A 57,671-nucleotide genomic window follows, 5' to 3' on the forward strand; every position below is an offset into this window, starting at 1 on the left:
ATTTCAAAGTTAATAATTTTTGAAAACACTCTCTTAGTTTTGAATTAAATCAGTCCACTTTATGCTGACGATTTACAATCACGAAGTAAATAAATTGACAGGAATAATAAGTTCAAACGCTTCATATGAAAATGGAAATGCAATCGTAGAATTTGACAACTCAAAAACTAACATTTCTGAAATCGAAAAAGCAATAAACTCAACAGGATATTCTGTAACCGACAAAAAAGAAAATTAAAATGGAAATCATATTACAATCAACAATTACTTGCCCCAACTGCGGACACAAGAAAGAAGAAACAATGCCGACAGACGCTTGCCAATATTTTTACGAATGTGAAAAATGCAAACAAGTTCTAAAACCAAAACAAGGCGACTGCTGTGTTTATTGTAGCTACGGAAGTGTTGCTTGTCCACCAATTCAGCAGGACAAAAAATGTTGCTGACAGACGGAAAACAAAGAAGCCCAGCCACTAATAGCTAGAGTTTCGTTGGGCTTGCAAAGCCAACAATGAAACTCCTGTTGAACGGAACCGATTACTGTCCGTCCACTATAGTTTTTTTTTATGATTTTATAAAGATTTACAAGAGGATTAGAAGTCCTCTTTTTTTTGTGGAGTATATTGCTTAGTTTTTATCGTGTTTTTCTGTCACTATTGGTCATAAATTCCCCCGTTCGTGCGCGTATCCTTTCGCGTTCTTAAATGTTTTCCCTCCCTCAGTTCGCTAATCAATCCCTCGGCAGACAATGGAAAATGAAACAAGAAAAACTTTCAAAATCCTACACCACAAGAATTGATGAGATTATAACAATTAAAATTTAAAAAAATTATTATATTTGAAAATAAAATAAATCAATACAAAACTTTCGCCAATCTTGCCAATTTGGAATAAAAGTAGTCTGAAAGTTTCGCATATAAACGAGTTATAGCCAATGGTAGGACGACCGTTCACAAGACGACTGACCGACCAAAATTTAAACATAAACACAAAGACATACCATTTTTACAAGTGACCAACATATAGACCATATTTTAAACGAGCAACGAGTAAGCCGACACTCTTTGCCGACCCTTCTGTATTTTTTATTTTTTCCTACCACACTTTTTTTTAATTCAATTATAGCCAGACACACATTGCACACATTTGTCTTTGCCTGCCATCACACAATGCCAGCCCGAAGGCAAAGCCAAAAGAGTGCAATCTTCCACGCTCTGTTCAAGAAACGAGTTACTTAACTTGACAACAATCATTAATTACTTTGATAACCATCAGTTTATTAAGGTAACTTTATAAACATATTAGTAAATAATTCAAAAATGGAACATTCACATCATAATCATACCGAAAGCCAACAATCACACGACCATCATGCCACAAATGATGCAGAAGGTCACGACAAACACGCAGGACACAATGTTGCGGATTTTTGGAAGCGATTTATAATCTGTTCGATTGTATCCATTCCTGTGCTTGCATTGTCACACATGATACAGAAATGGTTGGGGTTTGAATTAGCTTTTGCGGGTGACAAATATGTGTTGGCTGTTCTTTCCGCATTCATCTTCATTTATGGTGGTTATCCTTTTCTGAAAGGGTTGTATGAAGAAGTAAAAGACAAAGCCATTGGCATGATGACACTGATTGGCGTGGCAATTACGGTTGCATGGGCATACAGTGTTGCTATTACTTTCGGTTTGCAGGGTATGGACTTCTATTGGGAAATGGCAACGCTGATAGACATCATGCTTATTGGTCATTATTTTGAAATGAAATCAGTAATGGGTGCTTCCCGTTCGTTGGAATTGCTGGTTAAGATGATGCCTTCTACTGCTCATCATCTAAAAGACGGACACATTCACGATATGCCGGTCAGTGAATTGAAAATTGGAGATATGGTGATGGTGAAGCCGGGTGAAAAAGTTCCTGTTGATGGAATTGTAATAGAGGGCGAAAGTTATGTTGACGAAAGTATGCTCACAGGCGAGAGCAAACCTGTGAAAAAAGAAAAGGAAAGTAAAGTAATTGGCGGAGCAATTAACAGCAATGGTTCACTCACCATAAAAGTAATTAGTACAGGCAAGGACAGTTATCTGAATAAAGTGGTGAAACTGGTAGAGGACGCACAGAAAATAAAATCCAAAACTCAAAATTTTGCAGACCGAGCCGCAAAGGTTTTAACATTTGTTGCTTTAGGTGGTGGTGTAATAACGCTAGTTGTTTGGCTACTATTAGGGTTTCCATTTGTGTTTGCATTGGAAAGAATGGTAACCGTTATGGTTATTTCCTGCCCTCATGCTTTGGGTTTAGCAGTGCCATTGGTGGTAGCTATTTCAACTTCAATCGCTGCACAAAAAGGTTTGCTCATTCGCAACAGAACAGCTTTTGAAAATGCTCGATTGATTTCAACTATCATTTTTGACAAAACCGGAACACTAACCAAAGGTTCTCATGAATTACAGGAAGTAAAAGTGTTGAACTCAAAATTTAATGACAAAGAATTACTCCGTCTGGCATCAGGCATAGAGCAACATTCTGAACATTATATCGCTGCGGGTTTATTGCGAAAAGTAAAGGAATTGAAAATTGAAATTCCAAAATCAGAAAAGTTCAATTACCTACCCGGTATAGGATTGGAAGGAAACGTGGAAGGAAAAGAGATAAAGGTAGTAGGTCCGAATTATTTGAAAGAACAAATCATCAAAATAACAGACACAATCGATAATTTCACAGGCACTGTTGTTTACATTTTGATAAACAAAGACGTTGCTGGATATTTTACCTTCTCTGACCAAATAAGAGAAAGCTCTTTTGAAGCCATTCAAATTCTTAAAGAAGCAGGAATTAAAAACTTACTGCTCACAGGCGACAATGAAAAAGTGGCAAAGAAGGTGAGCGATGATTTGAAAATGGACGGCTATTTAGCCAATGTATTACCGCATGACAAATTAGAAAAAGTAAAAGAATTACAAACCAAAGGTGAATATGTTGCCATGACAGGCGATGGCGTGAATGATGCGCCTGCATTGGCACAAGCAGATGTGGGAATTGCAGTTGGTTCAGGCACTGATGTAGCAGCCGAAACAGCAGATATAATTTTGGTAAACTCAGACCCGAAAGATATCGCCAACCTGATATTATTTGGAAAAGCTACCTACAACAAAATGATACAAAACTTATGGTGGGCTGCGGGCTATAACATTCTTGCTATTCCATTGGCAGCAGGTGTATTATACAAATGGGATATTATGCTCAGTCCGGCTATTGGTGCAGTGCTGATGAGTTTAAGCACAATTGTGGTTGCGATAAATGCACAACTTTTAAAAAGAAAAATTTCATAAACTAAAAACAATTCATCATGAAAAAACAAATCATCACAGCAGCATTACTACTTACTGTATTGGATAGAAAAGTAAGTGAGGATATGAAAATTTTGAAAGATAAATTTAGTTCTAGTTTTAAGTTGAATAGTAAAGAAGCATAAAAAAAAGTAAAAATTAAAAATTAATTTTACTACTTTTACAGCTGTGAAATTTTTAAACTACATATTATATCTGTATTTAGTAGTACTTTCATGTTTGCCATGTGCAGATGTGGAAGCAACTAGTTTTACGCACACTTCTAGTAAAATAGACACAAACCACGAAAATCATTCACACGATAAGGAAAATGACGCTTGTTCTCCTTTTTGTGTTTGTAATTGTTGCGGACAAAGTGTTTTATTATCTTATGTTCCTGCAATAGTTTTTAATTTTCATACTCCAACAGTAGAAATTCAAACGCTAAACTCCATTTACAAATCTAATTTGTATTCCAATTTCTTTGGGAGTATTTGGCAACCACCTCAAATAGTATAATGAAGCCCGAGTAATTTCGGGTTAGAAACTTGTGTTTTACCACAAATTATGGCAAATTTTTAATTTGCTAATTTCTAATTCATTATAATATTTTCAATGTTAGACAAAATCATACAATTCAGTATAAAGAACAAATTCGTTATACTACTTTTTACACTTGTGTTAGTAGCTTGGGGAAGCTATTCAATAAAACAATTACCACTTGACGCATTACCAGATGTTACTAATAATCAAGTGCAAATTATTACAAATGCACCTACTTTAGCCAGTCAAGAAATTGAGCAACTCATTACATATCCATTAGAGCAATCTTTAAAAACAATTCCAAAAGTTATAGAACTGCGAAGTATTTCTCGTTTTGGACTTTCTGTTGTTACTGTTGTTTTTAAAGATGATGTAGATATTTATTGGGCAAGAAATCAAATTTTTCAACGAATAAGTCAAGCCAAAGAAAATATCCCAGCATATGCAGGTTCTCCAGAAATGGCTCCCATTTCAACTGGTTTAGGAGAAATATTTCAATACGATGTATATGCTAAAAAAGGATATGAAGATAAATACGATGCAATCAAATTAAGAACTATCCAAGATTGGATTATCATTCCACAATTACAAGGGATTGAAGGTGTTGCAGAAGTTGCTACTTGGGGTGGTAAATTAAAACAGTTTGAAATAGCTGTTAAACCAAATACTTTAAAGAGTTTAGATGTAACCATAACTGAAATTTTTGAAGCTTTAGAAAAAAACAACCAAAATACTGGGGGTGCATATATAGAAAAAGATCAAATGACCTACTTTATTCGTGGTGTAGGTATGGCAACCGGAAGTAAGGATTTAGAAAATGTTGTTGTAAAAAACAGAAACGGTGCACCTGTTTTAATTCGTGATGTAGCTTCAGTTAATGAAGGATATGCTATGCGATATGGAGCAGCTACAAAAGATGGTAAAGGTGAAATTGTTTGTGGAATGGCATTAATGCTAAAAGGAGAAAATTCTAAAGCAGTTGTAGAACGAGTGAAAGAAAAAATGGCTCAAATCAACAAAACACTTCCTGAAGGAGTCGTTGCAGAAGCTTTTATCGACCGTGGGAAATTAGTAGATAGTGCCATTGGAACAGTTACTAAAAATTTATTAGAAGGTGCATTAATCGTAATTTTTGTATTGATTTTATTTTTAGGAAATCTTCGTGCAGGACTAATCGTAGCTTCGGTAATTCCGTTGTCAATGCTATTTGCAGTTATTTTGATGAATCATTTTGGTGTTAGTGGAAACTTAATGAGTTTAGGTGCTATCGATTTTGGAATTATTGTCGATGGTGCAGTAATTATTGTGGAAGCCACAATGCATCATTTACAAAAACTCAAGAGACAAAAGAACTTAACCCAATTAGAAATGGATAGCGAAGTATATAAATCTGCTTCCAAAATTCGTAATAGTGCAGCATTTGGAGAAATAATAATTTTAATTGTGTATTTACCAATATTAGCATTAGTTGGAACCGAAGGTAAAATGTTCAAGCCAATGGCAATGACGGTAGGATTTGCAGTAATTGGAGCTTTCGTACTTTCTTTAACTTATGTACCTATGATGAGTGCAATGTTCTTATCTAAAAACACCGAGCATAAAGAAAACTTTAGCGATAAAATGATGGCATGGTTTGAAAAAATATACACTCCATTTTTAGACAAAGCATTACAAATCAAAAAAGTAGTTTTAGGAATTGCTGTCGGATTATTTGTAATGGCATTAGTAGTTTTCCAAAATATGGGAGGTGAATTTATACCTACAATCGAAGAAGGAGATTTAGCTATTAATGCAACGATAATGACAGGAAGTTCATTAACGCAGATGATTGAAACAACTACTAAATACGAAAAAATTCTAAAAGCAAAATTTCCAGAAATTAAAACCATTGTTACAAAAATTGGTAGTGGTGAAATACCAACAGACCCAATGCCTATTGAAAGTGGTGATTTAATTATTGTTTTAAAAGATAAATCAGAATGGACTTCTGCTGATAATTGGGAAGATTTAGCCAATCTAATGAAAGAAGAAATGGAAGTTATTCCTGGTGCTAATATTGAAGTTTCCCAACCCATACAAATGCGTTTTAACGAATTAATGACGGGTAGTAGAAGTGATATTGCTATAAAGATTTTTGGGGATGATTTGGAAATATTAGATGTAAAAGCTAAAGAATTAATTTCAAAAGTCAATAAAATTGAAGGTGTGGGTGATTTAAAAGCCGATAAAGTAACAGGTTTACCACAAATTACAATAAAATATGATTATGATAAAATAGCTTTATATGGACTAAATATAACAGACGTAAATAAGATAGTCAGAGCTTCTTTTGCAGGTGAAAGTGCAGGTAAAATTTATGAAGAAAGCAAACGTTTTGATGTTGTAGTTAGAATGAATGCTGAAAATCGTAGTGATATTTCAGATGTTTCAAACCTATTTATTCCATTACCAAGCGGCCAACAAGTTCCACTGTATCAAGTAGCTTCTGTGGAATACGAACAAGGCCCTGTTCAAGTATCTCGTGAAAATGGAAAACGTAGAATAACTGTGGGTTTAAATGTTCGTGGTCGTGATGTAAAAAGTGTAGTCGAAGAAATTCAACAAAAATTAGAAAACAATTATAAACTTCCAGCAGGATATTACATCACTTATGGTGGTCAATTTGAAAATTTAGTAGAAGCTAACAAACGACTTTCTGTAGCCTTACCAATTGCATTGGCATTAATCATGGTATTGTTATTCTTCACATTCCATAGCATGAAACAAGCTTTATTAATTTTTACAGCTATTCCATTATCAGCTATAGGTGGTGTTTTTGCTTTATGGTTGAGAGGAATGCCTTTTAGTATTTCAGCAGGTATTGGTTTCATTGCTTTATTCGGTATTGCAGTACTAAATGGAATTGTACTAATCTCCTATTTCAACCAATTAAAATCAGAAGGAATTACAGACCCATTACAACGCGTTTTAATTGGAACTAAAACCAGACTTAGACCTGTATTAATGACAGCTGCTGTTGCTTCTTTAGGGTTTTTACCAATGGCTTTATCAACAAGTGGTGGTGCGGAAGTGCAAAAACCATTAGCAACCGTTGTTATCGGTGGCTTATTTTCTGCAACCTTACTAACCTTAATCGTTCTACCTATTCTTTATTTATTAGTTGAGAAAGGTTTTAAAAAAAGAAAAAAAATGTCAAATTCAATCATGACCCTAATCGTATTATTTATTAGTACGTTTTCATTTGCTCAAAACAGCAAACCCATAACTTTAGAACAAGCTATTACAATGGCTAAAACCAATAATATGGATTTAAAAATTGCCGATAAGGAAATTGAAAAACAAACAGTTCTTAAGAAAACAGCTTTTCAAGCAGATCCTTTGCAAATTGAATACATGGGTGGACAATACAATAGTGTAGATTATGATAATAATGTAAGTATTCAGCAATATTTTCCAATTGGTGGAAATACAAAAGCAAACAGACAGCTTCAGGAAGAATTAGCAAAATTGGCTGAAAAACGAAAGGCTTTATCTGAATATGAAATTGAAAAAGCGGTAACTATTGCTTACTATCAATATTTATATGGTATTTCAATCCAAAAGCTAAATGACGAATTGTATGATGTGTATTCAAAATTTCTAAAAAATGCAGAACTTCGTTTTAAAACAGGTGAAAGCGGAAACATAGAAGTAATTAGTGCAAAAGCTAAAGTAAAGGAAATAGAAACCTTAAAAGAACAAATGCTTCTTGATTTAGTAATCTACCAAAAACAGTTACAGTATTTTATACAGACAAATGAAGATATACTTCCAGAGAGTACAACTCCTTTAAAATATATACATGCAGCTGCTTTAAATGAAAATAAGGTAGAAACATTAGTAAGTGATTATTATACCCAACAAGCAACGGTTTTTGAAAAAGAATCAAATGCTTTTAAGAAATCTAGAGCACCAAAATTAGGCTTGGGTTACTTTGGTCAAACATTAAACAAAGAATCTTATTTTCAAGGATTTACTGTTGGTTTGCAAATTCCTTTGTTTAGCGGTGCAAATACAGCTCGTGCTAAAGCTTCTGAAATAAGTATGTCGCAATCGCAATTAGAATTTGATAAAACAAAATTAACTTTAAAACTGCAAAAAGAACAATTAGTAAACCAATTTTCTAAACAAGAAAAAGCAATTCAATATTTTGAAAAAGAAGGGTTAAAATATGCAGAACAGATAATCACTACTGCTCAAAAAAGTTATGCCAATGGCGATATGAGTTACTGGTCTTACATCAGTTTCTTAAATCAAGCCATTGATATTAAAAAGCAAAATATCGAAGCAGTAAACGCTTACAATCAAAGTGCTATTCAAATGCAATTTCCATCTTTCAATAACAATTAATACTCACGACAATGATCAATATATCTTTAAAACCAAATTATAAAATAGGTTCAATTTTTAAAATATTTCTTCTTTCTTCTTTCCTTTTGATTCTAAACTCATGTGGAGAAAAGAAAACAGAAGAAGAACATGAAGAAGAAAAATCGGAAACAGAAGTTGCATTAACAACAGCTCAATTCGAAACCGTGGGCATTGAAATGGGTAGTATTGAAATGAAAAACCTCAATACAATCATCAAAGCCAATGGTTACACAACTGTTCCACCTCAAAACCGAGCAGATGTTTCAACCTTAATTGGTGGAGTGGTAAAAGACATCTTTGTATTAGAAGGTACTTATGTAGCAAAAGGAAAAACTTTGGCTACACTTCAAAACCTTCAAGTGGCAGAAATGCAAGAAGATTACAATGCTGCTGTAGCAAACATTGAATATTTACAATTAGAATACAATCGTCAAAAAACTTTGAGTGAAGAAGATGTAAATCCTCGCAAAGTATTCCAAGAAGTAAAAGCTAAATTGGCAACTGAAAGAGCAAGAGCACAAGCAGCCAAAAACAAATTACAAGCATTAAATGTAAGTCTATCAGGGAACTCTTCTATCATTCCTATCATTGCTCCTATAAGTGGTTATGTGGGTAAAATAGGCATTACAAAAGGAGCTTTTGCAGACACAGGAATTACTCTTTTTGAAGTAATTGACAACACACAAATGCACCTCGATTTGAACGTTTTTGAAAAAGACATGAGTAAAATTTCTATTGGTCAAGAAGTTGATTTCGTACTAACCAATCAATCGAATAAAGTCATTAAAGGAAAGATATTTGGTATTAACAAATCCTTTTCAAACGAAAGTAAATCGGTTGCAGTACATGCCAAGATTAATGAAAATGACACAAAAGATTTAATTTCTGGAATGTATGTGGCAGCTAATATTAACATTACAAATCAAACGGTTCAAGCATTACCTAAAGACGCAATTGTAAGAAACGGAGATAAATATTATATTTATATGCAAGAAGAACATACAGAAGAAACTCCAAAAGCAAAAAAAGAAGCACACGTTCATAAAGAAGGAGAAGCACATAATCATGACGAAGAAGCTACCGAAAAAGAACACGACGAAGTACACTTTAAAGCAATTGAAGTAGTTCCTGGAACAACCGATTTAGGATATACTGAAGTTAAATTAGTAGATGAAATTCAAACAAATGCAAAAATAGTTGTAAAAGGAGCATTCTATTTATTAGCAACTTCAAAAGGTGGTGGAGAACACGTTCATTAATAATTTATAACAAAAAATAGAGATGAAAGTAAATACCAATATGCCTACAAAATTGAAACCTTTTTATAATGCTGAACTAGAATTAGCAAAAAATAATTTTAAGGAAAATAATTTACAAAAGTCTTGGTTTCATTTAGAAAGAGCACACATAATCGGACAAAAATATCCGTATGAACATACATTTGTCCATTGGAAAATGTTACAGTTTGGATTTAAAATTAAAAATGCCAAAGAAATTTTTGGTCAAATACCAAGATTACTAGTAGGTGGTGTAAAATCATTTGTGGGTCACATTCCTGTCGGAAATACAGGTGGTGCAAATGTTCCACCATTAAGAGCAATGGAAATTCCTGAAGACATTCAAAAAATATTAAACGTAAACACTTAGATTACTATGACAGATAAAAAATCACACCAAATAGAAGACGATGCAGAATGCTGTAGAATAGAAGAAAAAATTAATAAAGCAGAAGAGCAACATGCAGAAGATGATGGACATGATCATGACCATACTTCTAAAGAAAAATCTACCTTCCAATTATTTTTACCAGCAATAATAAGTTTCGGCTTATTATTGTTGGCCATTGGTTTTGATAATTATTTTACCCAATCTTGGTTTGTGGGTTGGGTTAGAATAGTTTGGTATGTTGCAGCCTATATACCAGTCGGACTCCCAGTTATAAAAGAAGCCATACAAAGTATTCGTAAAAGTGATGTATTCTCTGAATTTTTACTAATGTCTATTGCTACTATAGGGGCTTTTGCTATTGGTGAATATCCTGAAGGTGTAGCGGTAATGCTATTTTATGCTATTGGAGAAATCTTTCAATCATTAGCAGTACAAAGAGCCAAAAGAAACATAAAATCCTTACTCGACCAACGACCAGATGAAGTTACTATTATAGAAAATAATGTAACTAAAATAATCAAAGCTTCAACGGCTAAAATTGGAGATATTATCCAACTTAAAGCTGGAGACAAATTAGGTTTAGATGGAGAATTACTATCAGATAAAGCTTCCTTCAATACAGCAGCACTTACTGGAGAAAGTAAACCCGATTCAAAAATAAAAGGAGAAACAGTTTTAGCAGGAATGATAAACTTGAATTCTGTTTCGCAAGTTAAAGTTACAACTGCTTATACAGATAGCAAATTATCTAAAATTCTTGAAATGGTACAAGAAGCAACTTCTAAAAAAGCACCAACAGAATTGTTTATCAGAAAATTTGCTAAAATCTACACACCTATTGTTGTGTTTTTAGCAATCGGAATATGTTTAGTGCCAATGCTTTTTGTGGAAAATTATGTTTTTAACGACTGGTTGTATAGAGCGTTGATATTCTTGGTAATTTCATGTCCTTGTGCATTAGTGATAAGTATTCCATTAGGATATTTTGGAGGAATAGGTGCAGCTTCTAAAAACGGAATACTTTTTAAAGGAAGTAATTTTTTAGACGTAATGGCTTCTATTCAAAACGTGGTGATGGACAAAACAGGAACAATGACCGAAGGTGTTTTTAAAGTACAAGAAGTCGTTTTTAAAGCTGATTTTGACCAAAATGAAATACTTCAATTAGTAAATGCTTTAGAAAGTCAAAGTACGCATCCAGTAGCAACTGCAATACATGATTTTGTTGGAGAAATAGATAGTAAAATCAGTCTTAAGGAAGTAGAAGAAATTGCAGGACACGGTTTAAAAGCAAATGCAAACGGAAAAGAAGTATTAGTTGGTAATTTCAAACTAATGGATAAATTTTCAATTAAATATGATATTGATCCATCAAGTATTGTCTATACGCTAATTGCTGTTGCTTACGATAAAAAATTCGTTGGTTATCTTACCATTGCAGATAGTATAAAAGAAGATGCACAAATAACAATTGATAAATTAAAAGCATTAGGAATCAAAACTACTATGTTAAGTGGAGATAAAAATAATGTGGTACAATTTGTGGCTCAAAAATTAGGAATTACAAATGCGTTTGGTGATTTATTACCAGAAGATAAAGTAAATAAAGTCAAAGAAATTATAGCCAAAAACGAAACGGTTGCTTTTGTGGGTGATGGTGTTAATGATGCTCCAGTAGTTGCTTTAAGTAATGTGGGTATTGCAATGGGAGGTTTAGGAAGTGATGCAACAATAGAAACTGCTGATGTAGTAATTCAAGACGATAAACCTTCAAAAATTCCAATGGCAATAAATATTGGAAAACAAACCAAGAAAATTGTTTGGCAAAATATCACTTTAGCTTTTACAGTTAAGGCAGTTGTTTTAGTTTTAGGAGCTGGTGGTTTAGCAACGATGTGGGAAGCCGTTTTTGCTGATGTTGGAGTCGCTTTATTAGCAATATTAAACGCAGTAAGAATCCAAAGGATGAAGTTTTGAGCTTGATTTTTAACATTTTTTTTAAAATATTTAATTTGTTTTGATTAACTTTGATACGTTTTTAACAAAAAATGAAAAAGTCATACATCATAATAATATTGCTTTTAGGTATATTTTTTATTCCTAACAGCTCTTTTGCATGTGGTAGTGACAATCAACAATCTTGTGAAAAAGAAGTTTCTACTTCTAATACAAAAGAAAAAAGCTGTTGTGACAACAGCATGGATGATGAAGGATGTAATGGAAGTTGCGGACACTCAAATTGCACAACAACTTCTTCTGTTAGTTTCAGCTTATTTTTCTATAATGAAATAGAATTCACAAATAATAATTTTGATTTTTCTACAAGTAAATCAAAATTTTACCATTCAGAAAACTTACCCTCAGATGGTTTTGCTTCTATATGGCTTATTCCTAAAATAAGCTAAATTTAAAATTTGACAGCCATACTTATGTCAAATTTATAGCATTTGCTATTTTTTTATAACAGTTTTTGAATATTAAATTGTCATGTTAACATACTTATTTAATTCATTAGAGCTGCTATTCAATTTAAATTTATTTAAAAATTTATTCAAAAAAAACCTTTTTGAATACTAAAATCATATACAATGAAAAAATCATTATTAAAAATAATGATAGCAATCACAGTATTGTTATCAACCACTATGAGTGCACAAACAAAAAACACAAAAACAGAGGAAGTGAAAGTTTCAGGTAATTGTGGAATGTGTAAAAAAACGATAGAAAAAGCAGGAAACATCAAAGATATTGCTACAGTAGTATGGAACAAAGAAACTAAAATAGCAACAGTAACATACGATGAATCTAAAACAAATAAAGAAGAAATAGCAAAGCGTATTGCTTTAGCTGGATATGATTCAGAACTTGCCAAAGCAAAAGATGAGGATTACGACAACCTTCCAGGATGTTGTCAGTATGATCGTGAGTAATTGTGCTTTAATCAGTTGTAATTAACCTATTCCTCTAGAGCAAAAAAACTTTAGAGGAATATTGAAAACTTGATTGCCAAAATATTTGGTAAATAGTATTTCTATGGTTATAAATTTTATATTCAGATGTTAAATAAAATAATTAAATATTTCCTAGAAAATAGATTAGTAACTGTTCTTATTCTGATGGTTCTAATTTTATGGGGTATTTCCACGGCACCTTTTAACTGGAAAATACCTTTCCTCCCTTCTGATCCAGTTGCAGTTGATGCTATTCCAGACATTGGTGAAAACCAACAAATCGTTTTTACACAATGGCCAGGTAGATCACCCCAAGATATTGAAGACCAAATTTCTTATCCATTAACTACTTATTTATTAGGTATTCCAGGTGTAAAATCTATTAGAAGTAATTCTATTTTTGGCTTTTCAAGTATATATATAATCTTCGATGATGATATTGAATTTTACTGGTCCAGATCCAGAATATTGGAAAAATTAAACTCATTACCTAATAGCTTATTACCTGAAAATGTAAAACCTTCACTTGGTCCAGATGCAACAGCATTAGGGCAAGTGTATTGGTACACAGTTGAAGGAAGAGATAAAGATGGAAATCCAACAGGTGGATGGGATTTACAAGAAATTAGAACAGCACAAGATTTCTATATTAAATATGGATTAAATGCTGTGCAAGGAGTTTCAGAAGTAGCATCTATCGGAGGTTTTGTAAAAGAGTACCAAATAGACGTTAATCCTGATGCATTAAAAGCGTATAATATCAGTTTGATGCAGGTAATGACTGCGGTTCAAAAATCAAATAAAGATGTTGGTGCCAAAACAATTGAAATCAACCAAGCCGAATATTTGGTTAGAGGTCTTGGATATGTAAAAAAAGTAGAAGATATTGAATTGGCCGTTGTAGCAGTTAAAGACAATGTTCCAATTCGTATAAAAGATATAGGTGTAGTTGCATTAGGACCTGAAACAAGAAGAGGAATTTTAGATAAAGGAGGTGCTGAAGCCGTAGGTGGTGTTGTTATTGCACGATATGGCTCTAATCCATTAGAAGTAATTAATGGTGTAAAATCTAAAATCAATGAAATTGCACCAGGTTTACCTAAAAAAACATTAGCTAATGGTGTTGTAAGCCAATTAACAATTGTTCCTTTTTATGATCGAACAGAATTAATTCAGGAAACAATTGGAACCTTAGAAATGGCTCTTTCGCATGAAGTATTAATAAGTATTATTGTAGTTTTACTTTTAGTTTTAAATTTAAGAGCCTCTTTAATTATTTCCAGTTTACTTCCTGTTGGAGTATTAATGACTTTTATTGTCATGCGATATGCTGGAGTAGATGCAAACGTTGTGGCTTTATCAGGTATTGCAATCGCTATTGGAGTGATGGTAGATGTAGGAGTCGTTTTTGTTGAAAATATTATTCGACATCTCGAAATGCCAGAAAACCATGGAGCAAAAGGTGCAAAATTAATGCAAGTAATTTACGAGGCAAGCACAGAAGTAGTTTCTGCAATTACAACTGCTTTAGCAACTACAGTTGTTAGTTTCATTCCAGTTTTTGCTATGGAATCAGCTGAGGGAAAACTATTCAGACCTTTAGCATTTACTAAAACATTCGCTTTATTAGGTGCTTTTGTTTTAGGATTAATTATTCTTCCATCTTTAGCTCATTATATTTTTGGGATTGACTACGACAAAAAAAGAGTAAAACGTTTTTGGGGATATGTATTTATTTCTGGAGGTATATTATTGAGTATTTATTTTAAAATTTGGCTTCCTTTAGCTTTAACATTAATGGGATTATATGATCTCTTAAATCACAAAATACCTCAAAAATATCAACCCTATACAAAACATTTCAATTTAATTGTAGTTTTATTTATTGTTTCTTTCTTTTTAACTCAAGAATGGATGCCTTTAGGGCCACAAATAAGCGTAATCGGTAATTATCTATTTGTAATTGTTCTGTTAGGAATAATAATAGGAGCTCTTTTATATATTGTCAGTTCTTATGAAAGAGTATTACGTTGGTGTTTAGAAAATAAAGGTAAATTCATGTTGTTACCAATAGTGACTTTGTTTTTTGGCGTGTTAGTTTGGATTGGTTTTGAAAGTACTTTTGGTTTTGTGGCAAAAGGATTTGACAAAATTGGTTGGAATATCAAAACTTCAAAAGTATGGTCAGTTCCTGCTCACACTTTTCCGGGTATTGGTTCCGAGTTTATGCCAACGCTTAATGAAGGAAGCTATTTGCTAATGCCAACATCTATGCCTCATGCTGGTGTAGAACAAAACAGAAAAGTAGTTGGACAACTCGATATGATTCTAAACCACATTCCCGAAGTTGATATGGCAGTTGGGAAATTAGGACGTGTAGAAAGTGCTTTAGACCCTGCTCCAATTTCAATGTATGAAAACGTTATCAATTATAAGCCAGAATATATTTTGGATGCTAACGGACATCGAATGCGGTTTAAAACCGATAATAAAGGTCGTTACATTACAAAATCTGGTGATACACTTTCACATGATGAAGCACTAAAACAGGCAATTACTGTAAAAAATTTAATACATGACGAAGATGGTTCTTTCTATAGAAATTGGCGCGATATAATTCAATCACCCGATGATATCTGGAATGAAATTGTAAAAGCTTCTAAAATACCAGGTGTTACATCTGCTCCCAAATTACAACCTATCGAAACACGTTTGGTTATGCTTCAAACAGGAATGAGAGCACCTATGGGAATAAAAGTTTTTGGACCCGATTTAAAAACTATTGAAGAATTTGGATTAGAATTAGAAGCCATTATTAAAGAAGTTCCTTCTGTAAAAAGCGAAGCTGTTTTTGCCGATAGAATCGTAGGAAAACCTTATTTACATTTAAATATTGATAGAGAAAAAATTGCTCGATTTGGCTTAAATATAGAAGATGTTCAACAAGCTATTGAAACAGCAATTGGAGGAATGAAAATTTCTTCAACTGTTGAAGGAAGAGAACGCTATCCTATAAGAGTTCGCTATCCTAGAGAATTAAGAGATAGCCCTGAAGCATTAGGAAAAATATTAATAGCTACTCCTACTGGCGCACAGATTCCGTTAGGTCAATTAGTTCAGTTTGAATACAAAAAAGGACCTCAAGCCATTAAAAGTGAAGATACTTTTCTGGTTGGTTTTGTATTATTCGATAAAAATGATGGCTATGCCGAAGTTGATGTAGTAAATGATGCTCAAAAAGCAATTCAAGCTAAAATTGATTCAGGCGAATTGGTAGTGCCTCAAGGTGTAAATTATAAATTTTCAGGAAGTTATGAAAATCAAATAAGAGCAATGAAAAGACTTTCAATTGTAATTCCTATTTGTTTAATCGTTATCTTTTTGTTACTTTATTTTCAATTCAAGACTGTTATTGCATCGTCAATCCATTTCTCTGGAGTATTTGTTGCATTTGCAGGAGGATTTATTATGCTCTGGTTATATGGACAAGATTGGTTTATGAATTTTGACGTTGCTGGTGTAAACATGCGGAATTTATTCCAGATGCATCCCATAAATCTAAGTGTAGCTGTTTGGGTAGGTTTCATAGCCTTATTTGGAATAGCAACAGATGATGGAGTAATCATGGGTTCTTATATCCACCAAGTTTTTGAAGAAAAAGATCCGCAAACAGTGTCTGAAGTTCGGGACGCTGTAGTAGAAGCCGGTAAAATGAGAGTTAGACCTGCTGTGATGACAACGGCTACAACAATCATTGCCTTGCTACCAGTTTTAACCTCAACAGGAAAAGGCTCAGATATTATGATTCCAATGGCAATTCCAACCTTTGGAGGTATGACCATTCAAATTATGACCATGTTTGTAGTACCAGTATTACAAGCATTTTGGAGAGAAACAGTAATTAAAAATAAAGAAAAGAGAAATGCGTAAACTAATAATTATATTCATTTTATTTTTTGCTTATAATGCTAAAGGACAATCTTTAAACGATTATTATACTATTGCTGCGGAAAATAATCCAGAATTAAAAGCAAAGTATAAAGAGTTTGAAGCAGCCATGCAAAAAATACCACAAGTTAGCTCTTTGCCCGATCCTAATCTTTCAATGGGGTATTTTATCTCACCCGTAGAAACAAGACTTGGACCGCAAAATGTTCGATTATCTCTTTCGCAAATGTTTCCTTGGTTTGGTACTTTAAAAGCACAAAAAAATGCAGCAACTTTACTTGCAGAAAGTAAATATCAAGCATTCTTAAATGCTAAAAACCAATTGTTTTCACAAGTAGCCGCTGTATATTATCCATTATATGAATTGCACGGTTTAAAAGAAATTGAACAAGAAAACATCAAAATTCTAGAATCATACAAAAACATAGCCAATACAAAATTTCAAAATGCTAAAGGAAGTTTAGTAGATGTTCTACGTGTGGATATTATGATAAAAGATGCTCAAACTAATTTAGAAATTTTAAATAAAAAAGAACCCGCATTAACATCTTGGTTCAACAGTATTCTAAATAGAAAGTATGATGAAAAAATTGTTGTTTCTAAAAAAATAGAAACAATAGAATTACCCATAGAATATCGTAAAGATTCAATAGCTACTAACCCTATACTACAAGAACTTGAATTAAAAAAGCAAGCTTCGGAAGCTACAATTGAAGCAGCCAGAAAGCAAGGTTTGCCAAAATTAGGTATTGGTTTAGATTATGTTTTTGTAGGTAACGGAATGAATAATTTTCCAGATTCGGGTAAAGATGTTATCATGCCTATGGTTACAGTTAGTTTGCCCATTTTTAGAAAAAAATACGACGCAGCAGTTACCGAAGCAAAATTAATGCAGGAAAATTATTCTTTTCAAAAAGAAGCTTATGAAAACAAATTGAACGGAACCTATTACAAACTTGTTTTTGAATTGCAAAAAGAAAGAGATTTGTTAAAATTATATGAAGGACAAGTAATAACACTATCCAAAAGTTTAAGTCTATTATTTGCCTACTACAGTAACGCCAATAAAGATTTTGAAGAAGTATTACGTATGCAACAAGAGCTTTTAAAATATCAAAAATTGCAATTGTCAAGTATAAGTACTTTTCATGTAAAATTAGCAGAATTAGATTATTTAACCGCAAAACAATTTTAATCATGAACATAGATAAAAAAACAAAAATCTTATTAGCAATAACCTTATTAGTTGGGCTACTATTAGGAGCTTTGTTATTTGGTGGAAGCTCTGAAGAAAAAGATGAAAATAAAACAGATGCTTCATCAAAAGCAGAAACATGGACCTGTTCTATGCATCCACAAATTAGACAGCCAGAACCAGGTGATTGTCCTATATGTGGAATGGATTTAATCCCTTTGGAAGCAGGAGATGAAGATATAGATCCTGATGCAATTAGCATGTCGGAATCGGCCATGATTATTGCTGGAATCTCTACTTACAAAGTAGGAAATACCGATGGTGTTAAAGAAATTTCACTTAATGGAAAAGTTGAAGTTAATGAAAGAACCGTTTATAGCCAATCATCACATATACCAGGTCGAATCGAAAAAATTCAAGTTTCGTTTGTGGGCGAATATGTAAAAAAAGGTCAAGTGGTTGCTTATGTGTATTCTCCTGAATTAGCCAGCACACAACAAGAATTAATTGAAGCATATACTGTAAAAGACATTCAACCTGAATTATTTGAATCGGTAAAAATGAAATTAAAAAACTGGAAAGTTTCAGATGCTACTATTAACAGTATTATTTCTTCAGGTAAAACACAAGATAAGTTTCCTGTTTATGCGGATGTTTCAGGCTATATCATTAAAAAAAATGTAGAACTAGGAGATTATCTGCAAAAAGGACAAACCCTCTATGATGTTGCAGATTTATCAACCGTTTGGGTACTTTTTGAAATTTACGAATCGGATATGAGTTGGGTTAAAAAAGGAGATAAAATAAATTATACAGTGGCATCTTTTCCAGGAGAAACATTTTCAGGAACTATTGCATTTATTGACCCATTTATAAACCCAATGACTCGAATTGCAAAAGCAAGAGTTGAAGTAGCTAATTCTGGATTAAAATTCAAACCTGAAATGTTTACTACAGGTACTTTAAAAACTAAAATTACAAGCAATAAATCAACATTAAGTGTTCCTAAATCGGCAGTGATGTGGACTGGAAAACGCTCTATCGTGTACATTAAAAATGAAACAGATAAAGGAATAACTTTCAAATTACGCGAAGTTACATTAGGACCACTTTTGGGGAATGATTATATAATTGAAAAAGGTTTAGAAGTTGGTGAAGAAATTGTTGCAAATGGTACTTTTAATGTGGATGCAGCTGCACAATTAGCAGGAAAACCAAGCATGATGAATTTGGAAGGTGGCAAAGCAAATACAGGTCACAATCATGGAGATTCTTCTATGCCTATGAATGAAGATAAAAAAGTAGTATTAAAAGCAGAAAAAACAACGATAAGTTCTGAAGCTAAAAAGAGTTTACAACCCTTATACAAAGAATATTTTGAATTTAAAGATGCCTTAACAAAAGATGATTTTAATTCGGCTAAAAAAGCCTTGTTAGCATTTGAAAAATCTTTCAATAAAATAAACATGAGCGTATTTAAAGGAGAATCTCATAAAGTATGGATGAATTATCAAACAGAGCTGAAAAAGCAGACACTTCATGCTTCACATATTAAAAACATTAAAGAATTAAGAATGTCTTTTGAACCAATATCAAATGTAATGATAGCCATGACAAAAGCTTTTAATCCTTTAAATGAGAGTGCATACGTTCAGTTTTGTCCTATGGCAAATAGTGATAAAGGTGCCAATTGGTTAAGTAAAGAGAATAAAGTAGTTAACCCATATTTTGGAGCTTCAATGATAAAATGTGGAGAAGTTAAAGAAACAATTAAATAAATTAATAAATTTTTAAATCATGAAAAAAGTAATCGGAATTTTAGCAGTAGCGTTATTAAGCGTAACAATCTCTTGTAAAGACAACAAAGAACAAGAAGAAGGAACAATGCCTAACGAAGGAATGCAAACGGAATCGCATGAAGGACATGAACATGCCGCAGGTACAGAATCTACCGAAAGAGAAATTAACCAAAACAGCGCAAAAAACCCTGAAACAGCAGCAATTTTAGATGCTTATTTCGAAATCAAAAATGGTTTAGTAGCAGACGGTAAAGAAAAAGCTGCAGAAGGTGGTAATTCTCTTATAGCTGCTATTGAAAAATTTGATATGTCAAAATTAACTGGAGATACACATACAAAGTATATGGAAATTGCAGAAAGTGCTAAAGAACATGCAGAACATATCGTAAAAAGCCCAATTGATCATCAAAGAGAACATTTTGAAGCATTAAGCACTGATATGACTGATTTAGTAGCACTTCTTGGAACAGACAAAGTAATTTATCAAGTCTATTGCCCTATGGCTAATAACAATAAAGGAGCAAATTGGTTAAGTGAAGTTAAAGAAATTAAAAACCCCTATTTTGGTTCAAAAATGCTAAAATGTGGAAGTGTAAAAAAGCAAATCAACTAAATGAAAATTTCTAAAATCATCTTATTGATTTTACTGATTGTGTTTGTGGGAATTCAATTCATTCCCACAAAACGCAATCTAAGTGAAATTGTACCCAATACTGATTTTATGATAGTTAACAATGTGCCTAATAGTATTAAAAATACATTACAAACGTCTTGTTACGACTGTCACAGTAATAACACCTATTATCCGTGGTACAATAAAGTGCAACCAGTTGCTTGGATTTTAGAAAGTCATATTGAAGAAGGCAAAGCAGAATTAAATTTTAGTGATTGGAATACTTATTCTAATAGAAGAAAAAAAAGTAAGTTAAAATCCATTGTTAGTCAAATTGAGGACGATAAAATGCCGCTTATATCATATACATTAATCCACAAAGATGCAGTTCTTACACAAAAACAGAAAACAGAAATCATAGATTGGATAACCAAGTTACAAATGGAAAATGAATAACCTTAATCAAATACATATTCTTTTCAGAATTAAGAGATAATTGCGATGCCATTTGCAAGTTTGGCACTGATCTTTCCATAATGGATAAAATTGCAAAATCAATTTAAAAATAAAAAATCATGAAACTTCATATAAAAAACATGGTCTGTAGTCGCTGTTTAAAAGTGATAAAACAAGAACTTGAAATTCTTGGTGTGAAAGTTAAATCAATCGAACTTGGTGAATTAATTGTTGATGATGCAAGTAGTAATCATGAAGAACTGATCTTTCACAACGCTGCCTCCTGAATCCCATCGGGTTGTACTATAACCCTCTACACTCGGAATGTCTCTGACTTCGCATCAAATATTCAATACAATTTTATATTGTATTTTATTAAATATAACTATCAAATTGAAAATGGAAATCATAACATAATGAAATCATTAAACTTTTTTGAATGGATAATATCAAAAAAACTAAAAAACTAAAAAACTAAAAGAACACTTCTGTGCCCGGTTTAATGTTTTAGTCCTCCGTTCACCACCGCTTGCCATCGCTCCAAAAAGTTTTTGTATGCCCAGAAAAATTGTGCTCTGAATAAAAATTGGGGCAAGGCAACAAAAACTTTTCCCAAAGCTTCTTTACATAATGTGGCATTATAGCTCGGAGAGACTATAATAACATTATGTAAAAAAGCCGCTCGGCCAACGCTCAAAAGCCCCGCTCCAGCCACACATTTTTTTCGCTTTCCTCGCACCACCCAGCTTCAAAAAACACGTGGCTTCGCGGGCCTTACTTCGTGTTTTCATAAGAACATTTATCCTTTGCTTAAAAGCCTCACTTCGTCCAACGTTTTGTCAATGGTCTTTATCAGCAAACCGCTTAAATCGGTAGTATTTGCACTATATTTTGAAGGTGCTAATCCCTTTCCACAACACCTTTTAAACCCTTAAACCCATAAACTTTTAAACCATCCCCAAGCACCCTCAAAATATAAACCATCCCGCAAGAGTATAGTTTTTATTTGCTCAAAGAAGTAGTGTTTATTGCTTTTAGTCTTGCCGATGCCACACTGCGTTAATCAACTTTCAAACTTCTAAACCTTTAAACTTTTAAACCCTTTCCCGGCATCAGCAATCCTTAAAAGCAATCAGAAAATCCGTGCCAAGCAAATAAAAACTATACCCTTGCTCTTACTCCGAAACAAATTCTTCCTAAACACTTAAAAAAAGCGGTAGTACTTGCATTGTTTTTTTAAGGTGCTAATGCTGCAACCAACAACTTTTAAACTTTTAAACCCATAAACTTTTAAACTTTTTCGTAGCACCCCAAAAAATCAAAAATCCCCCGCAAGAGTATGGTTTTCCGTTTTCCCACAAAATCTGTTATCAATTCAAAAATGGCACAAGCAAAACAAAAAACCATACCCTTGCTCCCGCTTCTGCCACCCCACTAGGTAGTAGTTGCATTGTTTTTTGAAGGTGCAAATCCCTTTTCACAACACCTTTTAAACCCTTAAACTCATAAACTTTTAAACCTTTCCTGGCACCCTCAAAAATCAAACCCTGCAGCAAGAGTTTCAAATTTCGGTTCTGGATGAAAAGCGTTGCTATTGTTTTTTGGATTTTTCATCCAGTCCCAAAATTTGAAACCCTTGCACGACGACCCCAACTCCGAACAAGAAAGACCGAAAACCTCACTACCCATTACCAATTACCAATTACCAAATACCAATTACCCATCACCCATCACCCATCACCCATCACCCATCACCCATTACCCATTACCCATTACCCATTACCCATTACCCATTACCCTTTACCCATCACCAAACAAAAAAAAATAAAAAAAAAGAGAGCAAAGTTAAGTTCCGGGTTTACAAAAAAGCAAGTTCAAGCCCTCCGGGTTTTTTAAAAAATCTCCACCACCCCTACTTCTTCGTATGACGTATTGTGCAATTACAGTTTTCATAGGACGCGTCGGGGTGGTAGTATTTTTTAAAAAAAACTTGCTTTTTTGAAACCCTCCACTTGACGAGAGTGCTTTCTTTTTTTTCCTTTTTTTTCTTTTCAAAAAATTTTAATGGAAAAGTGTGTCCAGTTCAGAAATCCTTTAAACGCCACGATATGATAAATTTTAAAATGAAACACCACCAAAGCGGAACCAATTACACAAACCCGCATTTCTTCATCCTTAACAAAGGGCTAAACACAGGTAAGCCTTTGAATGAGCCCTGTCCAAATTGCTTTGTAATCATTTTCCAATGCACAGAAGACCGCGAACACATGGAATCCATCTGCAATAGCTTATGGAGAGTAAAATTTTGGCATCAATACCTAATCGGGTCCGTAATCCCATACATCAGAATCAATGATTTTGCAAAAACCATCAACAGCAAAGCAGGTGAAATGATGTTTGATTTCGAACAACATAAAAAAAACGTAGCAGCTCTCAAGTTATTAGAACAAAAAGAAAAGCAATTTCAAGAAAACCTCACGCTAATCAACGATTTAAGGAGGGTGATAGTGCACCGCTACTGCAAAAAATCATAAAAAGTAGAAAGCCTGACGTACGCCAGGCTTTTGTTTTTTTTACCTAAAATTTAATTTTTGTTCATAATAAGTGAAAACTTTTTTAACTTCTAAAGGTCTTAAAATCTAAATTTGAAAAGTCAATAGTCCCCAAATAAAGTAAACCCGACTACATGGAACACGAAATGATCGGCACTTGCAACAGCTGCAGCTACTCCAAACGATTCAAATTTGGAGGAGGCCGTCTTAAATTCCAAAATGTATGTTTAGGACCGGCAATAAATACTAAAACCGGAGCACTGGAAACCATCAACTACAAAGTATTCGACCCAACCAAATACAAACTATACACAAATACCGAACTGCAATCAGCACATCCGGAATATCTAGACAAATACAAATACGGCAATTTCATCCTAAACCCAACCGCAAACTATTGCCCATCTTGCCATAATATGACATTCGATTTCTCCGTAAAAGTAACTGTTGAATAAAAAAATGCTCATTTTCTTTATTTATATTTGTTGATCTAATTATCTTATATGATTAAAGAATATTTAGCCAAGATTTCTACAGATTTAAACAGGTTCAATCAATCATTGACAAAAACCTCTATTTTGATTGACAAACCTTGGGCATTAGTTGATGACAACAATGAAGTTCAAAAACTAATTTTCAAAAAAAATCATGATTTGATTTTATCAAAAAATGGAAAAGCTGAAATAGGAAAGTGGGAATATTTTCCGGAAGCAAAGTCTTTACTTATTGACAGAGGAACGGATAAAATTTTATGTAATGAAATTTTTATTGATAAAGGTGTTATTATTCTTAAATTAGATGGAACACAAAATGAATTTTTTGCACTTGCGAATGAAAATTTTGTTCCGGATTTAGATGTTGTTAAATACCTAAACAGCTTAATTGAAAAGCATACAACGATAGAACAAAAGAAAGAATATGTCTTAGAAGATGGATCAAAAGTAGAGGTCTATACCGATAAGCCCCTACCAAACTTAGTTAACAATAATATATTAATTACTTTAAATAATAAAAATATCAAAGATGGTTATTACAAACTTAAAGACACCAGATCAACTTTAGTCGTTAAGGATAGTAGAATTATTAGAACTTTAGCGGAATTCAAATACGTATTGGAGGATGGAAAAACTTTAACCATTTTACAGCGAAATCACTTTGATGTTTCAACAAATGACTATGTTTTAAATAATGGAAAGCTAGTGGAAAACGATTATTATTTTCTCCACAAAAACAAAAAGATTCTAACTAATAAAGGAATGATTGAGAAGATTTTTGTCAGGCCAACTATATTTAATTTAATAATTGGAGATTTTAGAGAGATTTAATTACATATTATTTTTCCGCTCAATCGAACGGACAACCTGCAACATTTTTTTACACATAAAGCCTAGTCTATCGCGACTAGGCTTTTTTTATGATGTTTTTAACATACTGCATTTTTTTTAAAATAATTAAATAATGTTTTTTTTCTTCAAAATAAAGCTTTTATATTTAATATTCTCACATAAATTAATTCCTACAAAATATAACTTTAGTTTTTATAAAATATAAACAATCACAAATGATAAACCTTATTATAATTCATAAACCGGCCAATCAACACGGTGAATTTAATACAAGTTATGAAGGAAAGAATAGAAAAATTATCAATTCTACCAATAAACTAACACACCAGAGAATAGTTTTCATTGAAAAGCAAATAATTAATGGTGGCATTGAAACCATCTGCTGTTTTGAAATTCAGCTACTCAATCGAAAATTTTTAATTGTTTTGGACTATGAAAAGTTATATGAAATCATAGAGGACAACGATACTAAAATCTATATTTTACTAACTGAATCATGGTTTTATATCTTAAGAAGTTTCGTCGACGGAAAAAAATATATCACACACGGTAGTTTAAATTTGCATTACGAATATAACAACCAAGCAGAATATATTGAAAACTTTGACTTTCAGCTCAATATGAGAAATGAAGCCCCAGTTTTAGAATGGTTCAGTAAAATTACATTTGGTGGTGAAGTCTAATTTTTAACTTAATTATTAACCCATAAATTTTATAAATATGATTGTAGAACATCAATTAGTAAATGACGATATTTTTTATCCTAATTGGAATTTAAAATATTTGTTTTTAGGCACTTTTAATCCACACGGTGGTCAGAATGTTCGATATTTTTATGCTCGTCAATCTAATTATACATGGGATGTATTATCTGAAATTTTTGATGTTAATTTTAGATATTTATTAGATAATGACTTTGGTAAATTTAAAAAAGAATTAATACTACATGGCATTGCGTGCATGGATATGATTTCTAAGGTTGAATTTAATGAATTAGAAATAAACCCTGACGACATTACTGGAAATGGTTATTCTGATTCAAAAATTATTAACAAACGTGTTGCTAGAGTATATAATACAAATAGTATACAAGAAATTATTAATAACAATCCGGATGTGAAAATCTACACTACTTGGGGTAAAGGCAAAAAATTATTAAATTGGGTTAAAGAAGTTAATTTGATTCAAAATAAAATTCAATTAGTTTCACCAAGCAGAGCGGCAAGAGTTCCAGCTGGCCAAAATAAATTCCAGTTCATAGTAGATAATTGGAGAAATAACATCGAAATATAATTTTTACTAAATAAACAAAAAAAAGCCTGGTCTCGCGATCAGGCTTTCTTGTAATTCGGAAAAGGTTACCAATCAAAACCGAATTTTTACTGAACTTGTTTCAGTATCTCAACTAAAACATAAAATTCACTTTTCTTTAGATTTTGTCAGCCATTTCAATAACAAAGTAACAAAAAAGCTGGCTGTTGCTCCTACTACGGCTAAAATTACGGTTCGGTAAATATCCACCGAGTCAATATTCGGAACCATACTCAACAAAGTTCCTCCAATCGTACCCATCTTAAGAGATAGCGTACTGTCAAAATTAGCCATCTGGTTCATCCGCATGTTCATCCGAAGCTTCTTCAGCTTCCTTTTTAGCAGCATCATCAACCGTAATTTGACTAACTGCAGACAAAACGCCACCAGCTACCGCAACATAACCGGCTACAGTTACAATAGCTGCAGGTAAAGCAACGGGAGCAGCTATAATAGAACCACTAATCCCTAACAATGTTAGGCCAATAGTCCGCAAAACCTTAAAGAATTTAGGGGTTGGAGCTTTCGCTCGCGTAACTACATTCATAATCTCAAAAATTTAAACCTGAATAAATCAGGCAGATTGTACAAGTAATAAAACAGACTCTTTATTTTCCAAAGCTTTATAAACCAATTCTTTTAATTTATCAAAAGCTTGTCGCGATAAAAGTCCTAAACCCGGACCCGATAACTTCGTTACCGGTGCAATACAGCCATTCAATTCCTTTTGTGCATCATTAGCAGAATGAAACAAAATAAAACTCCTTTCCGGAACATCCAAAACATGCAAATGCCATTTGAATTTCACACTGTATCGTTTCTCAATAAAATATTCCCCCTCCGGAATACAGGAAACTCTCTTTTCGTTGTTCCTCCAAGGCAATTTAATCGTATTACAAATCAATTTGCCCTCACATTCGAGTTTCCCGTTGGTTCCATCAGGGAAATAAGTTCTTGTTAGTACTAAAACCATACTTTAGTTGTCTGATTTTTTAAGACTAACTTCCGATTACAGACCACTTACTTGCACTATAGCAAGAGGGTTAAACGCTCCATTTTTCAACGGATACATTTGACCATTCACCTCTTGATAAAACTCCAAACCAACAGCCAAAAACAAGGGTTTAGTACTGGCAGCAGTAACCGCATTCAACTGATTAATAGCAACCGTCGGAGCAGCATTCCATGGTAAAATAGCCGTTTCAGAATTACTCACCACAAATGTCTCTTCTTCAAAATCAACTTCTGCACCTGCAGAAATAATCTTAAAATGTGTCGTCCCGGAAGGAGCGGCAATCATATTCGCTGGCACAAAAGGAGGAAGATCTACTGTCAATTCTCCCGCCGCACGATCAATATTGGTTGTAAATGGAGCATACAAACTTGTTCCAAGCTTACCACGAATGTTAAACTCAAACCCGGTAAGCAACTCCGCTTCACCATCAATCACATTTCGCAAACCTCTTTCGTTCACCGCATCCGCCTGAATCACCTTCATCATTCGTTGCGTCAATCGACTCACCATTCTGCTATCCGCAGAATTCAAAAGCAATGCTCTCAAAGAAGTTCTCAAAATCTTTCCTGCAGCACCCGCTCTACCAAACTCCGCTCCATTCTCTCGCGTTCTTTGAAACGCAGGATCACTCTTGATTCTACTTGCTTCAATAGCACTCTTTTCTTTCGCCAAGTGCCCGTCCTGAGTCTTATAAAAGGTAATATCCCCGATAGTACCTCTCAACTTAATTATGCCTTTCTGTCTAGCCATAACTCAAAAAATTTTAGTTCATAAATCATTTTCACACACCCTCAATCCAAACCTGGTTGCAACCCTCTTGATTGATTTCGATACAAAGATTACACTTAAACCAAAAAGTCAAGCTATCGCACTGTACCATATGGCACCCAATGGTATAAATGTCACCTAGTGGTAAAAATGTCACTCAAAAAACAGTAAATAGTTAAGTAAATTGCAGCAGCAAATCTTAAATAGAATTTTACTAACTTTAAATTCTGAACAAAAACAGTAAGACTAACCCAAAGACTAATCATAGCCAAGTCAAAACCAAGGATAATGTATGAAAAATGAAGCAAAACGCATATGCATCTACCCGAAGGACATACAACGCATTACAGGCAAGTCCTACCGGCAGAGTATTAGACTGCACCTAAAGATCAGAAAAGACCTCTCTAAACTTAATAATGAGTTCGTGAGCATAGAAGAGTTCTGTCAATATACTGGTTTAAAATATGACCAGGTAGAACCATTGATTATTGGTTAATTAGCATATAACTTGTATAGATTTTGAACATCTATCTAACAAATATTTCCTATATTTGTGTAATAAGATTTGTCAAAAAGTTTGTTTTTTTGAGGTTCAAAATCGAGACCCTAGAATTTTTAATCAGCAGAATTGCTTATAAATAAAGGAAAGTTAAAGGAAATACAAATCCCTCTTTCTCCGCCAAAAACCGATTAGGAAACTAGTCGGTTTTTTTTATGAAAAATAATTAACTCTTTTATGAACTGAAGAACAATATCTAGTTAAAAAATCAGTATTTTTATATATTAATATCCTCATAAAGTACTCTTTACTGAAATTTGTTGAAAATTAATATTTATTTAAAATTATCTGGTTTGATTGTTGATTATCTTTATGAAAAGAATTTATATTAACTGATTCATTATAAAATAAATTTAAATTTCGTTTTTCTTCTTTTTTTAAGATTTTTTTTCTAAAACAAGTACAAGCACTACAGAATTATTAAACCACAGAAAATGAACATTTTAAAAATATTTATATCACTATTGTTTTTATTAAGCGTTCATTTCATTTCTGCTTTTGAACTTGATTTAGTTGGCACTAATGAAAATTGTCCCGGTAATGGTTCAATTGAATTTTTAATTTCTAACCCCGATTCTGCCGGAACTATCACTTTTGTTGTGTTTAAATTGCCAACAACTTCAGTTCCTTATGCCACGCCAACAGTTCCTTTGATTAATGGTCTCGTTGCTGGTGAGTATTTGGTTGTAGCTACAGAAACTATAGGTAATCAAACCACAACACAACAAAATACAATTACTATTACAAACACTTTTGTACAACTTACTTATTCTGTTGGTTATCTAAATCAATCGTGTAGCGACGTGAGTAATGTAACTGTAAACATAAATTCCGGAACAGCTTCAAGCTTTGAAATTACTGCCGGGCCGGTTTTAATTGCACCTCAAACTTCCAATATTTTTTCTAACTTACCTGAAGGCACGTATACTATTCGCGTTTTTGATGTGTGTGGTATTGGAATTGTAACCACATTTACAGTAACCTATTCTCCATCGGGTTTGACAATAGGCAATCCGGTTTTAAGTAATACCAATCCTCCTTCATGTAATTTAACCGTGATTACAAATTCAATTTTACCTGATGTTGGAACTTCAATTGCCTATCCGTTACAAGTTACTTACACCGTTTTTCCACCGGATGGATCACCTAGTTATACCATCAACAGAACTATTCTTTCTGGAGATCTTTCACAATCGTCTATCAGTGAAACATTTTCCAACTATAATTCAACTAATTTTTCATATAGTATGGAAATCACGGATAATTGTGGTTCCACTTTTATTCAAAATTTTACGGCTAATTTAACCAGTTCTGCCTCAGTTACATTAAACAGACTACCTTGCGACAATAACTATTTTACGATAAATACTGCCAATTTAACTCCTCCTTTTCAATTAAATTTTACGTCAGTTCCCTCGGGTTTTATACCCGGGAATTTTAATACAGACTATCCGGGTCCTTTTAATTCAGATACTATTGTTTTTGGAGATACTACTAATTTGGTTCCGCTAGGAAATTATAGTTTTACAATTTCAGATTTTTGTGGAAGAAGTCAAAACATAAACTTTTCAATCATTCCAAATATAATTGTTCCAAACATAACAACAGGAAACAATGGGTGTTATGAAAATAATGGATTTATTAGAATTGCTATTCCTATAAATGAAATCACAGGAGCAACAGTCGATGTAGCACCATCAGATTATCCATTTCCGCTTCCGCATGATATTACAGATCAAATAGTAAATGGTGTTATTCGATTAGATCCTGTTCCCATTGGGTTTTATGATATTACCATTATTGATGAATGTAGTATTTCGTATGAGCTTAAAGATATTGAAGTACCTGTTTATGAAAACCAAGGTTTAGAACACACTGAACGCGTTGGATGCGAAATTGGTAAAACATCCATTCGAATAGACAGTAATAATGCAAGTATTACAAACATACTTATCACATCAGCCCCAAACTCATTTGCACAAAGTATTCCTTTTGATGCAACAGAGTTTATTACTGCAAATGATGGTGTGTTTTTTATGAATAATTTACCACCCGGAGAATATACATTTGAAGTTAACGACGAATGCGGTTTTTTCAATTCTATGACCGTTAATTTGAATGAATATGTTATAACCGACACTACTTTTAATCCAATTTATAATTGTGGTTCATTTGATGTAAATTTAAATTTTCTTAGTAATGGAACAACCGGTCAATCGTTTTGGCTTCAAAAATTAATTGATCCGGAAACTGATAGTTGGGGACATCCCGAGACAAATGAAATATATACTCCCGGTAGTCAGCCAAACACAACAAATTCAATTGTATTAATAAACAATAACACTAATTTTAATTTTGTTTATAACGGAGAATTCCGAATTGTAAGAAAATTTGATTCCTATAAAAACGGAAATGAAATTACAGCTCAAACACAAGCAAATAAGGTTTGTGTAGAAATCTTGAGTCCAAGTTTTGTTTACAGTGGTGCAATAGAAATTATAGACATTAACCGCTCTCCGTGCACAGACAACGGCACATTAGATGTTATTATTAATGCAATCGGACAAGCACCAATTCAATATAAATTAATTCTAAAAGATGGTGCGATAATTAATATTGATAATGGAACTTCACCTATTTTTTACAATTTGCCATTGGGTTTATACACAGTTCAGATTGAAGATGTGTGTGGAAATATTAAGACGCAAGTGTTTGACTTAAATACTTTAAAATCTATAATCAATAGTCTTGACCCTAATGATATGACAGTTTGTGTTCCTTTGATTAGTAATAATGAACGCTTTAATTTATCTAATCAAATTGCAACAATGATAAATCCGGATGACTTGGATGACTACACGGTAACATTTCATACCACTTTACTAGATGCCCAACAAAATACCAATGCAATAACAAATCCAAGCAATTTCAATCCGGTTTCAAATCTGCAAACCATTTATACAAGAATAATTCTCAATTTGCTTCCCTCCTGTTATGAAATTAAACCATTTGATGTTTTTGTTGGACAAATTCCATCTATCGGATTAAATTCAAATTATTTATTTTGTGACGAATTGCCTTTTACCATCACAATCAGTAATCCATCACCTAACACGGTTTATCAATGGTCTGATGGATCAATTGGAAATTCATTTTCAACTTCAACAATTGGAATTTCAAATATTTCTGTTACAGCAAGCACAAGTTATAGCAATTCAACTTTGGTTTGCGATGATACTAAAGAAATTACAATTTCAATATCAGAACCTCCGGTAATTGAATCGATTACTACCGTTGATTGGACAGAAAATCAGAATTCTATAACGGTGAATTCTAATAACAATGGCTATCATTCCTATTCTATTGATGGTATAAATTATCAAACTGAAAATACTTTTACTAACTTATTGCCTGGTCTATATACTGTATATGTTGAAGATACAATTGGCTGTGGAACTCTAACGGAATCGGTTTGGCTTTTATATTATCCAAAATTCTTTACGCCAAATGGTGACGGATATAATGAAACTTGGTTTATTAAAAATTCTGTTTTAGAAGATGATTTCATCGTTCACATTTTTGATCGTTATGGAAAATTAATTACCGTTTTTAATTCAAAAAGCAATGGCTGGGATGGAACATTTAATGGTCAACCATTGTTTTCAACAGACTATTGGTTTATGATTTATAGAAACGACGGGCGTGTTCATAGAGGTCATTTTAGTTTAAAACGATAATCCGAATATTCAAATTACAGTTGAACTGTTAATCAAAAAAAAATCTTAACAAACTGTTAATTAGTGTATTTCGTCGAAAATGCACTTTTTTAGTTGGTTAGCCTTATTGTTTTATTTATCTTTGATTTTAAGTTACCTTTATAGGGTTAAGAATAAATTTGGGAAGAAGCTCCTCTTTTTTGAGGAGCTTTTTTTATGCTATTTAAATTTAATTTTATAACTTTGATTTTCCAAAGCAAAAAATCCCCTTTTTTTATTATATCATCTGTATTTCGTTTTTTTACGAAATATATTTTTTATATAATTCCAAAAACCAAAAACCACTACACGTAAAAAGACTTTTGTATTCAAAAGTCTTTTTTTTTGTTCAGTTAATCGCAAAAAAAAAGGTGAAATCACTTTCACCCTTTTTGCCCCAAATTTATTCCATAAACTTAACCTACTTAACTTATGGTGATTCAAAAGTAAGCGAGTGAATTAGTTAAAAAAAATAATTCTGTTAATAGGAAAATAAAATCGATAAAAGGTTATTTTTCAACTCATTCTAGTCTTTACTTCTAAGAGAAACAACAATTCCTAAACCTAAAGCAAGAGCAATAAAACCAAGTGAAAACCACTCAGGAAATTTAAAATGATGAACCAACAGCATTTTTATACCCACAAATGTTAGAATTGCAATCAAGCTGTATTCTAAATGAGCAAATTTGTTGAGCATGTGAGCAAGGAAAAAATACATCGATCGCAAACCAAGAATAGCAAATATGTTAGAACTAAAAACTAAAAATGGATCTGGTGTAATGGCTAAAATTGCAGGAACGCTGTCTAATGCAAACAAAACATCCATCAATTCAATTACTATTAAAGCAACAAAAAGTGGCGTAGCAGCAGTAATATGTCGGCGTTTTACAAAAAAATGCTCCCCATCCATGTGCATAGTAATTGGCATTATTTTTCTAAGATTGCGATAAATGAAAGATTTTTTAGGATTAAATTGTTCTTCGTCTTTTTTAAACAACATTTTAGCGGCTGTAAACAATAAAAAGAGACCAAAAATATAAGTCATCCAACTAAACTTATTAATTAGAATCACACCAAAGAAAATCATAAGACCTCTAAATACAATTGCACCTAAAATCCCCCAAAACAAAACTCTGTGTTGATATTTTTGTGGAATTTTAAAAGATGAAAAAACAACGGCTATTACAAAAATATTATCCACACTCAAAGATAATTCGATGAGGTATCCGGTAATGAATTTCATTGAAGCAATTGCTGGCTCATAATTTTCCGGATTTGCAATATGCTGATTTTGATATAGCCAATAAACAACTCCGGAAAAAATAAAAGACATAGTTACCCAAATACCGGTCCAAACGCCAGCTTCTTTTGAACTGATTATGTGTGGTGTTTTATTAAAAACGCCCAAGTCTAAGGCTAAAAACAATAAAATGCAAGTAATAAAAATAATCCAAACAGTCATATCTTTTTTTGTGTAAATGTAGTCAAGAATCTGAATCAAAAAAATTTAATTTTCAGCTTGTTTGTCCTTTGCTTTTTGAACTTTGTCTTTCCAAGTTGCGGAAAGTTCAGTATAATCAATAAATTTTGCAGGTGGTTGACGCTGTAATCTTCCTTCGTTGAAAGCTTTTATCAAAATACTTTCAATAAGAAAATCTTCAGTAACTGCAAATGGATCATACTCTTCCTTTAAATCGATATCAAAAACTTTAGCTGTATTGCTTGCCCAAAAAGCTTTCCAACCACTTTTTAAATCCTTGACCAATGTGTAAGTTGTTTTTCCTGTTTGACGATGAATGAGTTTTACTAGAATTTGCCCCTGTTTTCGAGATAATTTTTTTAGTTGTTCTTCAAACTCATTTTCAAGATAATTTTCTACAATCTTAAAATATTTCTTTTTTTCTCTTTCTGTTTTAAATTTACCCATGTTTTGATTCAATTTAGTCAAATTATCGGCAGCTAATTTGGCATAAGGATAAACTTTCAGCACACGTTGTTGTAGCAAAAGAAATTTTTTGCGATCTTCATCCTCTTTGTTTGATTTTTTTCCGGTGACAACAACTTCCTCCAAATCGAGAGAAGTTCTTAACACAGAATCATTTTCAATTAAATAGTAAATTACGGTAGAATCTTTCTTAGTTTCCTGACCAAAAGTTACGCTTGTAACGATAAAAAATACTAAAACTAGTAAATTGGGTTTCATTTTTCTCATAAATAAAAATCAAAAGTAAAGATTTATACTATAACTGTGTTATCTTATTTATATTTTAGCAAAAAAATACAAAATCTATGTCTGCAAAAACCATACTAAAAAAATCATCGCTCGTCTTTTTAGAAAATTATTTAAATAATGCTTCTCCAACCGGTTATGAATCAGAGGGTCAAAAACTTTGGATGGACTATGTAAAACCGTATGTTGATACGTTTATTACTGATACGTATGGAACTGCTGTTGGCGTTATAAATCCCGATGCTCCTTATAAAGTTGTGATAGAAGGTCATTCGGATGAAATTTCGTGGTATGTGAATTATATCACCGATAACGGATTAATTTATGTCATCAGAAATGGTGGCTCCGATCATCAAATTGCACCTTCAAAACGCGTGAACATTCATACCAAAAAAGGAATTGTAAAAGGAGTTTTCGGTTGGCCTGCCATTCACACAAGAAACCGTGGCAAAGAAGAAACAGCTCGTATTGATAATTTATTTATCGATTTAGGCTGTTCTACCAAAGAAGAAGTGGAAAAAATGGGCGTTCATGTGGGTTGTGTCATCACTTATCCTGATGAATTTATGGTGTTGAACGAAAATAAATTTGTTTGTCGTGCCATCGATAACCGAATGGGCGGATTTATGATTGCCGAAGTTGCCCGATTATTGCATGAAAACAAAAAGAAATTGCCTTTTGGATTATACATCACCAATTCTGTTCAGGAAGAAGTTGGTTTACGTGGTGCCGAAATGATTACCAAAACCATCAAACCAAATGTTGCTATAGTAACCGATGTTTGTCACGACACCACTACTCCAATGATTGACAAAAAAATTGAAGGTGAAACTCAAATTGGAAAAGGTCCTGTTGTTACGTATGCTCCTGCTGTGCAAAATAATCTACGCGAATTAATCATTAACACAGCAGAAGAAAAGAAAATTCCGTTTCAGCGTTTGGCTTCTTCTCGAGTTACAGGAACAGATACAGATGCATTTGCGTATAGTAATGGTGGAGTTGCTTCGGCTTTAATTTCGTTGCCACTTAGGTACATGCATACTACCGTGGAAATGGTTCATCGCGATGATGTGGAAAACGTGATTAAATTAATTTATGAAACCTTGTTGAAAATTGAGAATAATGAAACGTTCTCTTACTTCAAATAAAAATAACTGAAATTTAAAATTCCCGACTGTAATTTTCGGGAATTTTTATTTTAAAAGCTATAGCTTTGCATAAAAATTGAAACAATGATTAATCCTTCTGCACAAGGTTGGGTAGATAAATTTTTTAGCAAATATTATTTGTTGAATTCTCCTTATTTATACAACACAAAGGATTTTTATTGTAGAACAAGAGAGACTGGGTTTATATACGGTCATGTTGTGAGTATTGATACGCTTGAGCCTTTATCGATGCAAGGTTGGACATCTGAGGAAGTTTCTAAAGTTGCGTTATTGAATACTCTTTTTGGCATTTATCAGTTAACTGAAAAAAATCCTGAAAAATCGAATTTTATCGATTTGACGTTGGATTTTTATAATCTCATGCATCCGAAGGGATTTTCATTTTTTAAAAAGATTTTACCATCGGAAAGCAAAGCCCTTCAATTAGAAAAAATCATTGATTCCAGAGTTCAAACGAACGATAACATTGTGAGCAAGAATTTTTCACATATTGTTACTAATGCCCTTTTGTTTATTGATGTTTTAGCTTTTCATAATTATCTGGTAAATGGCGAATTAACCAAAGGTTATATTCAAAAATTGGAAGAAATTATTGTGGGAGTTGTAACGCTTTCATTAACTACAAAATCAAACAAATCGCATTATGATGATTTATTGATAAAATTGTTTGAAACTTCAGTTCGCTACACCAAATTTTCCGGATTCAAGATTAGTGATTTGAATGCGTTGAATTTAGATTTCCTTCAAACCGATTTAGAAAAATATTATGTGATGGATTTGACAGGAATGGCGATTTGGAGTGATGAAAAAATGGAGAAAAATGAAGTGGCTTTTTTATATGATTTAGGTTCAATTTTAAAATTAGAACGCTTTTATATTATAGAAAGCTTAACGGTTATTGATGAATTTATAAAGAAATACCGAGATGATATTCCGTATTTTAACTATTCCAACCCAATTAAGCATTTTTATGACCAAACCACGCAAAGCGTTGTTATGCTTATTTCGCGAAATAAAAAACGTTTGCATAAAGAATTGATAGATAGCAAAGATTTGGTAAAACTTCTCGCTGCTTCAACTACTCGCGAATTAGACGCCAATGAAAAAAAACGAATGAAAAAGCAATTGCTGGATGTTTGCAAAACAATTCCATCATTAACAATTTTTTTGCTACCGGGGGGAAGCTTGCTTTTACCTATTTTAATAAAATTTATTCCGCAAATGCTTCCTTCGGCTTTTAATGAGAATTTGGATTAATAAAAAAGCCATCCGAAGATGGCTTTACATTTAAAATTTTAACTGATAAACTTCGTCTAACTCATCGTTATTTTTGAAGTTTACTCCTAAATCGGTTACGTAACCGGAGTTCAATCCGTAAACCCATCCGTGAATTGTTAAGTCTTGTCCTGATTTCCAAGCCGATTGAACAATGGATGTTTTAGCCAAATCGAATACTTGCTCTTTTACGTTTAATTCTACAAATTTATTGAATCGTTCCTCTTCATTTTCAATAGCATCTAATTCGGCTTGATTAAAACGATATACATCTTTAATGTGTCTAATCCAGTTGTCAATTACACCAATAGAACTATTTCCCATGGCAGCTTTTACACCACCGCAACCATAATGTCCACAAACAATAATGTGCTGTACTTTCAAAGCATTTACCGCATAATCCAGCACACTTAGCATATTCATATCGGTATGAACAACCATATTTGCAATGTTTCTGTGTACAAAAACTTCTCCGGGAGCTGCACCAATTATTTCATTTGCTGGAACTCGACTATCTGAACATCCAATCCATAACAGCGGTGGACTTTGTCCTTTTGATAATCCTTCAAAAAAATTCGGGTCTAATTTTAATTTATTTTCAACCCACTGTTTGTTGTTTTCTAATATCTTTTTATAAAAATCACTCATTGTTTTATATTATTTTTTTTTATTTAAAATTTATTCTTTTTTTAATGTTACGTGCTGTCCTTCGCTAATATTATCTAAGTTGTATGCTTTTTTAAAACCAACTAAACTCACTGTTATATTATCTTCTACTGCTCTGATTTCTTGAAACTCTTCAATCAAATCCAATACATCATGGGCAATATATACCGTATCTGACGCATTGATAATAACTTTTGAATTTTCGGGTAAATTATTTAGTGTATTTTTTATGGCCGCCTTGTTTAAAAAGGAAACTTCTTGTGCCAAATCTATGTGAATCACATCTCCATCGTGATACTCTTCTTTTCTAAATGAATATGCTCTTTTGAAATTTCCAATTAAAACAAAGATGATACTTATAACCATTCCAATTCCTACTCCCCAAAGTAAATCTAAAAATACAACTGCTAAAACGGTTGCAATAAATGGAATATATTGATATTTTCCTTTTTCTATAAAATGTCTAAAGATGGAAGGTTTTGCTAAACGATATCCTATCAGTAATAAAATAGCAGCTAATGTAGCTAATGGAATTTTATTTAAAAACTTAGCAATAGTCAACACACTGATCATTAGCAATAATCCATGAATAATGGCAGAAGCTTTTGTTCTTGCTCCGGCATTTGCATTTGCAGAAGATCGTACTACAACCGAAGTCATTGGTAATCCGCCAATTAAGCCGCTTAATAAATTACCAAAACCTTGAGCTTTTAATTCAACATTGGTGTCGGTATATCTTTTGTAAGGATCCATTCGGTCTGATGCTTCTATACAAAGTAAAGTTTCAATTGAAGCAACAATAGCGATAGTAGCACCTGTTATCCAGACATTTATATTAGTGAGTACAGATATAGAAAAATCAGGAAGTACAAACATGGCTTGAAATTCAGAAAAAGTAGATGGTGTTGGCAACGAAACTAAATGATCATTTGATACTTGTAGCGGACTTCCGGTTCTAATAAAAATTTCGTTGATGATAATTCCTGAAAAAACAGCAATCAAAGCTGCCGGAACTAATTTTAAGTTTTTTAAGAAAGGAACTTTATCCCATAAAATCAAAATAGCTAAAGCTACTAATGTAATTATAATTGAACCGTAATTGATGTAATTAAACGCATCAATAATAGTCTCAAACATATTAGAACCTCCTTTTTCAAAGAAAGAAGTATCTCCTTCGGTCACTTTATCATAACCAACGGCATGTGGAATTTGTTTCAGGAAAATTATAATACCAATACCCGCTAACATTCCTTCAATTACATTGGTGGGAAAGTAATTGGAAATACTTCCTGCTTTTACAAATCCCAAAATCAATTGTAATAAACCAGCAATAATTACTGCCGTTAAAAAAATATTGTAGGCACCTAAATCGGTTATGGCGGTTAAAACAATTGCAGTTAAACCTGCAGCGGGTCCGGTAACACTTATGTGAGATTTACTTAAAAATCCGACGATAATACCCCCGATTACACCTGAAATAATTCCGGAAAAAAGTGGGGCTCCGGAAGCCAAAGCAATTCCTAAACATAAAGGAAGAGCTACTAAGAATACCACCAAACCGGATGCAAAATCTGATTTTAGGTGACCTAAAAGATTGGTTTTTTTTGTCATTGAACTTTAAAAATAATAATGAATGGATAGCAAAAACTATTATCTCCGTTGGTTAACAGAGATTATTTCATTATTATACTTCGGGAGGTGGAGAAAAAATTTCCTCTAGAACAGAATCATATTGAATATGGTTCTCAACAACAATTTTTTTAGAAAGAGGCATTTCAAAACGAAGCGAAAAAACTTGTTTAGATGTTTTAAGAGCTTCCTTTAAACTAAATGTTTTATGCACTTCTTCTTCTTCAGACATATTATAAACCATGGAAATATCTGTATCATTATTATCCAATAGACCTACAATTGTAGGCAATGATAAAAATGATACAAATAATAAAATAACTATGTAAACAACAGCCTTCATTGTGGCAAATATAGTTTTTCAAGAAATTGATTCCGAATTAAGTTTTATAATTTAAAATAAATTTAACTATATTTCTTCTTCTAACCAAGCTTTCATCATCCAAATTGTTTTTTCTTGTTCCTTAATAAAATCACTCATCATCGAATTTGTTCCTTCGTCCCCTGCTTCGTCTGACTGTTTCAAAATTACTCTTTCTATCTTCAACAATTGAGCTAATGAACTAACAATCAAATTAACAGCTTCTTCATCTTTCGAAATATCTTTACCAACAAATAACTTATTGTTTTTGATGTAATCTTCAAAAGTATGCAATGGTCTTCCGCCTAACGTTAAAATTCGTTCGGCAATTAAATCAATTTTCAATTGACTGTCGTTATACAATTCCTCAAACTTGATATGAAGATCAAAAAATCGTTTACCTCTAATGTTCCAATGCAATCCTCTCAAATTTTGATAATACACCTGAAAATTTGCTAATAAAATATTTAATTCGGCTGCTAAAACCTCTGTTTTCTTAACATCTAAACCTAAACTGTTCGTTTTCATTTTATTGTGTTTTAAATTTTATAGAATAAATTTACAAAAAAATAAAGCTAAATAGTATAAAAAAAATTGATAGTTTTTATCTTTGTATCAAATTTTACTATCAATATGACAATTACGCAATTACAATATGTGTTAGCCGTAGCAGAACACAAGAATTTTACCCTAGCTGCCGAAAAATGCTTTGTTACTCAACCAACATTGAGCATGCAAATTCAAAAAATTGAAGAAGAACTCGGTATTCAAATTTTTGACAGAACTAAAAAACCAATTCAACTAACAGAAATTGGTCAGAAAATCGTAAACCAATCCAAGAATATTGTCAATGAAGCCAATCGAATTCAAGATATTGTAGATCAACAAAAAGGATTTATTGGTGGTGAATTTAGATTGGGAATTATCCCAACCGTGATGCCAACTCTATTGCCGATGTTTCTAAATAATTTCATTAAAAAATATCCTAAAGTCAATTTAATTATTGAAGAATTAAACACTGATGAAATCATTATTAAGTTGAAAAACGGGCATTTGGACGCCGCTATTGCTGCCACTCCGTTGGAAGAAGAAAAAATTAAAGAAGTAGTTTTGTTTTATGAACCATTTGTGGCTTACATTCCGGAAAGTCATGCCATTTATGATAAAAAAGAAATTGAAGTTTCCGATTTAAATCTTGATGAAATTTTATTGCTTCAAGACGGACATTGTTTTAGAGACGGTATTCTAAATTTATGTAAAAACAATCCGGGAAATTCTGATAAATTTAATTTTCATATTGAAAGTGGAAGTTTTGAAACCTTAATAAAATTAGCCGATGAAGGATTAGGAACTACACTTCTACCCTATCTACATACGTTGGATTTAAAGGAAAAAGATAAAGCAAAGCTTAAGCATTTTAAAGACCCTAAACCGGCTCGCGAAGTAAGTCTGATTTACCCAAAAAATGAACTAAAAATTCACATTATTGATGCCTTACGCAATGTGATTAGTGGAGTTGTTCGTGGAGCAATTGCTTTTCAGGATATTCAGATAATTAGTCCGATTCAAAAGAAATAACTTTATTGTAAAGGAAAATATGTTTTTATTTTAGAGAATAAAGTATGAATGGACTAAAAGTGAAATCAATAGGAATTATGAGAGCTAGTAATAATCGGATTAATTAACTTGAACTGTAATTTATTCCGTCATTAACAAGTAATTAGATTAACATTCTAATGTAAAAATTTGATTATCAAACCCGTATATGATTTAAAAAATATTTTTTTTGATTCATTTATCCAAAATAAAAATTTAGTTTTGTACTATAGTTTTTTTTTACAAAATCAACGAATATTGTTTTGTGAAAAATTAAAATTAATTTTTAGAGTTTTCCCTCCCCTATAATATGAAAAAAAAGTACGCATTTTTATTATTAATTTCTTTGTTAGGTATAGTCTTTCTGAACGCACAACAACTACAATTAGACACCACCTATGGTGTTGATGGCATCAACAATGCTAACGTTGATTTGACAGTAACTTACAAATATCCTGACAATAAAATAATTGCAGTAACTAAACCTACTGCAAGTTATCCCTCATTAATGCCAACCATCAGAGTTCATAAATATACCGAAGACGGTGCTTTAGACACCACTTTTGGAACAAACGGTATAGCCAACTACATAGCTACTTCCTTCAAAGATCGATTCGATATGTATGGAGTTACGGTGCAACCAGATGGCAAAATACTAACCTATGGACAAACTTATCAAGTAGGCTCAACATCTTATTATTATCAGTTCTTTATCTGCCGATTTAATGAAAACGGAACTGTAGATACCAACTTTGGTACTAACGGAATAATAAAGCATTCCTTAAACACTTTCAATCAAAAGAGAGAACGCTTCCTCGATGCCGTTGTGGACGAGAACAACAAAATCACAGCAGTAGGTTACACAGAAATAGATGGCTATTTAGATTCGAATGCCGTTGCAATGCGTTTTTTGTCTGATGGTACGGTAGATACAACTTTTGGCACTGATGGCGTCATGCAGTTTTCACCAAATACATATGATTTCTTTAGTAAAATTTATCTTTTAGGACCATCTACTTACATGATGGTTGGCGGAACCAATGTAACCACCACCGATAGAGATGCATATATCCTAAAAATTACTGAAAATGGAACCTTTGACAATAACTTCGGTACAAATGGTAGCATTACAATCAATTTTAGTGCAGGGTTAGATTCTATTTCAAAAATTTTCTTTCTTGCAGACAACACTATGTTAGCAGCAGGTACTTCTGTTGGAAGTGTCGCTTTTGCAAAAATAAACGCAAACGGTACACTAGATACTTCTTTTAGTGGCGATGGAATGAATACGACCTATGTACCCGTACCCAATCATTATCCACTAACGGGCGGAAATATTGAGCTTTTACCTGATGGAAAATTCATACTTGTATCAACCTGTAAACGAAATGATGACTCTACAAACAATTATGATTACGGTATAGCAAGATTAAATGCCAACACATCTTTAGATACAAGTTTTATGACTAATGGTGTTTATGTGGACGTAGTTACGGGAACGAATGAATTTGCAAGAGGTATTTATGTCCAACAAGACGGAAAGGTATTGGTGTTGGTCAATGGCAGAATATATCGGTATATAAATTTTAGCCCACTTACTTTAACAGATGTCATTGCAAATTATACAATAAATCTGTATCCAAATCCTGCAAGAGATTATTTTATAATCAACTCTGATGAACCAATAAATGAAATTGAAATTTATAGCATTGACGGAAAGCTAATTCAAACTATTACAAATTTAGCAGAAAATAAAATCGATGTAGCACATTTAATTAGTGGCCTTTATTTTATAAAAATAAGTAATTCTAAATTCTCTAAAACAATAAAGCTTATAAAACAATAAATGACAATAAAAAAGGAGCTGTTTAGGCTCCTTTAGTTTTATAGATTAACATAAATTAAACAATTCTTTAGTTCTGGTTTTTCTTCTGTAAAGCTCAACAACCAATCTCTTAGTTGTTCTATTTCATAAGGCAATAATTGGTTCATTGCTTTTATGAGTTCTTTACTAAAAAGTTTAGGATCAAAACTTACGCTTTCTAAGATTTTCTTAGTGTAAGCAAACATCGGTCTTGTCATTTTTTCGTTTTTATGTAGAATTAGGTTTTGGAAGAACGTTATGTAAATTTAATAAAAATTAAAATACACCCTCAATTTTTAACATGCCAATTGGCTAAAGTTTAACGATTATCGCCATCTAAAAGGTTTCCTAAACCACCTAAAATACTTCCTTCGCCCTTGTGTTTTCCACCACCTTGAGGAGCTGCTGCCCATATTCTACCTGCCAAGCGACTAAATGGAAGCGATTGAACATATACTGTTCCCGGACCTTTTAATGTGGCAAAAAACAATCCTTCTCCGCCAAAAATTGTATTTCGTATTCCTCCTACAAGTTGCACATCATAATCTACAGTTTGCGTAAAACCCACTACACAACCGGTATCAACTTTTATCATTTCGCCGGGTTGTAAATCAATTTTAGCCATTGTTCCGCCGGCATGAACAAAAGCCAATCCGCTTCCTTCTAATTTTTGCATAATAAAACCTTCTCCTCCAAAAAGTCCACGACCTAATCTTCTAGAAAATTCAATTCCGATTTTCACACCTTGATTTGCACACAAAAAAGCATCTTTTTGACAAATGAACTTACCGCCAACAGCGTTTAAATCAATTGGCAAAATCTTACCGGGATAAGGTGACGCAAATGAAATTTTTCGCTGGTTTGGATAATTGTTTTCAAATAAAGTCATAAACAAACTTTCTCCCGTGAGCAATCTTTTTCCTGCCGAAAATAGTTTATCCATGATTCCACCCGCATCGCTACCATCGCCAAAAATGGTTTTCATTCGGATTCCGTCTTCCATCATCATAAAACCGCCGGCTTCTGCCACGACTGATTCTGAAGAACTCAAATTTATTTCAACATACTGCATTTCTTCACCGTAAATGGTGTAATCTGTGACTTTGTACATGATTATATTTTTTTGATTAAGATTTTTTTACCGAAAACAGACAACCAACAACAGACAACCTTTACTTCCACCCTCTCAACATTTCCCTTTTCCCTGGAGGTCCGGCTAATTTTTCAATTTGAAAACCGGCTTCTTTCATTGCATTTTTAATCGGTCCGCGGCAAGCATAAGTGACTAAAATTCCACCTTCTTTTAAAGCTTCAAACATTTTGGCGAAAATTTCTACGCTCCACAATTCCGGTTGAACACGATAGCCGAAAGCATCAAAATAAATAATATCAAATTGATTTTTATCGTTGATCTCGTTGAATAATTGTTTTCGTTTTGTTAGTCGAAAGTGTTCCGAAATTGTTACATTTTTCTCCCAATCTGAAGTATGCATCATTTTAAATTCTGATTCAAATTGGCTTGCATTCAGTTGATTAACATAATTCATTTGTACAACTTCTTCAGCTGAAACTGGAAAGCCTTCTACACCAACATACTCAATGTTTTGATTGCTTTTCTGACTTTCAATAAAAGTGATAAACGCATTTAAACCCGTTCCAAAACCAATTTCTAAAACAGAAACGGATTGCCCTTTGCAAAGTGACAATCCGTTTTTGATAAATACGTGTTGAGCTTCTTGAATGGCTCCGTGTTTCGAATGATAACTCTCTTCCCACTCCGGCAAATGGATGGATGTGGAACCATCGGAAGTGATAATAATTTCTCTTTTCAATTGAAACTATGGTTTAAGTTGTAGCTTTTTAATTCTCGGGATTGGTCCGGAACATTTCACTTCATGGCAAGAAATACAAGCCTGAACTGCATTAGCATAATGTTCTTTTGCATTTTCAGGATCTTTATAAATCATTTCCTGAGCTCTTAAAAAGATATTGGCATTATCTTTAAAAAATTGGTCGTTTTCGGATGGATCGGTCATGATCGCCTTGTGAATTTCTGCAAAATGGGATGGAAATTCACCAACCGGCTCGCCTTTTTCAATACGTTCTTTTAGTCGTTGATTGTCTACATACATTTGTTCCATGAGCAATGCCATTTCGGAAAGCTCATACATCTCGAACGATTTTTTTTTTGTTGTGGCTGTAGAATCAACTTTTTCATCATTAGATTCTGTCTTTTTTTGACAACTAAAAACGAATAAAACCGTACATCCAAAAACTAAGATTTTCTTCATTATTCTTTAATTAATACACCATTTGATAAAAACGAATACGAAACTTTTGGTTCTGTAATCGAATCAATTGCAGCTTGTGATTTGCCGGCATCTTTGGCATAATGTTTTAATTCATCAACAGTTTCAACCGAAATGAAAGCTTTTCCGTTTACTATTGCTTCACTTCCGGCAGCATTCAATGGCATAAAAAAGCCGTAATCTTTAAAACGAACAAATGCATTTTTGTCTTCGTTTAAACTCATATTCATCCAACAACCTTTCTTTTGGCAAACATCTTTTATATCTGAACGGAATTTTACTTCTACAGTATCTCCTTCTTTCAAAGTTTCATATTTTGCTAATAATTCTTCTTTCGAAATTACACCCTCAGCTGAAATTGAATCACCAAAAGTTTTGAAATTTTCTGCTTTTACTTCTGCAACTTCTTTTACTTCAGTTTTTTTACAAGCAATCATCGAAAAAACGGCAATCGCTACAAGAATTGTTTTCTTCATTATATTTATTTTTTATTTTTTTAATTGAACCACAAAAATAAGTAGTTTAATTCTTTTCAAATTAAATTTCCAATAAATTTTAGTTCAAAATGCTAAAAACTCAATAATTTATATTCAGTTTAAAGAAATGTAAAAAAGTAGTTGGAATTTGTGATGTTTTTATAAAACATTCAAAAAATTGCTGATTTTTTTATATTTTAGCCAAATCTAAGGTGTAATTTATTTCCATCTTCTTAAATCAGTTATAAAATACTGATTATTAGTTACTTAATATTAATTTTTATTGCTAAATTTTACATAAATGAGTTCAAATCTTATTAACGAAATCGATATAGTTAAAGCATCTACTTCAAAAATTAGTAGTGTTGATTTTGAAAACCTAACTTTTGGAAATATATTCTCAGATCACATGCTGATTTGCGATTTTAAAGATGGTGCATGGCAAAAACCGATTATCAAACCCTATGAACCATTTATGATTGACCCATCGGCAAAAGTTTTTCATTATGGTCAAGCAATTTTTGAAGGAATGAAAGCATACAAAGATGAAAGTGATGATGTATGGATGTTTAGACCGGATGAAAATTTTAAACGTTTTAATCATTCTGCTAAACGTTTGGCTATGCCGGAAGTAACTGAAGATATTTTTATTGGCGGTTTAAAAGCTATTCTAGATTTAGAACGTGAATGGGTAAAAAAAGGAAAGGGAAACACCTTATATATTAGACCTTTTATGATTGCGATTGGTTCTGGAGTTATTGCTCAACCTTCTACGCAATATCGTTTTATGATTATTCTTTCGCCGGCTCGTTCGTATTATTCAGGTGAAGTAAAAGTAATTATTGCAGAACATTACAGTCGTGCGGCAAATGGTGGAATTGGTGCGGCGAAAGCGGCCGGAAATTATTCGGCACAATTTTATCCAACAAAATTGGCTAACGAAAGAGGTTTTCAGCAAATTATTTGGACAGATGATGCTACACATACCAAATTGGAAGAAGCAGGAACAATGAATGTTTTCTTTAGAATTAATGACACCTTATATACAGCACCAACCGGAGAAAGAATTTTGGATGGTGTGACTCGTAAAAGCTTAATTGATATTGCAAAACGTGACGGAATTAACGTTGAAGTTCGTTCGGTTTTGGTTGCAGAATTGATTGAAGCCGCAAAAGATGGATCACTAAAAGAAATTTTTGGAGCCGGAACAGCTGCCGTTGTTAATCCAATTGTTGGTTTCTCGTACCAAGATAATTATTATGAATTACCAAAAATGGAAAATTCATATGCATCACAATTAAAAGAAAAATTGACCAACATTCAATATAAATTAGCTGAAGATACTTTTGGCTGGACAGTTAAAGTGTAATCTGTTGTCAGTTGTCGGTTATCTGTTAGGAAACCGACAACTGATTTTTTATTTTAGAATGGCTTCAAAATTAGGTTTAAAGTAATTTGGACCTTTTAGAACTTTTCCGTCTTCGCGATATATTGGTTTACCGTTTTCGCCTAATTTGCTCATGTTGCTGCGTTGAATCTCATCAAAAACTTCTTCAATTTTGTGTTGCAAACCGTGTTCGATAATGGTTCCGCATAAAATATAAAGCATATCGCCTAACGCATCGGCAACTTCAACAATGTCATTATTCATCGCTGCTTCGAGGTATTCTTCATTTTCTTCTTTCATCAAATTAAAACGAAGTAAATTTTTGTTTTCGCCTAAATTTATTGTTGGTTCTTCCTTAAAACCTAATCCGAATGCCGTATGAAATTCTTTGACGGCTGAAATTTGTTTTTGCATACTTTCTAATTTATTTCGATAAAAATAACTGTTTTTTGAATGTGGTTTGAAAGAGCTATTCAAAAACAATTAACTATTTTTGTTGAAAAATTAAAGTTATGTTTTCAACCGGTCAGATGATCTTTGCAGGTTTCTTTGTGGTATGTTTTATTGCGGTAATGATTTATGTATACCGAAAAGATGTATCGCTTCATAAACTGCATTACAAAGGAAGTTTTAAAGTGCTTTTAGGCTTTATTTTCTTTATCTTTTTATTATTCCTCATCAAAATGTATTTAAAAAAATAATCAAAATATAAAAATCCCTACTTGTAGGGATTTTTTTTTGTAAATTACTTACGACTTTTGACTTTCAACTTTAAAACTAAATACTATGGCTGACTTAACTTACACTGCAACTGGACGGTTTGATGAAACTAGTCGAAAACTCCTTTTAGATATATATTTGCCAGAAGAAAAGGATGACAATCCTTATCTATTTAAAAATCATCTTTTTGATTTGACTAAAGTTTCTCTTTTTAATAAAATAAATGTTGTTTATTGCCAATTTAAACTCACAACTGATAATGGAGATAGACTAAACGAACAAGTTCACAAGCATAGATTAGAAATTAAAATAGATGACTTAAACAATTATAAAACTGAATTTGATTTTAATTTAGAAGACACATTGTTTTTACTTTTTCACGATAGTGGTAAACTAGACCTTAAAGATTTGGAATTATACTATCAAAGCGTTGAAAGTATTTATGGAAGAGTTCAATCTACAGGAAACTTTAATTATTTAAACACCAATAAAGCAAAACCTAGAGTACTAGGAATGAGTATTATAAGAAAGTAATGAAATTAAAAAAATATAATAGCATACTTCCACTCGTTATTTATTTTATAGCGAGTGGTTATGTCTTTTCGCAAACTCCTGATTATGCTAATGTAGAAAAAATGTTAGTTGAAGGCAGGAATTATTCTGCAATCAAATATTTAACTCCTTTTCAAACAATTAGAAATAAAGAGGAATTAGCAAAAGTTTATAAATATATGGCTTCTGCTTACAGTACAAACAATCAGGACGATAAATCATTTGAATATTATACTAAATCAAAATTAAAATATTTAGAAGCTGGGAATAAAGAACAATCGATGGAAGTTACTTTAGACATTGCTTATCTATATAGTACACAGAATCATAACATTGAAAAAGCAAAAAAAATAGTTCAAGAATACATTGCATTTGCAAAAGAAACCGGTAAAGATGACTTATTAGCAAAAGGATATTATAATTGGGCAACCTTACTAATTGAAGACGATGCAGACGAAAGCAAAAATTATTTCAAAAAAGCTTTAGAACACAACAATAAAGCATTTAACGAAACAACTTATCTAACAATTAATAATAACTTAGGAGTATTATATAATGAAATGCTTCAAAAACCGGATTCTGCATTATATTACTTCAATAAAAACCTTGACTTAACAATAAATAAAAATGATGTTAATGAAATTTGTACCAATTACATCAATATAGCTGGATGTCATTATTACAAAGGCGAATACAACAAGGCAATAGATTTTTTAAATAAAGCAAATGAATTAGAAATCAAATCCTATGTAGATAAAACAAAAAGTCTTATACATAATTTTTTATCTATTAATTATAATGCTTTAGGTGATTATCAAAAAGCATATGAAAATCTTCATCAGCACACAGAAATTCAAAATAAGATTAATGAAGAATTACAGAACATAAAAGTTTCAGAATTACAGATTTTTTATGAAACAAAAGAGAAAGATCTTGAAAACAAAGCTTTAAAAAATGAAAATAGTCTACTTGAAAGTAAACGAAAAATTAATCTACTAGTACTTTTTGTATTAATTGGAGTACTGATTTCGATTATTGTAATTTCATTACTAACCATTAAAAATGCCAAAAAGAAACAACAAATTGCTGAACAGGAAAAACTACTTGAAAAACAAAAACTAGCCACCACCTTAAAAGATCACGAGCTTCAAAACATTGATCTTATGTTAGAAAGTCAGGAAAAAGAGAGAATAAAAATGGCCAATGAACTCCATGACAATTTAGGAAGTATGTTGGCAACTTTAAAGCTAAACTTCCAAAACTTAAAACGTCAAAAGGAAGGATTGATTGACGAAGAAAACAAACTCTACGAAAAAACTGATGATTTAATTGAAGAAGCCTACCAAAAAGTGCGTGACATGGCTCATTTAAAAAATACAGGTATTATTGGTAATGAAGGTTTGGTTCCGGCTGTTAAAAAAATGGCCGATAAAATGAGTGTTTTAAACCTTTTGGAAATGAATGTGATACCTTTTGGTTTAAAAGATAGACTAGATAACAAACTGGAAGTAAGTCTATTTAGAATGATTCAGGAGTTATGCACAAACATCATCAAACATGCTAAAGCAAGTGAAGTGAACATCTATTTAACACAACATAATGGCACAGATATTAATTTAATCATTGAAGATAACGGTATTGGTTTTGATCCAAAAGCAGTGAAATCAAGTGACGGAATGGGACTGAAAAATATTGAAAAGAAAGTAGAACAAATGGGCGGAACTTTTTCAATTGACACGATCAAAGATAAAGGAACAACTATTATAATTGATATTCCACTATGATACGAATTGTAATTGCAGAAGATCATCAAGCTTTAATTGATGGAATCAAATTCATGATTGAATTTGAGTCTGATATAGAAGTTATTGGTGAAGCAAATGATGGTGAAGAATTAATAGAAATTGTTAAGCGAAAAAGACCAGATATTGTGCTAACAGACATTCGAATGCCAAAGTGTGACGGAATTTGTGCCACAAAATCTATTATGGAAAATAATCCTGAAACCAAAGTTATAGGCTTTAGTATGTTTGAACAAACCGAAGCCATTAGTCAAATGCAAACTGCAGGTGCAAAAGGCTATATTCTTAAAAATTCTTCGTTAAAAAAAGTTTTAGAAGCCATTAGAACTGTTGCAAAAGGAGGAATTTATTTTGATGACGCCATTACAACTCACGATTCACTTACCAAAGAAGAAATTATACTCAGCAAACGTGAGAAAGAGATTCTACAACTTATTGGAGAAGGCAAAACATCACAAGAAATTGCCGATATTTTATTTATTGGCAAAACAACTGTTGATACTCACAGAAAAAATATTATCAAAAAAATCAATATACACGGAAAAACAGATTTAATTCGGTTTGCAGTAGAACGAAAATATGATTTTTAAATTATAATAAAAAGCGAAAGTCCCTACTACAGGGACTTTCTACTAAATTTCCAAAAACTACTAACACGGTTACAGTTAATAATTAACTAATTAACTTCAACAAAGTTAGTATATAGAATAATACCAAAACATCCCTATAAGTAGGTATTTTTTAATTTTTTATTACTTAGAAAAATATTGGAAATTAATCAAAAACTTCAAAGTTATCTCCATCAAAACTAGCAAAAACCATACTTGGATGCGAATCTTGATGAAAAATAGTTCCGTTTTTATCAATAGCAATTGCTCCGGCAAAACCGTCAAAAGGTTTTAGTTCGTTAAACGTTTTTTCAAAAGCAGCTTCTAGCGAAAATCCATCAGTCACACGTGTTACAATTTTGGTTGCCACTGCCCCACTCACAATATCTTCACCAACTCCGGTTAAACTTACTCCACAAAATTCATTAGCATAATTTCCGGCTACTGTGGCAGAATCAGATATTCTCCCCGGAATTTCAAAACCTTTTCCTCCGGTGGAAGTTGCTACCGCAATTTTTCCGTTTGAATCTAAAGCGACACAACCAACAGTTCCCGTTCCGGTTGATTTTAATTTGGCCTCATATTCTGCTTTGCGTTGCGGAATTTCGGTTGAAAAAGCTTCAAAACCATGCTTTCTGGCAAAATTTGTTGCTCCGCTTCCACCCAAAATTCGATCATCAACATTCATCAAAACTTCGGCTACTTGAATAGGATTTTTTACATCTTCAATATTAATCACACCACTCATTTTCATAGAAGTTCCATCCATCAAAGCGGCACTCATTCTGATTTTTCCGTCACTTTGAATTTGCGAACCAATTCCGGCATTAAACAATTCGTCATCTTCCAACAACGAAACGGCATAAACCACAGTTTCTAAAGCAGAATGTGTTTGTAAATAGTCATACGAATCTTTCACAATTTGAATTAATGCTTTTTGCTTAGCAATTTTGGTTTCAAGATTAGTTGATGATTCGGAGAAAAATCCGCCGTGAATTATTATTTTAGACATAATTGAAAATTAAAAAGAACACAGATTAAAGAAATTTTATACTTTTTATAATTTCTACAATCTGTGTTCCAAAACTATTTAAAAATTTATTATTAAATGTATTGCGAAGAATGAATATGCATTTTAAACGTACTCAAATCAAACGTATCGTGAATACTCAAAACATGCGTAACCAAATGATTGATAGAAATAGGTTGACCAAGTTCTACTTGTGTTAAATTTGTGTCTTTTATTTCACGTCCATCAACCAAAATCACCAGTCCGGAACCAATGGCTTCCATTTTTGTATCATTCGTGATTAAAAGACCGGTGTCTTCTCCTAAACCAATTCCTAGCACTTTAGGATTTCCAACAACGGCCTGAAACAAGCGACCAATTCGGCCTCGTTGAACAAAATGAGTATCAATAATCACATCATCAATTAAGCCTAAACCGCTGGTAATTTTTACTTCACCTTTCAAAAGAGCTTCATGACTACTGCCTTGATAAATCATATTATTGGATGCTGCCGCTGCTCCGGCAGAAGTTCCTGCATAAATAAAATGTTCGTTCTTATATTTATCCAATAAAATATCATGAAATTTTGAACCTCCTAAAATAGAAGATAATCTAAGCTGATCTCCACCGGTAAACATAACAACATCAGCTGCTTTTAATCGATTAAGAACTTCTTCATCTCCAGCTTGCTCACGTTTTTCAATATGAAGTACATCAACGTTAGAAGCATTCAAATATTGAAAAGCCTTGACATATTCCGGACCAACTTCTCTCGGAATTTTTGACGCAGTTGTAATAACTTCTATCCTTGAATTTTCTTTGTGTTTTGATTCGTCGATGATTCTTTTTATAATTCCCTTTTCAAAAAAATTCATATTTTTTGAAACATCTTTATCAAAACTTGATTCCGTAAAACTGCCTTTATCAACAGCTCCTCCTATAATAATTAATTTTCCTCTGCTATTCATGCAGCAAAAATAACAAAATCTTAAAACTAAAGTGAAGTTTTATTGAAAATGAATTCTACAAATAACAATTAATTTAGTAATAATATCAGAAATTAATTAACTCTTATTAAAAAAATTTAAACTATAAAATTCTGAAAATCAAAACAAAAAATTCATTTTTAATGACAATTCAAATAAATTTTGATAAACCACACAAAAAAATTATTTTAGTAAAGTAAATATTTCTTATTTTTAACAAAATCATTACACAAAAACGAAACTAACCATTCTTTCAATTTAAGTTTTATGAAAATATTAAAAGTACAAGCTCTTCGCGGTCCAAATATTTGGAGTGTTCAACGAAAAAAATTAATTCAAATGCGTTTGGATTTGGAAGAAATGGAACAATTTCCCACCAATAAAATTGACGGATTTAGAGAACGTCTCGAAGCTATGTTTCCCACAATGATTGAACATCGTTGCTCAGAAGGTGTTCGTGGAGGATTTTTTATGCGAATTGAAAGAGGAACATGGATGGGACATGTCATTGAACATATTGCTCTCGAAATTCAAACCCTTGCCGGAATGGAAACCGGTTTTGGTAGAACCAGAGAAACCAAAACTCCCGGCGTTTATAACGTAGTTTTTAGTTATACTGAAGAAAATGTTGGAATGTTTGCCGCCGAAAGTTCGGTGAGAATTGCTGAAGCTTTGATTGCCGGAACCGATTATGATTTGGAAGCCGACATTCAAAAAATGAAGGAAATCAGAGAACGTGTTCGACTTGGGCCTTCCACCGGAAGTATCGTTGAAGAAGCAGTTTCCAGAGATATTCCTTGGATTCGATTGGGTACAAATTCATTAGTTCAACTTGGATATGGTGTTCATCAAATGCGTTTTCAAGCCACAATTACTTGCAAAACCAGCAATATTGCGGTTGATATTGCTTGTAATAAAGAAGAGACTAAACGTATGTTAGATATGGCATCTATTCCGGTTGCCAGCGGTTCGATTTGTGTTGATGCAGAAGATTTGGAAGCTACAATCAAAAAAATTGGTTATCCAATAGTATTAAAACCTTTGGATGGAAATCACGGAAAAGGTGCGTCAATCAATGTTGTGACTTGGGAAGATGCTGTTGAGGGTTTAGCACACGCTCAAAAATACAGCCGTCGTGTGATTGTTGAAAAATTCATTACAGGATTCGATTTTAGAGTTTTAGTTATTGATAATAAATTGGTTGCCGCAGCAAAACGAGTTCCCGCTCACGTAGTTGGTAATGGTAAAAAAACGATTCAAGAGTTAATTGATATTACCAATTTAGATCCAAAAAGAGGTTATGGTCATGAAAATGTGTTAACCGAAATTACAGTTGACAGAGATACAACTGATTTGTTGGAAAAAATGGGATACACGTTAGAAACTATTCCAAATAATGGCGAAACAGTTTATTTAAAATCAACGGCAAATTTAAGTACAGGTGGAACTTCAGTGGATGTTACTGATATGATGCATCCTGAAAATATATTTTTAGCGGAACGAATTTCACGTGTAATTGGTTTAGATGTATGCGGGATTGATATAATGGCTGAAAATCTTACGCAACCTTTAAAAGAAAATGGCGGTGTAATTTTAGAAGTCAATGCTGCTCCGGGATTCAGAATGCACTTAGCTCCTTCGGAAGGATTACCGAGAAACGTTGCTGCTCCTGTAATTGATATGCTTTATCCTCCGGGAAAACCAAGTCGAATTCCGATTATTGCTGTAACAGGAACGAATGGAAAAACGACTACTACCCGATTATTAGCTCACATTGTAAAAAATAATGGCTACAAAGTAGGATTTACGACTTCGGACGGAATTTACATTCAAAATCACATGTTGGAAAAAGGTGATACCACCGGACCAATTAGTGCCGAATATATTTTGAAAGATCCAACAGTAGAATTTGCCGTTTTAGAAACAGCCAGAGGTGGAATTCTTCGATCAGGATTAGGTTTTAATCGATGTGATATTGCTTTGATTACTAATATTCGCGAAGACCATTTGGGTTTAAATGACATTGATACCTTAGATGATTTAGCACGTGTAAAAAGTGTTGTTGTTCGTAGTGTAAAGAAAGACGGTTGGGCGATTTTGAATGCAGAAGATGAATATTGTATGAAAATTGCCAATGACTTGAGTTGTAATATCGCCTATTTTTCGATGGATGAAGATACGCCACTTGTGAAAAAATTGAGCAAAGAGGGTAAAATTGTAGCCGTTTATGAAAATGGATTTATTACCATTAAAAAAGGAGATTGGAAAATTAGAGTTGAAAAAGCTCTTCATATTCCGTTGACTTTGGGTGGAAAAGCGAAGTTTATGATTCAAAATGTATTGGCTGCGACTTTAGCAAGTTATTTGTATGGATTTAAAACGGATGATATTAGTCTTTCATTGCAAACGTTTATTCCAAGTGTTGCTCAAACACCGGGTAGAATGAATATTTTTGAATTTAAACGATTCAAAGTGATGATTGATTTTGCTCATAATCCGGCAGGTTATTTGGCTATTGAAGATTTATTAAACAATATTGAAGCAACAAGAAAAATCGGAATCATTGCCGGAGTTGGTGACAGAAGAGACGAAGATATTCGTGATTGTGCCGAAATTGCTGCCAGAATGTTTGACCACATTATCATCCGTCAGGAAAAACACTTACGTGGAAGAACAGAACAGGAAATTATTGATTTAATTTTAGAAGGAATTCAAAAAGCGAATCGTCCCGTGACATACGAAATCATTCCAAAAGAAATTGAAGCTATCAAACACGCCATTAATATTGCTGATGATGGAACGTTTATCACTGCTTTAAGCGATGTGGTTACGAATGCGATTGGAATTGTTCAGGAATATTTGGATAAGGAGAATGAGGAGAATTTGAGTTAGTCTGATAATTTGCCTTAATACTGCACCACATCACGAATGAAAAGAATAATTGCCATATCAATAATAATTATGAACCTATTAAATTTATTTGGTTACAAAGCCAATAATGAAAATGACCCTTATTGGAAATTTGACAAAAGTGAACATTTTCGCCCTAAACTTAATAAGGGAGAATTCTATAAATTAAGTGGATTTGATTTTGGCTGGTTTGTACTTGAACCAATATCGAAATTTGTTAATGATAAAGAACACGAAATTGAACGTGGTAAATCTTTATCTTATGGACAAAAAGCACTTTATTATTGGTGGTACCTGGATGCTCAAGTTACAAATGGTGGATTCGTACAATTCTACTACAACGGTTATGCTAAGTACGTTCCAACGATAATTAAAGGACTGGAACATATTGGAGATATTGAAATGGCAAATTTGGTCAAAAAAGCAGATAAAATCTACCAAAAAAATAAAAAGCTAATGGACAAAGCACAAGAAAATGATTTGTTTGGTAGCGACCTTTATGATAGACTTGATGAAATGTCTTTACTCGATGACAATTACTATAAAATGAATGAAAAGACAATGTCTTTGATTGAAAATTACATCCGTAAAAATCCAAATGAAATATGTGTGGACGAATATGGAAAAGAGTTTGATATGACTTTTACTGGGCTATGCAAAACCTACTATGAGAGTAAAAAAATTAAAGAAGAATTTCATCTTGAAAACGGTTTAATTAATGGAGAATTCAAGTCTCTTTTTGAAAACGGTAATCCAAAAGAAATAATTAAATATGAAAATGGAGAACAAACTGGTGAACGCAAAGAATATTATGCAAATGGTAAACTCAAATATGAGGTCATAATTAATTCAACAAAAATTTTAACAATTTCAAAGTGGTATTATGACAATGGAAACCCTGAAAAACTTGAAACGAAAAGACTAAATAAAGATGAAAGATTTGGGGAATATAAAGAATGGTACGAAAACGGACAACTTGCAAAAGCCGGAACATACAAATCAGCATACGAGCGTGCAGGTGAATGGCTAGAATTTTATAAAGATGGAAGTAAAAAAGTTGAAGCAGAATTTGTGAATAGTAATTTCAGATTAATAAATCACTGGAATGAAAAAGGAATGCAAACACTAACTGATGGAACTGGTTTATATGTTTTTGAATACTCGATGTTCGGAGATAAAATTGACAGAAACGAGCAAGAGTATAAAAACTATCAAAGACACGGTAAGCAAAAAACTTACACTAATGGAATTCTTACTCTTTATCAAGAAATGGAAAATGGTAAAGAACACGGAATTACAAGAAGTTTTTACGAAAATGGTAACTTAAAACAAGAAATTGATTATAAGAATGGTAAGCCTGTTTCAATTAAAGAGTTCCCAAAATTTGTAAATCCAAAAGTAAATACAATTATAGTGTCAAGGCTATGTGCAAATTGTTACGAAGAGTATGAAGATTACACATTACCTGATAATGAACCTAAACCACTGAATGAAAAAGAAATAGCAAAAAATTTTAAGGCTGAAAATTCATTATTTAAAGATTATGGCGATGACCACATTTTATCATATGGTTACTTTTTATTTGTAGATGAAAAAGGAATAGTAACAGAAATAAAGTTTGCTGCTGCTGACAATATGTGGTTAGATGAACAAGTCAAGGAAAGTATGGTTAAATTAAAATTTGAACCCGCTCTTAAAAACGCTAAGCCAGTAAAAAGTATTCATTATGTTCAATATCAGTTAAAACTTATTGAATCAGATAAGTAATTAAAAACAAATACTGAGTTATAAGTAAAAAATTATCTAAGTCATAAAAATATTACGTTTTCTGTTTCTTTTTCTTCGCCGCCGGAAATAAAACGTTATTTAAAATTAATCGATAACCGGGTGAATTC

Annotated in this window: 52 protein-coding genes and 2 pseudogenes (1 of these 54 running past the window's edge); 35 read left to right on the forward strand and 19 right to left on the reverse strand. The window is 32.6% G+C overall.

Annotated elements, in window-relative coordinates; genetic code table 11:
• Nucleotides 1-76: 76 nt before the first annotated feature.
• The 23 genes and pseudogenes from AC23MC_RS04715 to AC23MC_RS04825 all read left to right on the forward strand — a co-directional run.
• A pseudogene (locus AC23MC_RS04715) lies at nt 77-238 on the forward strand (heavy-metal-associated domain-containing protein); the annotation flags it as partial.
• Nucleotide 239: 1 nt separating this feature from the next.
• The gene (locus AC23MC_RS04720) at nt 240-446 is read left to right on the forward strand and encodes a GDCCVxC domain-containing (seleno)protein (RefSeq protein WP_487567395.1); all 207 of its coding nucleotides are present in this window, start codon (nt 240-242) and stop codon (nt 444-446) included.
• Between the two features lie 258 nt (nt 447-704).
• The gene (locus tag AC23MC_RS04725; protein ID WP_487567394.1) at nt 705-824 is read left to right on the forward strand and encodes a DUF4113 domain-containing protein; all 120 of its coding nucleotides are present in this window, start codon (nt 705-707) and stop codon (nt 822-824) included.
• A gap of 495 nt (nt 825-1,319) precedes the next feature.
• On the forward strand, nt 1,320-3,341 hold the full coding sequence (locus AC23MC_RS04730; RefSeq protein WP_487567393.1) for a copper-translocating P-type ATPase: 2,022 nt from the start codon (nt 1,320-1,322) through the stop codon (nt 3,339-3,341).
• A gap of 17 nt (nt 3,342-3,358) precedes the next feature.
• Nucleotides 3,359-3,484: a hypothetical protein gene (locus AC23MC_RS04735; protein ID WP_487567392.1), complete on the forward strand. Its 126-nt coding sequence runs from the start codon at nt 3,359-3,361 to the stop codon at nt 3,482-3,484.
• A gap of 43 nt (nt 3,485-3,527) precedes the next feature.
• Entirely contained in the window at nt 3,528-3,857 is a 330-nt protein-coding gene (locus AC23MC_RS04740) for a DUF6660 family protein (RefSeq protein WP_487567391.1), read from the forward strand.
• 96 nt (nt 3,858-3,953) lie between these two features.
• The gene (locus AC23MC_RS04745; protein ID WP_073580252.1) at nt 3,954-8,270 is read left to right on the forward strand and encodes a CusA/CzcA family heavy metal efflux RND transporter; all 4,317 of its coding nucleotides are present in this window, start codon (nt 3,954-3,956) and stop codon (nt 8,268-8,270) included.
• An 11-nt stretch (nt 8,271-8,281) separates the two neighbouring features.
• Complete coding sequence (locus tag AC23MC_RS04750) at nt 8,282-9,550, forward strand: efflux RND transporter periplasmic adaptor subunit (RefSeq protein ID WP_487567390.1); 1,269 nt, start codon at nt 8,282-8,284, stop codon at nt 9,548-9,550.
• A gap of 22 nt (nt 9,551-9,572) precedes the next feature.
• Nucleotides 9,573-9,938, forward strand: a complete 366-nt coding sequence (locus AC23MC_RS04755) for a DUF3703 domain-containing protein (RefSeq protein ID WP_072780921.1) — start codon at nt 9,573-9,575, stop codon at nt 9,936-9,938.
• A gap of 6 nt (nt 9,939-9,944) precedes the next feature.
• On the forward strand, nt 9,945-11,936 hold the full coding sequence (locus AC23MC_RS04760) for a heavy metal translocating P-type ATPase (protein WP_487567389.1): 1,992 nt from the start codon (nt 9,945-9,947) through the stop codon (nt 11,934-11,936).
• A gap of 71 nt (nt 11,937-12,007) precedes the next feature.
• Entirely contained in the window at nt 12,008-12,364 is a 357-nt protein-coding gene (locus tag AC23MC_RS04765; RefSeq protein ID WP_487567388.1) for a hypothetical protein, read from the forward strand.
• A gap of 183 nt (nt 12,365-12,547) precedes the next feature.
• Nucleotides 12,548-12,883 (forward strand): annotated as a pseudogene (locus AC23MC_RS04770) (heavy-metal-associated domain-containing protein); the annotation flags it as partial.
• Nucleotides 12,884-13,015: 132 nt separating this feature from the next.
• Entirely contained in the window at nt 13,016-16,840 is a 3,825-nt protein-coding gene (locus tag AC23MC_RS04775) for an efflux RND transporter permease subunit (protein WP_487567387.1), read from the forward strand.
• Nucleotides 16,833-18,053, forward strand: a complete 1,221-nt coding sequence (locus AC23MC_RS04780) for a TolC family protein (RefSeq protein ID WP_487567386.1) — start codon at nt 16,833-16,835, stop codon at nt 18,051-18,053. Before AC23MC_RS04775 ends, AC23MC_RS04780 begins: the two co-directional genes overlap by 8 nt.
• 2 nt (nt 18,054-18,055) lie before the next feature.
• Entirely contained in the window at nt 18,056-19,831 is a 1,776-nt protein-coding gene (locus tag AC23MC_RS04785) for an efflux RND transporter periplasmic adaptor subunit (protein WP_487567385.1), read from the forward strand.
• A 19-nt stretch (nt 19,832-19,850) separates the two neighbouring features.
• Nucleotides 19,851-20,465: a DUF3347 domain-containing protein gene (locus AC23MC_RS04790; RefSeq protein WP_487567384.1), complete on the forward strand. Its 615-nt coding sequence runs from the start codon at nt 19,851-19,853 to the stop codon at nt 20,463-20,465.
• Nucleotides 20,466-20,921, forward strand: coding sequence for a heme-binding domain-containing protein (locus tag AC23MC_RS04795; RefSeq protein WP_231841472.1), 456 nt, complete (start codon nt 20,466-20,468; stop codon nt 20,919-20,921).
• 119 nt (nt 20,922-21,040) lie between these two features.
• Nucleotides 21,041-21,208, forward strand: coding sequence for a hypothetical protein (locus tag AC23MC_RS04800; RefSeq protein ID WP_487567383.1), 168 nt, complete (start codon nt 21,041-21,043; stop codon nt 21,206-21,208).
• Nucleotides 21,209-23,029: 1,821 nt separating this feature from the next.
• Nucleotides 23,030-23,455 carry a DUF6943 family protein gene (locus AC23MC_RS04805; RefSeq protein WP_487567382.1) on the forward strand — a complete coding sequence of 142 codons (426 nt, stop codon included), beginning with the start codon at nt 23,030-23,032 and terminating at the stop codon, nt 23,453-23,455.
• Between the two features lie 152 nt (nt 23,456-23,607).
• Nucleotides 23,608-23,928 carry a hypothetical protein gene (locus AC23MC_RS04810; protein WP_487567381.1) on the forward strand — a complete coding sequence of 107 codons (321 nt, stop codon included), beginning with the start codon at nt 23,608-23,610 and terminating at the stop codon, nt 23,926-23,928.
• A gap of 48 nt (nt 23,929-23,976) precedes the next feature.
• Nucleotides 23,977-24,798 (forward strand): hypothetical protein, encoded by an 822-nt coding sequence (locus AC23MC_RS04815; RefSeq protein WP_487567380.1) that lies wholly within the window; start codon nt 23,977-23,979, stop codon nt 24,796-24,798.
• 236 nt (nt 24,799-25,034) lie between these two features.
• Entirely contained in the window at nt 25,035-25,502 is a 468-nt protein-coding gene (locus tag AC23MC_RS04820; RefSeq protein WP_487567379.1) for a hypothetical protein, read from the forward strand.
• 37 nt (nt 25,503-25,539) lie between these two features.
• On the forward strand, nt 25,540-26,112 hold the full coding sequence (locus AC23MC_RS04825) for a hypothetical protein (RefSeq protein WP_487567378.1): 573 nt from the start codon (nt 25,540-25,542) through the stop codon (nt 26,110-26,112).
• A 126-nt stretch (nt 26,113-26,238) separates the two neighbouring features.
• On the opposite strand, the gene AC23MC_RS04830 is transcribed toward AC23MC_RS04825, so the two are convergent.
• Genes AC23MC_RS04830 through AC23MC_RS04845 form a run of 4 tightly spaced genes read right to left on the reverse strand, consistent with a single transcriptional unit; the run spans nt 26,239 to nt 27,895 of the window.
• The gene (locus tag AC23MC_RS04830; RefSeq protein ID WP_487567377.1) at nt 26,239-26,424 is read right to left on the reverse strand and encodes a hypothetical protein; all 186 of its coding nucleotides are present in this window, start codon (nt 26,422-26,424) and stop codon (nt 26,239-26,241) included.
• Nucleotides 26,417-26,677 (reverse strand): hypothetical protein, encoded by a 261-nt coding sequence (locus AC23MC_RS04835; RefSeq protein ID WP_487567376.1) that lies wholly within the window; start codon nt 26,675-26,677, stop codon nt 26,417-26,419. Before AC23MC_RS04835 ends, AC23MC_RS04830 begins: the two co-directional genes overlap by 8 nt.
• 27 nt (nt 26,678-26,704) lie before the next feature.
• Nucleotides 26,705-27,103: a DUF5675 family protein gene (locus AC23MC_RS04840; protein ID WP_487567375.1), complete on the reverse strand. Its 399-nt coding sequence runs from the start codon at nt 27,101-27,103 to the stop codon at nt 26,705-26,707.
• A gap of 36 nt (nt 27,104-27,139) precedes the next feature.
• A complete protein-coding gene (locus AC23MC_RS04845; protein WP_487567374.1) occupies nt 27,140-27,895 on the reverse strand; it encodes a hypothetical protein in 756 nt (251 codons plus the stop codon).
• Between the two features lie 1,011 nt (nt 27,896-28,906).
• Between AC23MC_RS04845 and AC23MC_RS04850 the strand changes: the two genes are divergently transcribed.
• Entirely contained in the window at nt 28,907-32,209 is a 3,303-nt protein-coding gene (locus tag AC23MC_RS04850; protein WP_487567373.1) for a T9SS type B sorting domain-containing protein, read from the forward strand.
• A gap of 544 nt (nt 32,210-32,753) precedes the next feature.
• Here AC23MC_RS04850 and AC23MC_RS04855 read toward each other — a convergent pair.
• Together AC23MC_RS04855 and AC23MC_RS04860 are read right to left on the reverse strand one after the other, a co-directional pair.
• The gene (locus tag AC23MC_RS04855; RefSeq protein ID WP_487567399.1) at nt 32,754-33,689 is read right to left on the reverse strand and encodes a TerC family protein; all 936 of its coding nucleotides are present in this window, start codon (nt 33,687-33,689) and stop codon (nt 32,754-32,756) included.
• Between the two features lie 45 nt (nt 33,690-33,734).
• Complete coding sequence (locus AC23MC_RS04860; RefSeq protein WP_487567372.1) at nt 33,735-34,430, reverse strand: DUF4294 domain-containing protein; 696 nt, start codon at nt 34,428-34,430, stop codon at nt 33,735-33,737.
• A gap of 86 nt (nt 34,431-34,516) precedes the next feature.
• Between AC23MC_RS04860 and AC23MC_RS04865 the strand changes: the two genes are divergently transcribed.
• Nucleotides 34,517-35,605: a M42 family metallopeptidase gene (locus AC23MC_RS04865; protein WP_487567371.1), complete on the forward strand. Its 1,089-nt coding sequence runs from the start codon at nt 34,517-34,519 to the stop codon at nt 35,603-35,605.
• Nucleotides 35,606-35,689: 84 nt separating this feature from the next.
• The gene (locus tag AC23MC_RS04870; RefSeq protein WP_487567370.1) at nt 35,690-36,883 is read left to right on the forward strand and encodes an LETM1-related biofilm-associated protein; all 1,194 of its coding nucleotides are present in this window, start codon (nt 35,690-35,692) and stop codon (nt 36,881-36,883) included.
• A gap of 30 nt (nt 36,884-36,913) precedes the next feature.
• On the opposite strand, the gene can is transcribed toward AC23MC_RS04870, so the two are convergent.
• The 4 genes from can to AC23MC_RS04890 all read right to left on the reverse strand — a co-directional run bounded on the left by can (nt 36,914) and on the right by AC23MC_RS04890 (nt 40,085).
• On the reverse strand, nt 36,914-37,549 hold the full coding sequence (can, locus tag AC23MC_RS04875; RefSeq protein ID WP_487567369.1) for a carbonate dehydratase: 636 nt from the start codon (nt 37,547-37,549) through the stop codon (nt 36,914-36,916).
• Nucleotides 37,550-37,579: 30 nt separating this feature from the next.
• Nucleotides 37,580-39,178: a SulP family inorganic anion transporter gene (locus tag AC23MC_RS04880; RefSeq protein ID WP_487567368.1), complete on the reverse strand. Its 1,599-nt coding sequence runs from the start codon at nt 39,176-39,178 to the stop codon at nt 37,580-37,582.
• A gap of 73 nt (nt 39,179-39,251) precedes the next feature.
• Nucleotides 39,252-39,539, reverse strand: coding sequence for a hypothetical protein (locus AC23MC_RS04885; protein ID WP_487567367.1), 288 nt, complete (start codon nt 39,537-39,539; stop codon nt 39,252-39,254).
• Between the two features lie 66 nt (nt 39,540-39,605).
• Complete coding sequence (locus tag AC23MC_RS04890) at nt 39,606-40,085, reverse strand: Dps family protein (RefSeq protein WP_487567366.1); 480 nt, start codon at nt 40,083-40,085, stop codon at nt 39,606-39,608.
• A 105-nt stretch (nt 40,086-40,190) separates the two neighbouring features.
• On the opposite strand from AC23MC_RS04890, the gene AC23MC_RS04895 reads away from it, so the two are divergent.
• Together AC23MC_RS04895 and AC23MC_RS04900 are read left to right on the forward strand one after the other, a co-directional pair.
• A complete protein-coding gene (locus AC23MC_RS04895) occupies nt 40,191-41,135 on the forward strand; it encodes a LysR substrate-binding domain-containing protein (protein ID WP_487567398.1) in 945 nt (314 codons plus the stop codon).
• A gap of 328 nt (nt 41,136-41,463) precedes the next feature.
• On the forward strand, nt 41,464-42,999 hold the full coding sequence (locus tag AC23MC_RS04900) for a T9SS type A sorting domain-containing protein (protein ID WP_487567365.1): 1,536 nt from the start codon (nt 41,464-41,466) through the stop codon (nt 42,997-42,999).
• Between the two features lie 38 nt (nt 43,000-43,037).
• Here AC23MC_RS04900 and AC23MC_RS04905 read toward each other — a convergent pair whose 3' ends face one another.
• The 5 genes from AC23MC_RS04905 to AC23MC_RS04925 form a co-directional block, all read right to left on the reverse strand.
• Complete coding sequence (locus AC23MC_RS04905) at nt 43,038-43,235, reverse strand: hypothetical protein (RefSeq protein WP_487567364.1); 198 nt, start codon at nt 43,233-43,235, stop codon at nt 43,038-43,040.
• A gap of 101 nt (nt 43,236-43,336) precedes the next feature.
• On the reverse strand, nt 43,337-44,128 hold the full coding sequence (locus AC23MC_RS04910) for a TIGR00266 family protein (RefSeq protein WP_487567363.1): 792 nt from the start codon (nt 44,126-44,128) through the stop codon (nt 43,337-43,339).
• Nucleotides 44,129-44,189: 61 nt separating this feature from the next.
• Nucleotides 44,190-44,849 (reverse strand): tRNA (5-methylaminomethyl-2-thiouridine)(34)-methyltransferase MnmC2, encoded by a 660-nt coding sequence (gene mnmC2 / locus AC23MC_RS04915; protein ID WP_487567362.1) that lies wholly within the window; start codon nt 44,847-44,849, stop codon nt 44,190-44,192.
• 6 nt (nt 44,850-44,855) lie between these two features.
• Nucleotides 44,856-45,308, reverse strand: a complete 453-nt coding sequence (locus AC23MC_RS04920; RefSeq protein WP_487567361.1) for a hypothetical protein — start codon at nt 45,306-45,308, stop codon at nt 44,856-44,858.
• Complete coding sequence (locus AC23MC_RS04925) at nt 45,308-45,802, reverse strand: DUF4920 domain-containing protein (protein ID WP_487567360.1); 495 nt, start codon at nt 45,800-45,802, stop codon at nt 45,308-45,310. Before AC23MC_RS04925 ends, AC23MC_RS04920 begins: the two co-directional genes overlap by 1 nt.
• 301 nt (nt 45,803-46,103) lie before the next feature.
• Here AC23MC_RS04925 and AC23MC_RS04930 point away from each other — a divergent pair, with 301 nt between their 5' ends.
• The gene (locus tag AC23MC_RS04930; protein WP_487567359.1) at nt 46,104-47,171 is read left to right on the forward strand and encodes a branched-chain amino acid aminotransferase; all 1,068 of its coding nucleotides are present in this window, start codon (nt 46,104-46,106) and stop codon (nt 47,169-47,171) included.
• 48 nt (nt 47,172-47,219) lie between these two features.
• On the opposite strand, the gene AC23MC_RS04935 is transcribed toward AC23MC_RS04930, so the two are convergent.
• Entirely contained in the window at nt 47,220-47,603 is a 384-nt protein-coding gene (locus AC23MC_RS04935) for a pyrophosphohydrolase domain-containing protein (RefSeq protein WP_291093036.1), read from the reverse strand.
• 98 nt (nt 47,604-47,701) lie between these two features.
• On the opposite strand from AC23MC_RS04935, the gene AC23MC_RS04940 reads away from it, so the two are divergent.
• From AC23MC_RS04940 to AC23MC_RS04955, 4 genes are all read left to right on the forward strand, one after another.
• Nucleotides 47,702-47,890, forward strand: a complete 189-nt coding sequence (locus AC23MC_RS04940; RefSeq protein ID WP_487567358.1) for a hypothetical protein — start codon at nt 47,702-47,704, stop codon at nt 47,888-47,890.
• An 85-nt stretch (nt 47,891-47,975) separates the two neighbouring features.
• Entirely contained in the window at nt 47,976-48,443 is a 468-nt protein-coding gene (locus AC23MC_RS04945; RefSeq protein WP_487567357.1) for a hypothetical protein, read from the forward strand.
• Entirely contained in the window at nt 48,443-50,245 is a 1,803-nt protein-coding gene (locus AC23MC_RS04950) for a tetratricopeptide repeat-containing sensor histidine kinase (protein WP_487567356.1), read from the forward strand. Before AC23MC_RS04945 ends, AC23MC_RS04950 begins: the two co-directional genes overlap by 1 nt.
• Nucleotides 50,242-50,853, forward strand: a complete 612-nt coding sequence (locus AC23MC_RS04955) for a response regulator (protein WP_487567355.1) — start codon at nt 50,242-50,244, stop codon at nt 50,851-50,853. Before AC23MC_RS04950 ends, AC23MC_RS04955 begins: the two co-directional genes overlap by 4 nt.
• 184 nt (nt 50,854-51,037) lie before the next feature.
• On the opposite strand, the gene AC23MC_RS04960 is transcribed toward AC23MC_RS04955, so the two are convergent.
• Entirely contained in the window at nt 51,038-51,883 is an 846-nt protein-coding gene (locus AC23MC_RS04960; RefSeq protein WP_487567354.1) for an isoaspartyl peptidase/L-asparaginase, read from the reverse strand.
• 92 nt (nt 51,884-51,975) lie between these two features.
• Complete coding sequence (locus tag AC23MC_RS04965; RefSeq protein WP_487567353.1) at nt 51,976-52,848, reverse strand: cyanophycinase; 873 nt, start codon at nt 52,846-52,848, stop codon at nt 51,976-51,978.
• A gap of 285 nt (nt 52,849-53,133) precedes the next feature.
• On the opposite strand from AC23MC_RS04965, the gene cphA reads away from it, so the two are divergent.
• Nucleotides 53,134-55,758 (forward strand): cyanophycin synthetase, encoded by a 2,625-nt coding sequence (gene cphA / locus AC23MC_RS04970; protein ID WP_487567352.1) that lies wholly within the window; start codon nt 53,134-53,136, stop codon nt 55,756-55,758.
• 36 nt (nt 55,759-55,794) lie between these two features.
• On the forward strand, nt 55,795-57,543 hold the full coding sequence (locus AC23MC_RS04975; protein ID WP_487567351.1) for a DMP19 family protein: 1,749 nt from the start codon (nt 55,795-55,797) through the stop codon (nt 57,541-57,543).
• Between the two features lie 52 nt (nt 57,544-57,595).
• On the opposite strand, the gene AC23MC_RS04980 is transcribed toward AC23MC_RS04975, so the two are convergent.
• A protein-coding gene (locus AC23MC_RS04980; protein ID WP_487567397.1) for an asparagine synthetase B crosses the window boundary here: on the reverse strand, nt 57,596-57,671 show its final stretch. The gene runs 1,109 nt beyond the window's last position; the window shows 76 of its 1,185 coding nt (coding positions 1,110-1,185); the start codon falls outside the window, past its right edge; its stop codon occupies nt 57,596-57,598.

The organism is Flavobacterium sp. T50_26, assembly GCF_057652995.1.

Excerpts from the sequence above, each read along its gene's own strand:
- AC23MC_RS04805 (WP_487567382.1), top strand. The coding sequence starts at position 23,030 with ATGATAAATTTTAAAATGAAACACCACCAAAGCGGAACCAATTACACA.
- AC23MC_RS04820 (WP_487567379.1), top strand. The coding sequence starts at position 25,035 with ATGATAAACCTTATTATAATTCATAAACCGGCCAATCAACACGGTGAA.
- AC23MC_RS04920 (WP_487567361.1), bottom strand. The coding sequence starts at position 45,308 with ATGAAGAAAATCTTAGTTTTTGGATGTACGGTTTTATTCGTTTTTAGT.
- AC23MC_RS04890 (WP_487567366.1), bottom strand. The coding sequence starts at position 40,085 with ATGAAAACGAACAGTTTAGGTTTAGATGTTAAGAAAACAGAGGTTTTA.
- AC23MC_RS04725 (WP_487567394.1), top strand. The coding sequence starts at position 705 with ATGTTTTCCCTCCCTCAGTTCGCTAATCAATCCCTCGGCAGACAATGG.
- can (WP_487567369.1), bottom strand. The coding sequence starts at position 37,549 with ATGAGTGATTTTTATAAAAAGATATTAGAAAACAACAAACAGTGGGTT.
- AC23MC_RS04960 (WP_487567354.1), bottom strand. The coding sequence starts at position 51,883 with ATGTCTAAAATAATAATTCACGGCGGATTTTTCTCCGAATCATCAACT.
- AC23MC_RS04840 (WP_487567375.1), bottom strand. The coding sequence starts at position 27,103 with ATGGTTTTAGTACTAACAAGAACTTATTTCCCTGATGGAACCAACGGG.
- AC23MC_RS04810 (WP_487567381.1), top strand. The coding sequence starts at position 23,608 with ATGGAACACGAAATGATCGGCACTTGCAACAGCTGCAGCTACTCCAAA.
- AC23MC_RS04850 (WP_487567373.1), top strand. The coding sequence starts at position 28,907 with ATGAACATTTTAAAAATATTTATATCACTATTGTTTTTATTAAGCGTT.
- AC23MC_RS04885 (WP_487567367.1), bottom strand. The coding sequence starts at position 39,539 with ATGAAGGCTGTTGTTTACATAGTTATTTTATTATTTGTATCATTTTTA.
- AC23MC_RS04955 (WP_487567355.1), top strand. The coding sequence starts at position 50,242 with ATGATACGAATTGTAATTGCAGAAGATCATCAAGCTTTAATTGATGGA.
- AC23MC_RS04935 (WP_291093036.1), bottom strand. The coding sequence starts at position 47,603 with ATGCAAAAACAAATTTCAGCCGTCAAAGAATTTCATACGGCATTCGGA.
- AC23MC_RS04775 (WP_487567387.1), top strand. The coding sequence starts at position 13,016 with ATGTTAAATAAAATAATTAAATATTTCCTAGAAAATAGATTAGTAACT.
- AC23MC_RS04975 (WP_487567351.1), top strand. The coding sequence starts at position 55,795 with ATGAAAAGAATAATTGCCATATCAATAATAATTATGAACCTATTAAAT.
- AC23MC_RS04750 (WP_487567390.1), top strand. The coding sequence starts at position 8,282 with ATGATCAATATATCTTTAAAACCAAATTATAAAATAGGTTCAATTTTT.
- AC23MC_RS04965 (WP_487567353.1), bottom strand. The coding sequence starts at position 52,848 with ATGAATAGCAGAGGAAAATTAATTATTATAGGAGGAGCTGTTGATAAA.
- AC23MC_RS04795 (WP_231841472.1), top strand. The coding sequence starts at position 20,466 with ATGAAAATTTCTAAAATCATCTTATTGATTTTACTGATTGTGTTTGTG.
- AC23MC_RS04845 (WP_487567374.1), bottom strand. The coding sequence starts at position 27,895 with ATGGCTAGACAGAAAGGCATAATTAAGTTGAGAGGTACTATCGGGGAT.
- AC23MC_RS04730 (WP_487567393.1), top strand. The coding sequence starts at position 1,320 with ATGGAACATTCACATCATAATCATACCGAAAGCCAACAATCACACGAC.
- AC23MC_RS04855 (WP_487567399.1), bottom strand. The coding sequence starts at position 33,689 with ATGACTGTTTGGATTATTTTTATTACTTGCATTTTATTGTTTTTAGCC.
- AC23MC_RS04940 (WP_487567358.1), top strand. The coding sequence starts at position 47,702 with ATGTTTTCAACCGGTCAGATGATCTTTGCAGGTTTCTTTGTGGTATGT.
- AC23MC_RS04825 (WP_487567378.1), top strand. The coding sequence starts at position 25,540 with ATGATTGTAGAACATCAATTAGTAAATGACGATATTTTTTATCCTAAT.
- AC23MC_RS04735 (WP_487567392.1), top strand. The coding sequence starts at position 3,359 with ATGAAAAAACAAATCATCACAGCAGCATTACTACTTACTGTATTGGAT.
- AC23MC_RS04925 (WP_487567360.1), bottom strand. The coding sequence starts at position 45,802 with ATGAAGAAAACAATTCTTGTAGCGATTGCCGTTTTTTCGATGATTGCT.
- AC23MC_RS04765 (WP_487567388.1), top strand. The coding sequence starts at position 12,008 with ATGAAAAAGTCATACATCATAATAATATTGCTTTTAGGTATATTTTTT.
- AC23MC_RS04800 (WP_487567383.1), top strand. The coding sequence starts at position 21,041 with ATGAAACTTCATATAAAAAACATGGTCTGTAGTCGCTGTTTAAAAGTG.
- cphA (WP_487567352.1), top strand. The coding sequence starts at position 53,134 with ATGAAAATATTAAAAGTACAAGCTCTTCGCGGTCCAAATATTTGGAGT.
- AC23MC_RS04930 (WP_487567359.1), top strand. The coding sequence starts at position 46,104 with ATGAGTTCAAATCTTATTAACGAAATCGATATAGTTAAAGCATCTACT.
- AC23MC_RS04720 (WP_487567395.1), top strand. The coding sequence starts at position 240 with ATGGAAATCATATTACAATCAACAATTACTTGCCCCAACTGCGGACAC.
- AC23MC_RS04830 (WP_487567377.1), bottom strand. The coding sequence starts at position 26,424 with ATGGCTAATTTTGACAGTACGCTATCTCTTAAGATGGGTACGATTGGA.
- AC23MC_RS04860 (WP_487567372.1), bottom strand. The coding sequence starts at position 34,430 with ATGAAACCCAATTTACTAGTTTTAGTATTTTTTATCGTTACAAGCGTA.
- AC23MC_RS04945 (WP_487567357.1), top strand. The coding sequence starts at position 47,976 with ATGGCTGACTTAACTTACACTGCAACTGGACGGTTTGATGAAACTAGT.
- AC23MC_RS04745 (WP_073580252.1), top strand. The coding sequence starts at position 3,954 with ATGTTAGACAAAATCATACAATTCAGTATAAAGAACAAATTCGTTATA.
- AC23MC_RS04870 (WP_487567370.1), top strand. The coding sequence starts at position 35,690 with ATGATTAATCCTTCTGCACAAGGTTGGGTAGATAAATTTTTTAGCAAA.
- AC23MC_RS04755 (WP_072780921.1), top strand. The coding sequence starts at position 9,573 with ATGAAAGTAAATACCAATATGCCTACAAAATTGAAACCTTTTTATAAT.
- AC23MC_RS04900 (WP_487567365.1), top strand. The coding sequence starts at position 41,464 with ATGAAAAAAAAGTACGCATTTTTATTATTAATTTCTTTGTTAGGTATA.
- AC23MC_RS04760 (WP_487567389.1), top strand. The coding sequence starts at position 9,945 with ATGACAGATAAAAAATCACACCAAATAGAAGACGATGCAGAATGCTGT.
- AC23MC_RS04865 (WP_487567371.1), top strand. The coding sequence starts at position 34,517 with ATGTCTGCAAAAACCATACTAAAAAAATCATCGCTCGTCTTTTTAGAA.
- AC23MC_RS04880 (WP_487567368.1), bottom strand. The coding sequence starts at position 39,178 with ATGACAAAAAAAACCAATCTTTTAGGTCACCTAAAATCAGATTTTGCA.
- AC23MC_RS04785 (WP_487567385.1), top strand. The coding sequence starts at position 18,056 with ATGAACATAGATAAAAAAACAAAAATCTTATTAGCAATAACCTTATTA.
- AC23MC_RS04780 (WP_487567386.1), top strand. The coding sequence starts at position 16,833 with ATGCGTAAACTAATAATTATATTCATTTTATTTTTTGCTTATAATGCT.
- AC23MC_RS04815 (WP_487567380.1), top strand. The coding sequence starts at position 23,977 with ATGATTAAAGAATATTTAGCCAAGATTTCTACAGATTTAAACAGGTTC.
- AC23MC_RS04905 (WP_487567364.1), bottom strand. The coding sequence starts at position 43,235 with ATGACAAGACCGATGTTTGCTTACACTAAGAAAATCTTAGAAAGCGTA.
- AC23MC_RS04835 (WP_487567376.1), bottom strand. The coding sequence starts at position 26,677 with ATGAATGTAGTTACGCGAGCGAAAGCTCCAACCCCTAAATTCTTTAAG.
- AC23MC_RS04950 (WP_487567356.1), top strand. The coding sequence starts at position 48,443 with ATGAAATTAAAAAAATATAATAGCATACTTCCACTCGTTATTTATTTT.
- AC23MC_RS04790 (WP_487567384.1), top strand. The coding sequence starts at position 19,851 with ATGAAAAAAGTAATCGGAATTTTAGCAGTAGCGTTATTAAGCGTAACA.
- AC23MC_RS04910 (WP_487567363.1), bottom strand. The coding sequence starts at position 44,128 with ATGTACAAAGTCACAGATTACACCATTTACGGTGAAGAAATGCAGTAT.
- AC23MC_RS04895 (WP_487567398.1), top strand. The coding sequence starts at position 40,191 with ATGACAATTACGCAATTACAATATGTGTTAGCCGTAGCAGAACACAAG.